The sequence below is a fragment of the Ramlibacter sp. genome, from assembly GCF_050250995.1.
Lineage (GTDB): Bacteria > Pseudomonadota > Gammaproteobacteria > Burkholderiales > Burkholderiaceae_C > Ramlibacter.
Genome location: NZ_JBFWNP010000010.1, coordinates 1 through 51,974 on the forward strand (window position 1 = coordinate 1; position 51,974 = coordinate 51,974).

Here is a 51,974-nt window from a genome sequence, read left to right on the forward strand (position 1 = left end):
CGGTTGAGAGAGCCAAACGTCCACCTGGGACTGGCCCGCTCCGGAGAGCGTGGTCAACGCAGGCAGCGCCTGGTCCGCCTCGGTGAGGAAAGGATGCGTCGCGCCACAAAGCGCTTCCCACCTGCCTATCTTTCGTTTGATCATGGCCGCCTCCTCTCCACCTTTTCTCGCGCCATGAACCCTGACGCAAGTGGGACATCGATCGGCGGCTGCGCGCGCCCTCAGAGTCGCGCGGGCCGAGTCGGAGAAGACGTGGCGGCGCGGCAGGCGAAGCCCAGCGCCACGCTTTCGGATCTGGCGGCGAATTCGGGCTTGCTTCGGAGCTCGGCGACCGCCTCGTCGAATGCCATCTCGAAGAGGCGCCAGGCGCCTCGCGCGCCCGCCTCGGACACCCCGAAGTGGACCCAGCCGCAGCCGCCGACCAGGTCGCCCTCTCCCGGCGAGCTGAGGAACACGAAGCACTCGCCGCTGATGCGCGCCGCGGTCGACGTCCGCTGCCATATGAGCTGCACCTTGAAGTGCAGGTTGCACGCCACGCCGTCGACCGCATGATCGAAGTTGCGAACGGTGGCGGCCCAATCGTCGCGCCGCTTTGACGAGGCGATGGCCTGCTCGAACATCTTGCTGACCGCTGCTTCGCGCGTCATGGCCGGCTCCTCGGCTTGGCCCTGACGAACACGTCCTCCCGCGGTCCAGGCCGTGGATCCGACGCCAGCTCGATCGCGGTGGCCGCGTGCAAGGCTAAGTCACCACCCGCCGCAAGATGGCCCGCGATCTCCGCCTCCGCGGCGTCGTCGAGCTCGGACGCGTCGGAGTCTGGCAGCGCCTCGTCCTCCGGCGCGTCCGCGCGGCTGTGGACGACGATCGCCTCGCCTGACGGTTGCGCCGCCTCCTCCGGCTCGCCAGCGTGTTCGCGCGCGGCCTCCTCGAGGGTCGCCAGCCGCTCGGCATGCGTGGCGGCGTCGGCCGCCGCGGCGTCCGGGCCGCTGTCGAACGCATCCGCCAGCGTCCAAGCCGCGGGCGCGTGCCCTTCCCTCTCCTCTCGAAGTTCGAAATGCGGCCACACGAGTTCGAACGCGTCGCCGCCCGTGAAGAGAATCAGCTTCACGCCCTTGCCGTCGTGGGTAAGCCCCAGCCGGCTCGCGAGCTCGGAGGGCTTGTAGAGGGCGATCTCGTCGCGGTTGAACGAAAGAGTGCTCGACCGGTTGGAGCTCCCGCCCGTCCCCTGATAGGAGGACGAGAGGTTCGCGCGCTCCACCTCGCGCGTGCCGAACGTCTTGCAGAGCGCCTCGGCGGTGTCGCCCTGCATCATCTGGCCCACCAGCAGCGTCCCGCACATGGCCACCATGGCCTTCACCATCTGCGCGCCGTGGATCTCTTCGAGCTGCGCCAGGTCTTGCGTGGCCACCACGCACCTGACGCCCCGGGAACGCCCCACCTCGAAGAGCGCGCGCACGGGCACCTTGCCAAGCTGCGCGAACTCGTCGGCGATGAACCAAATCTTGCGCTTCGGGTCGTCGCGCATCTCGACGCTGTTGACCATCGCCGAGACGATGCCGACGATTCCTTCGACATAGCTCTTTGTGAGCTCGCCATACGCGCCATGCCCTTGAAGGATGATCTGCGGATGCTTTGACTTGCCGGTGGTCCACTCGACGAAGCTCACGCGCCGATGAGCCGGAGCGTCGCCCCAGGCGCGCGCGAGGTCGAAGATCGAGGAGCAAAAGCTCGATAAGTTGATCAGGATGCCGGCGGTGGTGACCGACGCCTTCTCCACCGCGCGCAGCGCCTCGGGATGGTGGCGCTCCATGATGGGCCGAAGCTGTCCCTGAGGGAGCGCCACCAGCTCCGCCAGCTCGCGCCAGCCCCAGTCGCTGCCGCGCGTGGCCCTCAGGTGGATCATCAGCCCCACCAGGAGCTGGCGCGACGCGTTCGACCACATCGGGTCCTGGCTCTCGCGGATCATCGCGGCGGCGAAGCGGCGCATGTCCAGCGTGTTGCGCATGTCCCGCGCGAGATCCCACACCAGGCTCCTGGCGTCCCACGGAGCCACGATCGCGGGCGCGGCCCAGCCGATCGTGAACTCGCTTTTGGGGTCGAACAGCATCATCTGCTCGCCCGAGGCGACGACCTTGTCGATCAGCGGCTTCATAGCGGTGCTCTTGCCGGAGCCCACGCCTCCCACGACCAGCACATGCCGCGTCCAGAGATCGGCCGGATACGGAACACCCGGAGCGATCTCGTGGTCTGGCCGGCGCTTCGCGCGCGCGGCCAGGCGGCGCCTGAGCTCCGCCACAGCGGCGGCGCCTTCGAAGCGTCGCGACCCGCGTAGGTGGATCAATCCGTCGCGGGGGCGCAGCAGCGAACTGGCTAAGACAATGCCGGGAACGCAGGCCGCCAGCAGCGCCACGGCCAAGCGCCACGCGATGGCGAGCTTCTCAGCGTCCAAGCACTCGCCCCAGAACTTGGCGTAGGCCTGAGCCTCCTTGGGGAACCACCCGGACACGACCACGCGCGCCGCGAGCTTGGCCCAGTGCTCGGCGTGGATGGCGAGCGCCCCAGGCGGGGCCGGAAGTCCGGGAATCGGGCGCCACAGGAGCATCAACGCCAGGCCGCCCGCGACCAAACCTCCCGCAAGGCTCAGGACCACCCAGCTGAGGGGGTCGACGCGCCGCGTGGACGGTGGGCCCGGCGGAGCCTGCCCCCAGTCGTAAATCGTTTGTTCGCTCATGCGTCACCCCCTCACAGGTGGGCCGGTGAAAAGCGCCTTTAGGACGCGGCCTCCGACGGCTGGCGCGCGCGCGGCCGCCCGTCAGCGCCCGCGTCCAAAGCCACTCGGTCCTCGGCCAATGCCTGTGATGGGCGGACTCCGCCCGGGAGACCACCAAACAATGGGGAGCGCGATGGCGCACGCAAACTCAGCCCAAGTGATCGCCGCGTGGAGCGGCATGAGCGAGAACGACCTTCTGATCCTGCGCAGGATGGCCAAGAGCCTGCTCGACGGCACCAACTACTCCGAGCCCATGGACTTGATGCACGAGGCGCTCATTCGAACCCTCGACGGGCGTCGCAACTGGGCTCAGGGCGTGCCCTTCTCGGTGTTCCTGGGCAACGCCATGCGCAGCATCGCGTCGGCCGAGAGGTCCCACCGCGGCCGAGTGCGGGTGGACTTCGACGACTTCGTCGCGGAGATGGACGCGGTCGAATGCGCTCCGAGCGCGGAGCACGAGGCGATCGCGTTGCAACAAGTGGCGATGACGCAGAAAGTGGTCGACGCGTTGCGCCAGAAGCTCGCGGGCGACGAGGCGGCGCAAAAGGTCCTAAGCGGCATCGCGGCGGGGCTCTCTCCGGCGGAGATTCGCGAGGCGCTGAACATGGACCAGCATGCCTACGAGGCGGCCAGAAAGCGGATCTCGCGGCGCTTGAAGCTCGCGCAGATGCACTGAGACGAATGAGGACCAAGGAGGAGGAGAGATGGCAAGCGACAAGAAGAACGCGGCGGGCTCAGGACGGTGGAACGACCCGCTCTGGGATGAGATCAGCAAAATGACGGAGGAGGAGCTGCGCCAAGAGCTGATCGACGAGGGAATCGATCCGGACCACGAGATCGCGGCCATGCGCCGCCTCGGACGGGTCATGGCGGCGCGGTTCGCCGATCAGATCGAGCGAGAGGCGCGGATGCTGCCGGAGGTGATCAAGCCATTGCCGTTGTTCGCAGAGGCGGTGGCCGCGGGTCACCCGGCTTGGGCCGACGGCAATGGGCCGCGGCGCCAGGCCTCGCTTCTGGACGTGCTCGGGGGCGCGACGCCGGAGGACACGATATGGGCCCGCGTGAGCGGCTGGTCGATGCGCGACGAGGGCATCAACGACGGCGACCTGATCTTGGTGAACGTGAAGACGCGCGCCAAAGACGGCGACATCGTGCTCGCGCACCTAGCTGGCCAAGGCCAGGTCGTGAAGCGACTGCGGATCGAGGGCGGCAAGGCGAGCCTGATGTCCGCGCATCCCGACTACGCTCCGATTCCCGTCGACGACCCTGCAACGCTCACGATCCATGGAGTGGTGGTGGGGCGAGCCGGAACCCTTTGACGCGCAAGACGAAATAGCGAAGAGCGCAAGGCGTCGTTTCGCGCCGAAGCGCGGCGGAGCTTCGCCTTTTTTAGCGCGCCCGCTTCGCGATCTATTGACAAGCCTTCGCAGGCTTGAGAGTTGTAGTGGCCTGATTAACGAACAGCAATCGAAGCCATGAGCAATCCCAGCCACCTCCCGAAGGCCCCAGCCGCGCCCTACGCCGTCGGCTGGTCCGACGATCTGGACGAGGAAGCTATTGAGCCTCCTTGGGCGGACGCGGGCGCCGCATGTCCTGAGATAAGCTCGAAGCCCGAGGCCGTCGACGCGCGCGGCCCGATCCCGGCTGGCGTCGCGCCCCTCGCCGCGCCTTGCCCAGCCGCTCCGACCCCGGCCGCGAGCGCGGTCGCGGCCACGCCGCCAGCCGCTCCCCCGCAGAGTTCCCAGCCGGCCGGGGTTCCGCCAAGCCTCGCGCGGACAAGCGAGAGGGCGAGCGACGCCGCGGAGCCCATCCCTCTCCCAGTCGCGGACAAGCTGGATCGATTTCCCGCGCTCGCCAGCCGCGGCGGGCTGTTCCGAGTGGGGATCGATGGAGGCCAGGTGTTCAAGGCCGTGGAGCTCGCGTGCTTGGAGAAGGAGCGACAGCTCGTCTACACCGGCCCCAAGCTCACGATGGACGACAAGCGCGTGTGGGAGGTCGTCCTGGCCACGGCGAAGCAGCGCGGCGCGGGCGTGGAGATCAGGCTTTCCGCGCGAGGCGTGGCGGCGGCGCTGAAACGATCCACGGGAGGCAAGGAGACCAATCGCATCGTGGCGAGCCTCAAGCGCCTCGCGCAGGCCGAGATCATCTATGAGCTGCCTGGCGGCGCGCGCGGATCGGCCCGCCTGTTGAAGTCCTTGCGAAAAGCGCCGGGTTGTTGGATGGCGACCCTCGACCCGGACCTGCTGACGGCGCTCCGCGAGGACAAGCAGTTTCGAATCGACGTGGCGAGGCGCGAGTCGCTGAGTTCGCGCCTCGCCAAGTGGCTCCACGACTTCTTGTCGACCCACGCGCCGGCATCGAAGTGGGACTTCGAGCTCGGTCGTCTCGCGGAGCTCTGCGGCGCCGATCCGCACGACACCCACTTCCCCGCCAACCTCGACGACGCCCTGACCGAATTGATGCGGAGCTGCCCTTCCGTGCTGGCGAGCCACCAGCTCGGGCGGATCGGCAGGGAGTGGGCGTTCTGGACCGTTTCGATGCGCAAGGGGGACGAGAAGGCCGAGTTCACTTGGCCTGCGGAGGAGGAGCGCAAGGCGCAGGCCAAGCGCGACGCCGCGGCTGCCAGGAAGCAGGCCCGCGAAGGGCGCAGGCAAGAGCGCGCGACGGCCAAGAAGCAAGCCCGGGGCGTCGGCGGAGTCGTGCTCTAGGCTAAGTTGTTGTGCTCCGACTTTTCGCCTGCTTGCGCAGGCCGTCGGCAAGCATAACCTGTTGCAAGCGCGTCCCCTCTTGTCCTCACGGACTGGATTTCTCCTCTGGGAGCACGCGCGCGACATCGCGCGCGAATGGCCGACGCGGCGTCGCGCGGCGGCCTGCCGCGACAGCGGCCCACCGGGTCTCGAATCAGGTCGCGGGGCGGGCGGGCCGGCCCGTCCCCGCGGGGCCCGCGCGGCGCAGCCGCGCATCTTCTTTTTCTTGTCTTGAATCTATAAGAAGGTCGCGTTCGAGGACAAAAGGGAACGCGCTTGAGGACAAGAGGACACGCGCTTTTCGCCCCATGAAGAGAAAAGGGGACGCGGTTGAGGAGAAAAGGGGACGCGGTTGAGGACAAGAGGGCACGCGCGCCGGCGCCTCAGTCGCGCTTTGGAACGCGCTTCGGCGAGCGATCAGACTCGCCCGGAAACGCCAGGCGCGCATTGATCTCCATCTTGGCAAGAACAAGCCGGCGTGGAGCGCGGGCTTTCGCTCGCTGGCGCTAGCAAAGTGGTGGCTATCACAATCGAAAGGCTGACCACGCCCAGGACGGCCAGCGCGGCGCCTGTGGCCTCCGGATTCAGATCATCGAGCTTCCGCGCCAGGTCTGCGATTGCGCCCAAGGAGGCCTCCGTTCAAGAGGGCGAGACCGCGTCGTCGCCCTTGGTGGACGTTCTCTCGCTCGAGGGGGTCGGTGTCAATCGATCACGGCATCACCGTTGACCTCTGCGGGGCGCGCTAGCGACGCCTTGCCGCTTCTCCAAGCGCGCGCGGCATGCTGCCGATCGGGCAGGAGCGCTCAGCCTTCGCCGCCAAGCGCGAATGGAGCGAAGAAGCTGCCGTGCAGGCGGTCGTCCCAAGCGGCGGCCCGCTTCGCGGCTCCGGGCTCCGAGACGAACGCGCGCCGCGCGGCTTCGATCAGGCCCTTGGGGATGTCGCGACGCTGCAAGTGGTGGCGCACGCTCGATGGTCCGCCGAACCTGGCGAAGTGGACCAAAGAGGCAGCGGTGGGTTCCAGCTGGCCGTCGTCTCGCAAGAAGCACCACAGCGCGGCGGCCGCGCGCGCGGCGGCGATCGCGTCGGCCCGCTCGGCCGCATCGACCGATCGAATGTTCAAGTGATCCTCGAAGGCTGACGCGATATCTCCCGCCGAGGCGGTTGCGAAGTCAGTGTTCATCGTTGCTGCTCCCTCGCCTCATCGAAGCAAAGAGAGCGGCTCGAGTCAACGCGTCAAGGCGCGGGCGGGTCCAGGTCGAGCGCCGGATCGCCCGGCGGCACGCTCGCCGCGCCACCCTTCGAGTAAGTCTCGTCGCAGATGTGGTGGCAAATTTCCGACAGGAGCCACGCGCGCAGCTTGTTCGGGTGCTCCGCCTGAGCTTGAGAAGGGGTCGTCCCGTGAATATCCGCGAAGATCTCCCATAGCTGCGCGGTCGAGCGGCCACCGAGCGCTTGCTTGCAGCGATTCACGCAATCCGCGATCGAGGCGGCGTCTTTGTCCATCGCGCGATGCTAGCAGCGCGGCCGTCCGGCTTGACTCCATGCTCTGGACCCGAGGCGTGGGTCGAGGTGCTCACGCCAGCTCAGCGACGCTTCGAGACAGCGACTCCGCGCTGACGCATCACTTCCTGGAAGGCGGCTTCCGCGTCAGCGTGCTTGAAAACTTGGGCATGCTCTTGCGAGAGCTTGGGCGGCGGGGCCGGGGGGAACCGTCGCGCGCTGGCGCGCTCTCCCACCATCCACGCGACCAGGTCGTCGAGCAGGAACAGGGGTTTGCGGTTGGCGAGCCGGTGGGGAATCACGAAGCGGCCCCCCTTGGCCTGCTCGTAGACCGTCGTGAGACCGATCCCCAGGATGCGGGCGACGATCGCGGCGCCGACGTATTCGCCCGAGATGCCGTAGCGCGCGGCGAGACGGCGGCGCGTCTCGTCGTGGAGGTCGATGGTCGCGTGGGAATCAGGCAGCTCCATGCCCTTATGGGCTGACCGTGAAGGCCGGCGCGACGCTCGCGGTCCGCCATTTGTGGCGCTTTCGGCGCGTTCGGCGCGCCGTCCGTCAGGTTGCTGCAGACTGCAGCAGCGGGATTTTCGGGGCTTGCGCGCATTGCGCCTGATGCGGAGTCAAGGACGGTGCGCGCGGCAAAGTCGCTCGGGGCAATGGGTTGATTCGGTCCTGGGTGTCAATAGTTCGGAGCGAAAGGCCCGCGCTTGGGATGACGCCGGGATGCGGGCTCAGCCCCGGGTCGAGCGCCTGGCCGCGACCGCCTCGTTAGCCAGCTGGTCAGCCAGCTCGTTGCCGGCGTGCCCCGCGTGCCCTTTGACCCATTTCCACTCGACGGAGCGGTCTTTGCAGAGGGCGTCGAGGGCCACCCAGAGCTCCTTGTTCTTGACCGCCTCGCCGGTCGAGGACTTCCAGCCCCGGCGCTTCCATCCGCCGATCCATTCGGTCATCCCTTTGACGACGTATTGGCTGTCGGTCAATAGCTGGACACGGGCTCCGACTGGCGTGTTCCCAAGGGCGCAAATCGCTCCTGAGAGCTCTCATCTCTTTAAGTGAGTCCAAAACGTTTGTCGGCCTCTTCTTCCTCTGAAACCGACCCCCGCGCTAAGCCTGTTTTGGGCCCTGCTGCAGTTTCTGCTGCAGTTTTGGGATGGACGGTCGACCGAAAGTCGCCTGTCCGCGTCGGAGAAGCGCGCGCGCCGAGCCCATACATGAGCGCCGCATTAGGGAGAAGAGGAAATGGCGATCACAGTCAGGAAGGACAGGGAGGGCAAGCCGCGCGCGTTCCAGGCGACAGTGCGCGTGCCAGGGGAGAAGTCGGCGTCGAGGACCTTCTCGACGCTCGAAGCCGCGCTCGAGTTCGAGCGCGCCACGATGTCGGGGATCAAAGCGGCGAAGAACGGCGGGAAAGGGAAGCGCAAGTCCGCGGGGCTCACGGAGAACCCGGCCAAGCTCGCGTCGTTCGTCTCCGAGCGCATCGTCGACATCGTGGACAGCTACTACGCGGCGAACCCGGAGGACAAGCACATCGCGAGCAAGCGCCACGCGATCAAGCGGCACGTGGGGCAGGAGACGCGCGTCTGCGACCTCACGCGGAAGTGGACCCGCGCGTTCGTGGCGCGCATGAAAAGGACGAAGGCGCAAGGGCGCGAAACTTTTCTCAAGGAAAGCAGCATCAACCACTACATGCGGATGTTCGCGCGCGTGTGCAAATGGCGCGCCGACGAGCTCGAGGTCGAGTGCCCCGACCTTGGCCTCACCCACAAGTTCTTTTCGAAGTCGTGGAACGATGGGCGCACGCGCCGGGTGCGCCCTGACGAGGAGTTCAGGATTCGCGAGGCGCTCTCGCGAATCGGCGCCAAGGAATTCCGTGTGAACGCCCCGGGCATCTATGGCGAGCCCAAGCCGCAGGCCAAGCACTACGTGGCGGCGTTCGACTTCGCCCTCGAAACCTGCGCGAGGCAGTCGGAGATCGTCAACCTGCGCTGGTCCGAGATCGAGCTCGACTCGCGCGAATGGCAGTTGCCCGGCAACAGGACGAAGCAGGGCCGTTCGCGGACGATCTACCTGACCCAAAGGGCGGATCAGATCCTGCGCGAGCTATGGAAGGAGCGTCCCCAGGGCACCGATCGCGTCTTCCATCTGCTGCCCACCCCGGCCACCTTCTCGAAGACGTTCGCCGACGCGGTGAAGAGGGCGGGGGTGACGGGGCTTGTGTTCCACGACACGCGCCACGAATCGATCACTCGGATGCTCAACACGGGGGCGATGCTGCCCGGAGCGGTGCTGCAGATGGCGGGGCACGCCTCCTTGCAGATGACGATGCGCTACTTCAACCCGCAAGCCGACGAAGTGCTGCGCCGCATGGACGCGGTCCACGCGCGCAGGGAAGCCGCCGAGATCGAGCAGCACATTTTCGCGGGGTCCGGCGCTGTCGGCGCTCCTCTGCGCGCGACGGCGCCCGCGCGCCTCTGAACAACAAGAACAAGGGAGAAAGAAAATGGGAATCCAAGTCAGAAGGACTTTCGACGGAGCGCCGCGCGCCTACCAGGTCCAAGTCAAATGCGGTGAGCGCATGGTCATCAAATCGTTCCGGACGATGCCCGAGGCCGAGACGTTCTTGAGACTGGCCAAGGAAGCGCAGGCTCGCGAGAAGCTGCGCGCCAGAGACGAGGCCTATAAAGCGGCCCTGAAAGATCCCGCCACCGCGCCGCTGAGGGCGCTGACTGTTCGGGAGGTGCTCGACTGGCACGCGGCAGTCGTTGGGACCCAAGCGGCCCGAGACGCCGCCCACTTGGCAAAGAAGCGCGCCGGCGGCGCCCGCGTCTTCGAGCTCAGCGCGGATTGGTGCCGGGACTTCTGCGAGCGCCTCCTGCGGCCTCAGGATGGCGGACGCAAGGGCGGGACGCTGGGGCGCGAGTCCATCGCAGCCAGCCTGAGCCTGATCAAGACGGCCTGCGCGAGGAAAGCGGACGCTTTGGGCATTCCCCGCATGCAGCTCGGATTGGGCCACGAGCATCTGCCAAAGTCGGACAAGTGCTTCAAGATCAGGGAGCGCAGGCTGCGCGGGGGCGAAGAGGCTCTTGTCCGCTCCGCGCTGGCTGACTGCGCCGACTCCGCCGAGGCGCCACCCCAGACCGCCGCGCGGCACTGCCAGCTTGTCGTCGACTTCGCGATCGAGACCTGCGCGAGCCGCAACGAAGCCCTGCGACTGTCTTGGTCGGAAATCGACGAAGCCGCAGGCGTTTGGCGCTTGCCAGCTACCAGGTCGAAGTCTGGCAACGCTCGAGAAGTCGCGCTGTCGAAGAAGGCGCTAGCGACATTGAAAGAGCTCGGAGAGGACCGCGCCGTGGACAACGCGCTGGTCTTCCACAGGCTCCCCTCGATGCATTCCTTCGAAAAGCGCTGGCGCGAGGCGATGAAGAACGCCGGAATCGAAGACTTGCGGTTCGGCGACTTGCGCCATGAAGGGCTAATGCGGCGCTTGGAGGGCTCTCACATGGGTGTAGCCGACATCGCGCGAGAGCTCGGCCGCAGCCGCAAGACGGCCCGCCGATATTCGATGGTCCGGGAGGCGGAGCAGTCGGAGGCGCATGAGCGCGCGCGGGCTTTCGTGGAGACCTACGCCCAGCTGCGCGATTCGTTCAGGGCGACCAAGCCGGGCAGCCCTGCGCGCGCGCGCATCGTCGCGCACATGGAAGCACTGCTCGAGAAGCGGGAACTCGAAGGGGCGCTGTCCGCGGCCGACGCGGCCGCGGCGCGCGCCGCGTTTCCGAAGCTTCCGCCGCGCCGGCTGTGATCTGACTTTCGGAGGGCGCGTTCGGCGCGCCGCGCCCTCCTCTTTGATGGCGCGCCGTCTCAGAGCGCGCACATGCTGTCCATCGCCAAGATCAACGCGGCTTCGAACCAGTCAGCCTCCGGTGGCAAGGGCTACCTGCACTATCTGGGGGAGCCGTCGCGTCGACAGCGGACCGACTTCGACGACTACGCCAGGCGGGAAGGCGCCGAGGGGCCGCCGCCCTTCTGGGCGTGCAGGGGAGCGGCACTCCTGGGTCTCGACGACATCGCCGAGGCAGAGCACGTCGAGCGGTTGGCGCGCGGATTCCACCCCGTCACGGGCGAGTCCTTGGTGAAGGGAGCGGGCGACAGGCACGTCATGGGTCTGGACATGACGTTCTCCGCCCCCAAGGACTTCTCCGCCGTCTTTGCCGGAGCCGACCAGGCGACCCGCGATGGGCTCCTCGAAGCCCTACGGCTGGCGGCCAAGACCGCTCTGGACTACGCGGAGGACGCCGCCCTCACCCGGCATGGACACGCGGGACGCGTCAAGCAGAAGGCGGAAGCGGCGGTGGCGGCCTGCTATACGCACTTCGCTAGCCGCGCCTTGGACCCCCAGCTCCACGTTCACGCGTTCATGTTCAACGTCGGCAAGCGCGAGGGCGTCGAGGAGTGGTCGGCCTTAGAGCACCGGCCGCAGTTCGAACGCAAGATGGCCACGGGCATCCTGTTTCGGGTGGAGCTCGCCCACAGGCTGCGCGCCATGGGCTTCGACATCGAGGCCTCGGGCCCCTATTTCGCGATCCGTGGAATCACCGAGGAGCAGCGCGAGGCGCTCTCCACCCGAAGCAAGCAGATTGCCGAGCACATGCAGCGCGCGGGCTTCGACGCTGGAGGCGACGCGGCGGGCCGCGAGATCGCGGCCCTAAACAGCCGCGCGGTTAAGAGCGAGCCGCCCCTGCGCGAGCTCTTGGAGCTCTTCGAGTTCCAGGCGGCTCAGCTTGGCATCACGCCGGCTTCCGTGTTGAGCATGCGAGCGGGAGAGGTCGCGGCTCCGGAGCCCGTAGAGATCGACCGCGCGGCGATCCTTGCTGAGCTCATGGAGTCGCAGTCTTGCGCCACGAGCCAAGAGGCCCTGTGCCTGATCTGCGAGAAGGCGATGGGTCGTCTATCCGCCGCCGAGTGCTTGGCGGAGCTGGGTCGCTTCCTGGCGTTCGACCAAGTGGTCCACCTCGGACGCTCGGAGCTCCTCACCCAAGTGTTCACGTCCAAAGCGACCTTGGAGCTGGAAACCGCGATCAGCCGGAGGGTGGCGCAAGGCGCGGCGGACCGCGCCCACCGACTCGCTCCGAGTGCGATCGAAGCCAAGTTCGCGGCCTTGGAGCGCGAGCTCTCCGCAAAGCTGGGCGTCCCCGTGTCCTTGGCGCAGCAGCGCGACGCCGCCCTGCACGTGGGCTCGCGCACCGGGCGGCACGCCTTTGTCGAGGGTTGGGCCGGCACCGGGAAGACAACCATGTTGCGAGCTCTCGGCCAGGCCTACAAAGAGTCGGGCTTTGCGGTTCTCGGTTGCTGCCAGTCGGCGGCAGCCTCGCAGAACCTAGCGCGCGAGACCGGCATCCCGTCGCGCACCATCGCAAGCCTGCTGCTGTCGCTTCGCGAGGGGCGCGCGAAGCTCACCGCCAAATCGGTTGTCGTGCTCGACGAGGCCGGCATGGTGGGTTCAAGCGAGTTCGCGGCCTTGCAGGAGGAGGCGGCCAAGACCGGCGCGAAGCTCGTGTGCGTGGGGGACCCCAAGCAGCTCCAACCCATCGGCGCCGGCGGCATCTTCGCTTCTCTCATGCGCGAGCACGGCAAAGCGGAGATCTCCGCGATCCAGCGGCAACGCACTGACTTCGCGCCGCTGCTAGCGTGGCTCGAAAGCCGCGCGACGAAGCGCGATGGAGGGCTGACGATGGCGCAGGCGCAGGCGCTGCGCCTGGTGCCCGAGGAGGCGCGCATGCAGGCGATGGAGGCGGTGTGCGCCAAGGACGCGAAGCTCGCCAAGGCGTTCGCCAGATGGCGCTCGCGCTTCGACCACCAATGGATGCGCGAGGTCGTGGAGCAGTTCGCCAAGGGAGAAGCGAAGGACGCATTACGGTCACTCGACGCCCGGGGACGCTTGCAGTTCGCCTCGGGATTGGAGCCTGCGATGGAGGCGCTGGTGGACGCCTGGGAGCGCGACCGCACCGCCCTGCCCTCAAAGGCCATCGTCGCCGGCACCCGCGGCGAGGTGGCGCGGCTCAACGAACTCGCCAGGTCTCGCCTGGTGGCGGCCGGGATCGTCCAAGACGGCCTCGGCGCGGAGATCGAGATCGTCGATCGAGACGAGAACCGCGAGACCAAGAGCTTCGCGCCGGGAGACCGCGTCGTCTTCACTCAGAACGAGCGGCCGCTCGGTGTCGTGAACGGAGCCGTCGGCACGGTCAAGCGAATCGCCCGCGAAGGCTTCGAATTGCTGCTCTCGGTGGAGCTTGACGACGAAAACGAGCGCGGGGAGCGCGAGGTCCAGATCCCCGCGAGCTTCGGCCGCTTCGACCTCGCCTACTGCCTCACGAACCATAAAGCCCTAGGCCGCACCTTCGACGCCGCCTACATCCTGGCCAACCCTGCGATGACGGATCGGCAATGGACCTACGTGGCCGCGAGTCGGTCCCGCTTCGCCACCACGATGTTCGTCAACGCCTTGGCGCTGGGCTTGGTCGATCCCGAGTCGCACCAGGCGAGCGGACCGAAGAAGCGTCGCGCCGACGCGATCGAGGCTCTTGCCAGGCGAATGACCCGATCGAGGGCCAAGGGGACGACTCTCGATCACGCGCCAGAGACGCCGGGCGAACAGGCAAGGCACGCGAAAGCGGTATCCGCGATGAGAGCTTTATTCGACCGCTTCACGCGCCGCGCGAACAAAGAGCCGGAGATGACCAGATGAAGGAGAGGATGGTGGAACACGACGAGCAAGCCCCTGGCTGGACGCGCCACGAACTGAATCTGCGGCTGACGAAGCGTCGACTGGCGCAGTTGCGCGCCATCGCGGGAAGGCTCCCGGGCGCGCCCACGCCGACCGACGCTCTCGACTACGCCATCGCGCGAGCTCTCGAAGAAGCCGAGGCGACGGCGTCCGGGCTAGAAGCGGTGGAGCAAGGCTTAGCCGAGCTTGCGCAACGCACCGACGCGCGCCTAGAGGCCCTGGAAAACGCCGCGCGAGAGTCGGCGCGCTCCTCGGCCGCGCTCTACTCGTTGATCTCGGAGGCCGTGGCGGTTGGCGATGAGGGCTGAGCGTTCGCAGGAACGAGTTCCGGCAAACAGTCGGCGAAGGCGACTTGAAGCCGGTTCATAGCGCGCATCGACGGCTGGGAGCCGGCCAGGATCGCCAGGAAGGCGCCCGTGGCCACGAATAGGCCGTTGATGTTCCGAACAATCTCCGCGAGGAGTTGCTCCGGGTAGCCTTCAACGTGTCGTTGAAGGGGATGCAGCCCCGCGTGAACGAAAGAATGCAAGCCCTTGAGCATCGCCTGCTTGTAGCCCAGCATCATTTGATGGACGCCGTGCGGAGCCTTTCCCTCCAGCGCAGCCACCATCTCGGCGGCCATCGGCAGGCCGCCGGCTCTCCTCTCCGCCTTCTTCGAAAGCTTCGCGGTCGCCGCCGCGACCTCCTTGTCGGTCGCTGCATAGAGAAGCCACATGGCCCGGCATAGCGCTTCGAACTGCATCCGCGCGACACCTATCGCTGTCGTGAACATGCCCTCAGCGACCAGCAGTCGGAAGGCCCTGGCGTGCTCCACGGCCATCAAAGTCGCGGTCAGCGAGGCGTCGTGCCGCGGCGACGACATGGCGGGGACGTAAGGATCTGGCAGCTCGCCCCAAACGGCCGCGTCCAGTTCTCCGGACCGCCCCAGGAGCCTCTGGATTTCGTTCACGCTCATGGGGGCAGCATAGCCGCCCCTCTTCACGGCGCAGGCGCGCCACGCCGCGCCTACGCCACCGCCAGGTGCGTCGGGTGTATGTGAATTCGAAACAGGGGAATTCGGCGCCGATGTTCGTCGCATGCCTGCCGAGAACGACAGCCTCCCCAAGCTTGGCAACCTTTCCCCCTCGTGGGGGGCGCTCACAACCCCCTTCGCCGCTCCTGCGCCGGCCATGGGTCGATGACTTGGCCCGCCAGGCTCGCGTCGGCAGCGCCAGTCGGGGAACCGCCCGTAGGCACATCACGCATGGCGCACGCGGCCGAACGCGGGACGTCCAACGCAACGGCAAAGGAATCTCCGTCGCGGCAGCAGCTGCTTGATTGAGGCTTGCGCTCGGAGGCTGACGCGCTAAGCTACTCTGTAGTTGAATACGGAGAGGCCCATGGAGCGAAACAAGGACAGCCTCACCATCGGCGAGCTCGCCGCGCAGGCCGGCGTCGGCGTCGAGACCATTAGGTTCTATCAACGCAAAGCGCTGATCGCCGAGCCCCCGCGGCGCGCGGGAGCCATTCGCCGCTACGGAGCGGCCGACGTCGAGCGCCTACGCTTCGTGAAGTCTGCGCAGAGCTTGGGATTCAGCTTGGACGAGGTGGCGGAGCTCTTGCGGCTCGAGGACGGCGCGCATTGCAAAGAGGCCAGCTCGCTGGCGGAGGTCAAGCTGGCGGACATTCGCAGGAAGCTCGCCGAGCTCTCGCGGATGGAGTCGGTCCTCTCCGGGCTGGTCGACGCGTGCCACGTGCGCCGGGGGAAGGTCTCGTGCCCCCTTATCGCATCCTTCCACGCGCCCGACATCGAAGGCCGCCGCTGACCCAGCCCCGGCTGCAGCCGCGCGGCCGAGCTGATGTCAGTCGTTAGTGCGCTTGCGCGGAAGGGCCTTGACTCCGTAGTCGACTACGGCCTTAGGCTAGCGCCATGAACATCGAAACTCCACCTTCCGAAGACGCTCCCCGGCTGAGCGCTGCCGCGCTCGGCGCTGCCGCCGGCGCGGCGCTTCTCGCCTCCCTCTGCTGCGTCGCGCCGCTCGCCTTGGTCTTGGTCGGGGTCTCAGGCGCATGGATCGCGCAGCTCGCCGCCTTCCAGCCCTACCAGCCCTACTTCCTCGCGGCGGCCGCTGTCGCGTTGTTCGTCGCTTGGCGAAAAATTTGGCGCGCCCCTGCCTGCGACGACGGCCGCGCCTGCGCGGCGCCGAAGGCCAAGCGCGCCCAAAAAGTCGCGTTCCTAGCCATAGCCGGCCTGCTCGCCGTCGTGCTCGGCTTCCCGTTCGCGGCCCCCCTGTTTTATTAAGGAGACCCTATGAAAACCGCATTCCTGATCCTCGCGCTGCTCGCCGGCCAAGCGCTCGCCGCCCCGCAAACCGCCACCCTCTCCGTGCCGACGATGAGCTGCGCGTCGTGCCCAGTGACCATCAAGGCCGCGCTGTCCAAAGTTCCCGGGGTCGCCACCGTCAAGAGCGATTTCGCCAAGCGCCAGACGACAGTCGTCTTCGACGACGCGAAGACGAGCCTCGCCGCTTTGTCGAAGGCTACCGCCGACGCCGGCTTTCCTTCGACTCCCGTCGGGGCGGCCAAGTGACGGCAGAGCCCCAGCTCGCCTCGACCATCACGTGCCCCCAGTGCGGACACTCGAAGGCCGAGACGATGCCGACCGACGCCTGCCAGTGGTTCTACGACTGCGAAGGATGCCGCGCGGTGCTGAGGCCCAAGCCCGGCGACTGCTGCGTCTACTGCTCCTACGGAACCGTCCCTTGCCCTCCGGTGCAGGCGACGGGGGCCAAAGGCTGCTGCGGCTGATCCGCCGCGGAGCCAACCATGGGCGACCCCTACGACCTCCTGGTGATCGGCGCGGGAACGGCGGCGATGGTGGCCTCCATGCGCGCGCGCGCGGCTGGCTGGCGCGTCGCCGTCGTCGACTCGCGCCCGCTCGGCGGCACCTGCGCTCTGCGCGGCTGCGACCCCAAGAAGATGTTGATCGGAGGCGCGTCGGCGGTCGACCACGCCCGTCGCATGGCCGGCAAGGGCGTGGCTGGCGACGCGCGCGTGGACTGGCGCGAGCTCATGGCCTTCAAGCGCTCCTTCACCGATCCCGTGCCCGGGAAGAACGAGGCGCGCTACGCGGACAAGGGCATCGACGCTTTCCGCGGCCACGCGCGCTTCACCGGCCCCGGCTCCGTCGAGGTCGAAGGCGTTGGCCTGCTGCGCTCGAAACGTTTCCTCATCGCGTCGGGCGCCGAGCCCGTGAGGCTCGGCATTCCGGGGGAGGAGCACCTGGTCGACAACGAGGGCTTCCTGGCCATGGACAGCATGCCCAAGCGGATCCTCATGGTGGGCGGAGGCTACGTGGCGGCCGAGTTCTCCCACATTGCAGCCGTCGCGGGGTCGGAGGTGACCATCCTCCAGCATGGGGACCGCATGCTCAAAGGGTTCGACCCCGACCTGGTTGGCTGGCTCATGCCCGCGTTCGAAGATCTCGGCATCGCAGTTCGGACGTCGACTTCTGTGGAGGGAATCGAGAAGACGGCCGACGGATTTCGCGTGAGGGCGTCCAGCGGCGGGGAGCGGCTGGAGTTCGACGTCGACCTGGTCGCGCACGCCGCGGGGCGCGCGCCGCGCTTCGGCGACATGAACGTCCAGGCGGCGGGCATCGAAGTCGAGAATGGGAAGCTTAGGCTCAATGAGTTCCTCCAAAGCGTGTCGAACCCGGCCGTCTACGCCGCCGGAGACGCTGCTCAGTCGGGGCCGCCGCTGACGCCCGTGTCCAGCCACGACGCCAAGGTCGCCGCGGACAACCTGCTTCGAGGCAACCACCGGCGGCCCGACTACCGCGGCGTGCCCAGCGTGGCCTTCACGATGCCGCCGATCGCGTCGGTGGGCTTGGGCGAGGCGCAGGCTCTACGCGACGGCTTGAAGTTCCGGATGAAGAGCGAGCTCGTCCCCAACTGGTTCACCGCGCGCCAAGCCGCCGAGAAGGTCTACGGCTTCAAGGTGCTGGTGGACGAGTCCACCGACCTGATCCTGGGAGCCCACCTCGTAGGCCCGCGCGTGGACGAGGCCATCAATCTCTTCGCGCTGGCCATCCGGCACGGGCTGACCGCGGAGGATTTGAAGTCGACGATGTTCGCCTACCCGACCGTCGCCTCCGACATCGGATACATGCTCTGACGAGCTTGGCGCGCGCTTCGAGTCGCCTCAGATCGAGCGTTGGTTGACGCGCTTCGAGAGGGCCTCGGCGTCCTCCTTGCGCTCGCTATACCGGTTCACCAGCCACTCCGACTGGCCGCGCGTGAGAACCGTGAACTTCACCAGCTCTTCCATCACGTCCACGATCCGGTCGTAGTAGGCCGAGGGCTTCATGCGCCCGGCCTCGTCGAACTCGCCAAACGCCTTGGCCACCGAGGATTGGTTCGGTATCGTGATCATCCGCATCCAGCGCCCCAGCACCCGCATTTGGTTCACCGCGTTGAAGGACTGCGAGCCGCCCGAGACCTGCATCAGCGCCAGCGTCTTGCCCTGAGTCGGACGCACCGCGCCCACCGACAGCGGGATCCAGTCGATTTGCGCCTTCATGATCCCGGTCATGGCGCCGTGGCGCTCCGGGGAACTCCACACCATGCCCTCGCACCAGGCGGCGAGCTCGCGCAGCTCCTGGACCTTGGGGTGCGTCTCCGGAGCGTCGTCCGGCAACGGCAGTCCGCGGGGGTCGAACGCGCGGGTCTCCGCGCCCATGGAGCGCAGGATCCGGGCAGCCTCCTCGGCTGCCAGCCGGCTGTATGAGCGGTCCCGTGCGGAGCCGTGCAGCAGGAGGATCCTGGGCGGGTGGGAAGGGCCTTCGGAATGGGGCCGCAGGCCCGCCGCCGGGTCCTTGAAGCAAGCCGGATCCAAGTTGGGGAGGTCGGCCGTGGCGAAGGGTTCGGGTCGTTGTTGGGTCATGGCTTGCATTCTTTCAATGTTTCAATTATCGTCGGATTATGAAAGCAACGCAGACGCTCGAAGTCAAGGACGCCTTGATTGAATCCGACGCCGTCAAAGCGCTCGGCGCGCTTGCCCAGGCCCACCGCCTGCGCGTGTTCCGCGCGCTGGTCGTCGCGGGCCCGGAGGGGATGACGCCAGGCGCGCTTGGAGCGGCGTTGGACGTGGCCCCCAGCGCGCTGTCCTTCCACTTGAAGGAGCTCTCGATCGCGGGGCTGCTCGACGCTGAGCAACGGGGACGCAACATCGTCTACCGCGCGCGCTTCGAGCGGATGAACGCCCTGCTCGCCTACCTCACCGAACACTGCTGCCAAGGGCAGGAGTGCGCAGCCTCCGCGGCGCCCTGCTGCGACACCGACTGACTCACCCCAAGGAGAGCGCCATGAAGAGATTCCACGTCCACATGCACGTCGACGACCTGGCGAAGAACATCGCCTTCTACTCCGCCATGTTCGGGCAGGAGCCCGCGCGGACCGAGGGCGACTACGCCAAGTGGATGCTGCAGGATCCGCCGGTGAACTTCGCGATCTCCACGCGCGGCGACAAGCCGGGCGTCGACCACCTGGGCATCCAGGTCGAGTCGGCCGACGAGCTCGCAGCCATGAAGGCGAACGCCACGAAGGCGGACATGGCGTTGATGGACGAGGGCGAGACGACCTGCTGCTACGCGCGCAGCGACAAATACTGGGTGACCGACCCGCAGGGCGTCGCTTGGGAGCAGTTCCAGACGCTTGACTCGATCCCGGTGTTCAGCCAAAAGGCCGCGCCCGCGCCCAACGCCGAAGCTTCCGCCTGCTGCGCTCCCAAGGGCAAGCCGCTGGGCATCCCGGTGAAGGCCGCCAGCTCCTGCTGCTGACGCCATGCGCGCCTCTCGCAACCAGGCCGGCTGCTGCCGCCAAAAGGCCGGCCCTCCCGCGACGCGCGGCATTTGGTCCGCCCTCGCCAGCGTCGCAGTGGCCGCGCTCGCCGTCATGGCGCTGCTCGCCGCGCGCATGGCGCCGTTTCTCCCCCTTAAATCGGAGACTGACGCGGGGGCCGGTCGCTCCGGCGCCGCCACCCAGCCCTGCTGCTGAAAGCCTTCGATGACCGACCGAACCTACAACGCCCTCTTCATCTGCACCGGCAACTCGGCGCGCTCCATCATCGCGGAGGCGATCCTGAACGACGCCGGCCGCGGGCGCTTCAAGGCCTTCTCGGCAGGGAGCCACCCGAAAGGGGAGATCCATCCGCTGGCGATCGAGGAGCTGACGCGCCTGAGGATCCCCACCGACGGCCTGCACAGCAAGGGCTGGGAGGAGTTCGCGCAGCCTGGCGCGGAGGCAATGGCCTTGGCCCGGGCGGAGCGCGCCGCGCTTGAGGCCGAGGCGTCCGGCGCCGGCAAGTCCCGGCCGGCAGGTCGCCTCTGAGGAGCGCGCGCGAGCCGCGCGGCCGCGCGGCGCCGAGCCAGCGCGGATAATCGCCGCATGGCGACTGAGAAAGAGATCCAGGATTGCGTAGCCAAGGTGCAGGCCGGGCCATGCTCCTCGCTGAGCGATGATGAGCGCGTGGATGCGCAGTCGCTTTGCGCCGCCAGATGGCCGAGCGCGGAGATTTCCAAGCACCTCTTGAAGCGGCGGAACTGGGCGGCGCTGCTCGCCGAACTGGAGAAGGCCTTTGGCGCCGCGCTCGACGACGGAGATCGAGAAATTGCGTTTTCGCTGCTAGGCGCGAAACCTGCCACGGAGATCATCAAGGTCATCCGAAGCACGCAGGACTCGAAGAAGCTCGGGGCGTCGCTCACTGAGAAGTTGCGCGCGAGCCAGAAAGCGACGAAGCCTTCGCGGGGCTCAGAGCCTGGCGGCGGCGGCGGCTGAGATCTTTGGTGGCACGATTTCACGCGTGAGGATCAGCGACTCGTAGAGGGCGGCCAAGGTCGGCGCCAGCCTACGGACCTCGGCCGCAAAGCGCGGATCGCGTTCGAACGCCATCAACGCCGGGTCGACTCCTTGCTCGACCCACTTCCGACCTGCGGCGAATGAGAGCTGGACGATCTCGTCGAGGCTGACAAAACCCATCGAAGGACCGTCGGCATCGGTAGGTTGCCAGAGCTTGCCGGCGTGCGCGCTGACGACGTAGAAGGCGAGCGTTCGTAGACCAGCCCCCCTCCGCTTCCGAACCAATTGGGCGTGCGGCCGAACCTCGACTCGTATGACTTCGACGCCCTCACCGTAGTCCCAATGAAGGCTATCGCAGATTTCCAGATACATGGCATCGCCTCCGGTGGTGGCTGACCTGCCATCTTTCTCACGGCGGACGGGGAGGCGCAACCCCATTGACGAAGGCTGGAACGAGTCAGAATCGCGGGAACTCGTGAGAAAGCCGTCATGCCCGTGAATGTGCAAGACCGCGTCGCCTTAGGACGACGCCTGATCGTCTCCGCCCCGAAGCTGCAGGAGCGGATCGCCGTCTTCCACCGCTGGCTGCCCGAGGCGGTGGCCAAGGTGCGCGAGCCGCAGATCGCGCCCGTGGTCGAAGGCGGCCGGGTGGTGGCCCTCGACACGCCCCTGGGGCGGCTCTCCCTCGCCGAGGAGTTCGCCATGCGCGAGGATCGGCTTGTCGCCCGGCTGGTCCTCTACCGGCCCGCGGGCGGCCTGCTCGCCGAGCCGCGGCGGGTTTACACGATCGAGCTTCGCGAGGACCACATGGCCTACTTCGACCCGCCGGAGCCGGCCAACGAGTTCGATTGGGACCACAACGAGGACGCTTGGTCGGCGCGAAACGCGCTCAGGCTGGGCTAACCTAGGTCCATCGTCGTGGCTCTCGCGTCACTGCGCCGGCGGGTAGCCAGCGTCGGTCAGCGCCTCGGCGAAGTCCTGCCGGTCCTCCGCCGACTGGATCTTGACCCTTTTGCTGTCCAGGTCGACCTCGACTTTCGCCGCGGGGTCGACGAGCGCAACGGTCTTGGCGACGGTGCTCGCGCAGTGGCCGCAGGTCATGTCCGGGAGGTTGAGTTCGATCATGGGTGACTCCTTGAAAAGTGGATGAAGGACTGCATCGTCAAGGTTGCCACCGTGTCAGAGTCAACAGGGAGGCGCGAAAAACTTTCTTGCGGTAGGGGCTTGACCTTGCCATGATGGCAAGGTTGATGATCCTTCCATCGCCTCGGTTTTCGGGCGCAAGGAGCCAAAATGCAGAACGCCACGACGTTGCCAGCCAGCCTCGCGAACATGAACCTGGACAAGCTGGGCATCGAGCTGCCGATCGAGGGCATGACCTGCGCCTCGTGCGTGTCTCGCGTCGAAAAGGCGCTGGCCAAGGTCCCCGGCGTCGAGCGCGCCAGCGTGAACCTCGCGACCGAGAGCGCCAGCGTCTCGGCGTCGAACGGGGTGGACCTCGCCACGCTGCGCGGCGCGGTTGAGAAGGCGGGCTACGCCGTCCGCGAGGATCAATCGAGCATGTCCATCGAAGGCATGACCTGCGCCTCCTGCGTCTCTCGCATCGAGAAGGCCCTGCGCAAGGTGCCCGAGGTGACGTTCGCCGAAGTGAACCTCGCCACCGAGAAGGCCGAGGTCAAATTCGTGGGCCGCGCGGACGACGTCCTGCCCCGGCTCGTCGCCGCCGTCGAAAAGGCGGGATACGTGGCGAAGCTGCCCCAGGCGGCGGACGCGACTGCCGAAGCCGCCAAGGCACGGTGGCCCGATTGGTGGCCCGTCGCCATGGCTGCCGCGCTCTCCCTTCCGCTCGTGTTCCCCATGCTCGGCATGCTGTTCGGCGCCGACTTGGCCCTCCCGGGCTGGTGGCAGCTCGCGCTCGCCACGCCCGTCCAATTCTGGCTGGGCGCGCGCTTCTACCGCTCCGCCTGGAAGGCCGTTAAGGCTCGCGCCGGCAACATGGACCTGCTCGTCGCATTGGGCACCTCCGCCGGCTACGGCCTCTCGCTCTACCTGCTGATATCAGGCATCGGGCACGAGGGCCACGGCGAGGCTCCGCACCTCTACTTCGAGGCCTCGGCAGTCGTGATCACCCTGGTGCTCCTGGGCAAGTGGCTGGAAGGCCGCGCGAAGCGCCAGACCACCGAAGCCATCCGGGCCTTGAACGCGCTGCGCCCCGACACCGCCCGCGTGCGCCGCGGCGACGTCGAGGTCGACGTGCCCGCCTCGGAGGTGAAAGTCGGCGACACCGTGATCGTGCGCCCAGGAGAACGCGTGCCTGTCGACGGCGAGATTCTCGAAGGATCGACGCACGTCGACGAGTCGCTGATCACCGGCGAGAGCCTGCCGGTGGCCAAGGCCGCCGGCGCGAAGGTCGTTGGCGGCTCGGTGAACGCGGAAGGTCTCTTCACGGCTCGCGCGACCGCGGTCGGCGCCGAGTCCACGCTCTCCCGCATCGCGCGGATGGTGGAGTCCGCGCAAGCCAAGAAGGCGCCCATCCAACGCCTGGTCGACCAGGTCAGCGAGGTCTTCGTCCCTGTGGTGCTGGGGCTAGCTCTGCTCACGCTCCTCGCTTGGGGATTCTCGACCGGGGATTGGGAGCGCGCGATTCTCAACGCGGTCGCCGTCCTGGTCATCGCCTGTCCTTGCGCGTTGGGACTGGCCACTCCCACCGCCATCATGGCCGGCACCGGAGTCGCCGCCCGCCGCGGGATCTTGATCAAGGACGCCGAGGCGCTGGAAGTCGCGCACAACGTGAAAGTCGTGGCCTTCGACAAGACTGGCACGCTCACCGAGGGCAAACCGCGCCTGGTGGCGTTCGAAGCCTTTGATGGCGATAACGCCGCCCTTCTGCGCCTTGCCGCAAGCGTGCAGTCCGGAAGCGAGCATCCTCTCGCCCGCGCCGTGATGGACTCGGCCAAGGAAAACCTCGTGAGCGTCGCCCCGGCGCAGGACGCGAAGTCGGTCGCGGGACGGGGCATGTCGGCCCAAGTGAAAGGCCAAACGCTGAGCCTCGGCAGCACGCGCTGGATGAACGAGCTGGGCGTGGACCTCGCGCCCTTGGCCAAGCGAGCCCAGGAGCTCGAGGACGAGGGCCGCACGGTGTCGTGGCTGGCCGAGGGCGGCGCCCCCGCGCGCCTGCTTGGTCTTCTCGGCTTCGGCGACTCGGCCAAGGCCACGGCCAAGGAAGCTGTTCGCAGCCTCAGCGAGCAAGGGGTGAAGGTCGTCATGGTCACCGGCGACAACAAGGGCGCGGCCCGCGTGGCCGCGCAGGAGCTTGGCATCACGGACATCCGAGCCGAAGTGCTGCCGGCGGACAAGGCGCAGGTGGTGAGCGAGCTTAAATCGGGGGGCCTCTCTGTCGCCATGGTGGGCGACGGCATCAACGACGCGCCGGCCCTGGCCGCGGCCGACGTGGGCTTCTCGATGTCGACCGGCACCGAGGTCGCCATGCACGCGGCAGGCGTCACGCTCATGCGGGGCGACCCGCGCCTGGTGGCCGACGCCATCGAGATCTCGCGCAAGACTTACGCCAAGATCCGCCAAGGGCTGTTCTGGGCATTCGTCTACAACATCGTCGGCATCCCGCTCGCGGCGCTCGGGATGCTCAACCCCATGCTCGCCGGAGCCGCCATGGCGTTCTCCTCGGTGAGCGTGGTCGCCAACGCTCTGACGCTGCGTCGCTGGAAAGGGAGGGCCTCATGAAGACGATCGCTGAAGGAATGAACATCGGAGAAGCCGCCGAGAAGGCGGGAGTGACGCCGAAGATGGTGCGCCACTACGAGTCCCTGGGCCTGCTGCCCAAGGTCCACCGCACCGAGTCGGGCTACCGGGTCTACGGAGAGCCGGAGGTCCATACGCTGCGCTTCATCAAGCGGTCGCGCGACCTGGGCTTCTCCATTCCGGAGATCAGCGAGCTGGTGAAGCTGTGGCAAGACCGCCGGCGGCCAAGCAGCAGCGTGAAGAAGGTCGCTGCCGCGCACCTCGCCGAGCTCGATCGCAAGCTCGAGGAGATGCAGTCCATGCGCAAGACGCTCTCGCACTTGGTCCACTGCTGCCAGGGCGACGAGCGTCCGGAATGCCCGATTCTGGAAGACCTTGGTTGCGAGGCTCCAGTTCTCGGCGGCGCCAAGAAGGCGACGGCGTCCGGCGCCCTGGCGCGCAGAGCCGCGTAGATGACGCGACGGGACCGCGGGAGCGCTGCGCTAGATCGCGCCCCCCGGCTTCGACCACGGGCTTGGCGCGGGGCCCGCTGCGGCGCCCGGGCCCGGCGTCGCCGCGGCGATTTGCCGCGCTTGCTCCAAGGCGTCGATCTGCTCGAAAAAGGCTTGGACGATCCACGGGTTGCCGCTGCCGGGCTGCCCTATGTTCAACGCGCTCCGCACGGGGCCGTCATCGATCACCTTGGCGATCGTGGCCACGTGCTCCGCGTCGTTGGCTGGAGCCGCGTTGGCCGCCAGGGCGGACCGCGCGAGCGCGGCGTCGATCGGAATCGACGGGGTAACCGGGCCGGCAGCAAGCTGCGCCTCGTCCCAGAAGGAGAAGAAGAATGCCTCTCCGCCTCCCATTAGGGCAATGCGCGAAAGCACGCATCGAAGCGGTCCGGCGACGGCAGTGGCGAAGGTCTCCATGTGTATGGAGATACCAAGCGGAGACGCAGAAAGCAACGGCGCGGACGACACGCGCCGAAGTGTAGGCCCGCGCAGGCGCATCCAGGAGCCTGGCCGCGGCGCATCCCAAGCCGTCGACCCAAGCGAGCAGCGCCCCGGGAGATAGTCGGCAGCGAAAGCGGCGCCAGCGCCGCTTTCGCTGATATCGCGGCCGTAGCTCAGGTCGCGAGCGTGGCTACTTCGAGTGGCCTTGGCCGTGGTCTTGGCCCTTTCCGGCGCTGGCTCCCATCGCGCCTGACGGCTTGTGCCCGTTCTGCGCCAGGAACTGGTCGAACTGGGCGATCTCCTTCTTCTGCGCGGCGATGATCTTGCGCGCCATGTCCTTCATCTTGGCGTCCTTGCCGTGGTCGAGCTCCCACTGGGCCATGTCGAGGGCGCCCTTGTGATGCTCGCGCATCATCATGGCGAAGTCGACGTCGGGCTTGCCGCTCATGGGCATGGACATCATCTGCTTGTGGCCTTGCTCCATCATCGCTTTCATGTCCTTGTCGGCGGCTTGGACGCCTGAGGCCAGAAAGGCCAGGCAGACGGCGACGGCGGGAAGGGTCTTGGCGAACAGTTTCATGGTGAACTCCTGAATTTGCATTCGGCCGCTCTTCCGAGTCGGCCCCGTTGAAGAGTGGCGCGCGGCCCCGCCTGCGTATGCAGGAGAGGAGCCGTCGCGCCGGTCGGTCTCAGGCCATCTCGGCCATGGCGCGGCACTCCTGGGCGCACTTTTGGCACGCCTGGGCGCACTGCTGGCAGTGCTGCATCTTGTGCTTCGAGCACTCGTCGGCGCATCGCCGGCAGACCTCGGCGCAAGCCGCGCAGATGACCTTGGAGCTTTCGCTCGCCCGGCTCATCGCTGCCGCCGCGAGCGCGCAGATTTCCGCGCAGTCGATGTCGAGCGCGATGCAGCGGGCCATCATCTTGACGTCCTGCTCCTGCAGGCATGCCGCCGCGCAGTGGTTGCAGGTTTCCGCGCAGTCGAAGCAAGCTCGGATGCAGCTCGCCATGCTTTCATGTGGCATATCGATCTCCTGTGAACGTTTGAATAGCGCCGCTGGGACCGCGCGAGCGGCCCGAGGCGACTTGTCGAGACGGGAATGACGCGGCCGGGCAAGCCGCGGCCGCGAGAAGATCAAGCCCGGGGAGGCTTGTGCGGCACGGGCTCCGCCCAGCTCGCGAGGAGGCGGGGCGACCAGGCGACCGGGCCCGCGGGCGCCGCCGATTGGGACGCGGAGAACGAGGCCGGCGCCGGCGCGCTCGCGTGGCAGCACGTCATGGCGCACTTCGGGCAAGCCCCGTGCTTCTTCGCAGGTTTCGACGTCTCGCCGTTCGCGCCGAGGGCCGTGGCCAAGGCTCCGTCGCGAGACTGCGCCTGCGGCGCATGGGGAATCTGGGAGGCCGCGGTGGCGGCTGCGCGGTGTTGCTCATTCGCCTTATTCAGCTTGCACATGCACGTCGCGGCCGCCAGCCCTTGCAAGGGGAGGGCCACGGCCAGAACGAACGCGAGCAGCAGGCGCAGGATGGGCACTTGTCCACTCTAAGCACTAGCTGGTAGCCGCGCAGTAGGACTCGGCTGATGAATCGCGGTATTGCGATGTTGTTGAGCCAGCCGGCCGAGACAACCAGGCGCCGGCCACGCCGCTCAGCCGTGAGTTGACACGCCGCTGCTTTCGAGGGAGGTTGACGCATGCGAAAGAAGGCCGTCCACGACGTGTATCAAGGCGTCCTCGTCGAGCTGCGGACCGCGGAACTGCGCGGCGACCCGGAGCCGGCTTACTCGGCGAGCGCGCGTGAGACGCGCGTCGTCGCGGGCGTGCTATGCGAGATTGAGACCACCTTTCGCGTCGGCTGCGTCGTCGACGAACCCGAGCTCCGCCAGCATGCCACGCTCGTCTGCGTGAGCATCGGCGCGCTGGGCGGTGTCCAGTGGTTCTCCACCGGGAGATTCGACTCTCGGGAAGACGCCCCCCGCGGATTGCGCTTTGATGCGTTTCGCGCCTACAAGGCGGCCTACGCGCGTGCGGGAGACGCGCTGCGGCACAGTCAGAGGTTCAAAGCTCACCTCGCGCTCACGGAGGCCGCGGCCATCTCCCGCTCGACGCGCGCGCCGGCCCCGCGGCAGGGATCGGCCAGCCGTCTGTGAGCCGCGCCGATGCCTACGAACGCCATCGCTTCAAACGCAACGCATTGCCCACCACGGATGCCGAGCTCAGGCTCATCGCCAGAGCGGCGAGCATCGGCGAGAGGAGCCAGCCGGTCCATGGGTAGAGCGCGCCGGCCGCCAGGGGGATCCCCAGCGCGTTGTAGAGGAAGGCGAAGAGCAGGTTCTGGCGCATGTTGCGCACGGAGGCCTCGGAGAGGTCGCGCGCGTCGGCGATGGCCCTGAGGTCCCCTTTGACCAGAGTGATCTGGGCGCTCTCCATGGCCACGTCGGTCCCCGCTCCCATGGCGATGCCGACGTCCGCGCCCGCCAGGGCCGGAGCGTCGTTGATGCCGTCCCCGGCCATGGCGACCACCAGGCCTTCGCTCTTGAACTTGCGGGCGAGCTCGAGCTTGTCGGCCGGCTTCACTTCGCCGTGCACCTCGTCGATGCGCAGCGTCTGGGCGACGGACTTAGCGGTCGCCAGGCCGTCGCCGGTGGCCATGACCAGGCGCACCCCTTGCGCGCGAAGCCTCGCGATGGCCTCGGCAGTCGTGCCCTTGACCGGGTCGGACACGGCCAAGAGGCCAGCGAAGCGGCCGTCGACGGCTAGGTGCATGACGCTGGCGCCGGTGGCGCGCAGCTGCGCGCCCTGCTCGGCCAAGGAGGAGACGTCGACGCCGACCTTCTGCATGAGCGCGGCGTTGCCCAGCGCAAGGCTCTTGCCCTCCACCGTCCCGGTGACCCCGATGCCGGTGCTCGAATCGAACGAGTCGGCCTTGGTGAGCGCGAGGCCCTTGGCCTTCGCGGCCTCGACGATGCTGTGCGCGAGCGGGTGCTCGCTCCCCAGGTCGAGGCTCGCGGCCAGCCGTAGGACTTCGTCCTCGCTGAATCCGGGCGCCGCGACCGCCTTCTGGAAGGCGGGCTTGCCCTCGGTCAGCGTCCCCGTCTTGTCGACGATCAGCACGTCCACCTTGCGCATGTTCTCGATGGCCGACGCGTCCTTGAACAGCACGCCGCGCTTGGCGCCCTCGCCAGTGGCCACCATGACCGACATGGGAGTGGCCAGCCCCAGCGCGCAGGGGCAGGCGATGATGAGGACGGCCACCGCGTTGATGAGGCCATGGACCCACGAGGGCTCGGGGCCCCAAAGGCCCCAGGCGAAGAAGGTCGCCAGCGCCGCGATCACGACGCCTACGACGAAGTAGCCGGCCACGACGTCGGCCATGCGCTGCATGGGCGCCTTCGAGCGCTGCGCCTGGGCGACCATTTGCACGATCTGCGAGAGCACGGTCGCCGATCCGACCTTCTCCGCGCGCATCAAGAGCGACCCCGAGGCGTTCACCGTCGCGCCAATGAGCTTGTCGCCGGGTCCCTTGGAGATCGGCATGGGCTCGCCAGTCACCATCGATTCGTTCACCGAGCTCTGGCCCTCGACCACGGAGCCGTCGACGGGGACCTTCTCGCCGGGGCGCACCCGCAGCAGGTCGCCCTCGTGCACGTGCGAGATCGGCACGTCGGCTTCCGACCCGTCGGGATCGACGCGCCGGGCCGTCTTGGGTGCGAGCCCCAGGAGAGCCCTAATCGCCGCCCCCGCGCCCGAGCGCGCGCGCAGCTCCAACACTTGCCCCAGGAGCGTGAGCGAAATGATGGCCGACGCAGCCTCGAAGTAGACGGCCACCCGGCCCATGGCGACGAAGGACGCCGGGAACAAGCCAGGGGCGACGGTGGCCACCACCGAGTAGAGGAACGCCGCGCCGGTGCCCAGCGCGATCAGCGTCCACATGTTGGGGCTCTTGTTGACGACCGAGGCCCAGCCGCGCTTGAAGAACGGAGCGCCCGCCCAGAGCACGACGGGCGCGCCCAGCGCGAGCTCCGCCCACGTCTGCGCGCGCGGGTCCATGAGCTCCATGGAGTGGCCGAGCATCGCGAGCAGCACCCCGACCACGGTCAGCGGCAGGGTCCACCAGAAGCGCCGCTCGAAGTCGACGAGCTCGGGATCCTTGCCCTCGCCCAAGGTCGGCATCTCGGGCTCCAACGCCATGCCGCAGATCGGGCAGTGGCCGGGCGCGTCGCGGCGGACCTCGGGGTGCATCGGGCAGACGTAGACCGCGCCGCTCGCAGCAGGCGGAGGCGCGGCCTTCGCGGCGGATGGCGCGTGGCCTGCATGGGCCGAGTGGGCCCCGTGGGGCGGCCCGGGCTCAGGAACGGCAGCGTGGCTCCGATGGGCATGATGATGATGGACACCGTCGGCCGGGGGCACCTGGGAGCCCTCGACCTGCAAAGCCATGCCGCAGAGCGGGCAGCGCCCTGGCTCGTCTCGCCGCACCTCCGGGTGCATGGGGCAGACGTATGCCGCGCCGCCATGGACCGTGGCTCCATCCGAGGGCGCGAGCCCGCTTGGCTTGTGGGCCGAATGTTTGTGGTCCATGGCGGGATCTCCTCAGATGGATCGATGTTGCGCGCGGCGGTCGCCAAGCCGGTTGACGCAAGTCACGCGGGCTTGAACCCTGCGGACGCCAGGGCGGCTTCGAACTTCTCGCGTCCGGAGGCCGACTCGATCCTCACCTTCTTCTCGCGCAGGTCGAACTCGACTTTCGCCGCGGGATCGACCGCGGAGACGGCGCGGGCGACCGACTTGGCGCACCCGCCGCAGTTCATGTTGGGGACTTTGAGCTCGTGCATGAGGACCTCCTTGGTTGCTTCATCGACAGTGTGAACCTTGACCCCATGGCAAGGTCAAGGGGTCCTGGAAACTATCTCGAAGCGCGCAGGCGCGCGGCGATGGACTCCATCTGGGCGATCTCCGCGCGTTGTGCCTTGACGATCTCGCCGCAGAGCTTCACGAGTTCCGGATCCGCCAGCCGCGCCTCGCGGCACATGAGGATGGCGCCTGAATGGTGGGGAATCATCGAGTCGACGAACTGCTTGTCGTCGACCAGAGCTTGAGCTCGCGTGGCCCACAGCGAAGCGACGAGGAGGATGGCGAGGCCGGCGTAGAGCGCGAGGTTCAGCGGCTTGTTGCCATACATCGAACCCATCGTGGCCAGCATGATCATCCCCATGGGCGCGAGCATGGTCAGCGCCATGTAGAACATGTTCACGTTGTTCCGGAAGTCGCCCCGCCCGTCGATCATCGTGAACATGGCCAGATACATCGGGACGAGGCTGAGCGCGAGGTTCAGCGCGAACAGCCAGTAAGCGCGGGCGGACGAGCCGCCGTGTCCTGCCGCGTGGTTCGCGCCTGCGGGAGGCCGAGCGTGTGCGTCGTGTTTCATGCGTAGCTCCTTGGTTGATGGAAGCGGCCACTGTGAGCCTTGACCCAGTGGAAAGGTCAAGGGCGCGGCGAGGGAAGCCCCGCCGCGCCCTTGCCATCGCCGCGCGCGCTTACTGGGCCGCGGCTTGGATCTCGGTGATGGTGAACTTGCCGTCCTCGTTGGCCGCCCGGAAGCGCACCTTGTCGCCTTGCTTGACCTTGTCGAGCATCGCGGCGTCCTTCACGCCGAAGACCATCGTCATGGCCGGCATGTCGAGGTTTTTGATCTCGCCGTGCTTGACGGTGATCTTGCCGGTGGACTTGTCGACTTTGCGGATCTCGCCCTCGGTGAGGTCGACGGCGGCGGACGGGGCCGCGGGGGCCGCGGCTTGCGCCTGGGCGACAGGAGCGGCGGTGGCCGAGCCGTGCGTGGCGCCGTGGTCGCCGGCGGCGAACGCGGACACGCCCAGCGCGAGGCCGGCGGCGAGGATGATGGATTTAGCGAAATGGGTCATGGTTAGCTCCTAGGATGGGTGGGGTCGAAAGGCGCGCGAGGCGCCCAGATTCAGTTGACGTATTGCTCTTGGATCGCGCGCTGATCGCCCGCGCCTCGCGCGGCCGGGGCCGTATGGTTCGAGGCGATCGGCGGGAAGGCGTCGGCGTGCTTGCCGTCCCGCGTGTAGACGTGGCGGTGGGGCTCCCAGCCGATCTCGCCGCCGACGTAGACGCCGCCGTCGGCGCCCACGGGGTTGGCGCGGAACGCCAGGAACTCTTGGGTGACTTGGTCGCGGGTCAACCCCGGGGCTGGTTGGTGGGCCGCAGCGCCGCGCTCGCCGCCGACGGGGTTGAAGCCGGTCGCCGCGAAGGCGGAGGTTCCGAGGAGCCCCGCCGCGACGAGGGCCAGAGCGATTGCCGATTGCTTGTTTTTCATGATGCTTCCCTTTTGAAATGGCCTCTCGGCCGGTTGCGCGGCCTCCGCCGCCGTTTCAAGCTACACGCCGGCTTTTGCCCGGCGCTTGCTCGTTGGTTACGATTTCGTCAGGACCGCTTGGCGGCGTTCCCTTCGTATCGTTGGTAGACCTTGTTGGGTCCGTCCTTGACGAGCAGGAGCACGTCGAAGGAGTCCTTGCGGCCGCCGTAGACGGCGCCGTCCATGCCGGGCGAGCCGACGGGCATGCCCGGGACCGCGAGGCCTAGGGCCGCCGGCCGCTCGGCGAGCAACCGTTTGACCTCGCGCGCCGGCACGTGGCCTTCCAGCGCGTAGCCGCCTACGACCGCCGTGTGGCAGGAGCCGAGCTTCTTGTCGATGCCCAGGCTCGCGCGAACGGCGTTGTTGCCCACGTCGTTCACCTTCACCTTGAAGCCGGCCGCTTCCATGTGCGACACCCAGTCCTTGCAGCAGCCGCACTCGGGGTCCTTCCAGACCTCGACGGCGGTCGGCGCGGCGGGAGATGCCGCCAGGGCGAAGCCGGGCGCGCACGCCAGGATCAGGGCCGCGCAGACGGCGCGCCTGCGGGAGATGGCGCCCGCGCTCATTTGCCCCCTCCGGCGACCACCTTGATCTTGCCGACCATGCCCGCCTGGTAGTGGCCCGCGATCAGGCACGCGAAGTCGAAGTCGCCGGGGCGGTTGAAGGTCCAGACGAGCGAGGCTTCCTTGCCCGCGGCGACGTGGACCATGTAGGGCTCGTCGTGCTCCATGCCCGGGAACTTGGCCATGAGCGCCGCGTGCTCGTCGAGCGTCTTCTTGTCGCCGATGACCATCTCGTGCAGGACCTTGCCCTTGTTGCGCACGACGAACTTCACGGTCTCGCCTTGCTTGACCTCGATGTTCGAGGGCGTGAAGCGCATGTCATCGCTCATGGCGATCTCGATCGTGCGCTTGGCGCTCTTGGCGTCGCCAGCGATGCCCCAGGGCTTCTGCTCCTTCTTGACCGCTGCGGCCGGCTTCTTGGCGTCGTGGTTCTCGTGCGCGAGCGCGGAGCCCGCGGAAAAGGCGAGCGCGCAAGCGGTGGCGAGGGCGGCGAAAGTCGATTTGTTCATGTTCATGTCTCCTAGGATTAGTGGCCCTTGTGGCCGGAAGCGGGTTTGCGGACGCGGACTTCGACGTCCTTGGCCGCGGGCGTCCTGGCCGCGGAAGGAGCGCTTTGCGGCGCGGGAGTTGGCGCGCTTGCGCGCGCCGGCTCGGGCAGCTGGCCCTTGAACTCGTAGGCCACGGTCCCTGGCTGGTGCTTGAACCAGCCTGGATCGGAGTAGTCGCCGCGCTTTTGCTCGCGGCGCACCTTCACGGTGGTGAACATGCCGCCCATCTCGAGCCCGCCGAAGGGGCCCTCGCCGGCCATCATCTTTTGGGTGTTGTCGGGGATGGGCATGTCCATCTCGCCCATGTCGGCCATGCCGCGCTCGCCCATGACCATGTAGTCGGGGACGAGTCCCGCGATCTTCTTGGCCACGCCGCGGTGGTCCACGCCGATCATGGTCGGCACGTCGTGGCCCATCGCGCCCATGGTGTGGTGGCTCTTGTGGCAGTGGAACGCCCAGTCGCCCTCCTCGTCGGCCAGGAACTCGATCTGGCGCATCTGCCCCACGGCGACGTCCGTGGTGACCTCGTGCCAGCGCGTGCTCTTGGGCGTGGGCCCGCCGTCGGTGCCGGTGACGAGGAACTCGTGCCCATGCAGGTGGATCGGGTGGTTGGTCATCGACAGGTTTCCGAACCGGATGCGCACCTTGTCGTTGTGCCGCACGTTCATCGACGAGATGCCTGGAAACACCCGGCTGTTGAACGTCCAGATGTTGAAGTCCGTCATCGTCATGATCTTGGGCGTGTAGGCGCCCGGATCGATGTCGTAGGCGTTGAGCAGGAAGACGAAGTCGCGGTCGACCTCGTCGATCAGCGGATGCTTGCCCTTGGGGTGCGTGATCCAGAAGCCCATCATCCCCATGGCCATCTGCGTCATCTCGTCGGCGTGCGGGTGATACATGAAGGTGCCGGGCCTGCGCGCCACGAACTCGTAGACGAAGGTCTTGCCCACGGGGATGGCGGGCTGGTTGAGCCCGGCCACGCCGTCCATGCCGTTGGGCAGTCGCTGGCCGTGCCAGTGGATGCTGGTGTGCTCGGGCAGCTTGTTGGTCACGAAGATGCGCACGCGGTCGCCCTCGACCACTTCGATCGTGGGCCCGGGCGACTGCCCGTTGTAGCCCCACAGGTGGGCTTTGAAGCCGGGCGTCATCTCGCGCACCACGGGCTCGGCCACCAGGTGGAACTCCTTGACCCCGTTGTTCATGCGCCAAGGCGCCGTCCACCCGTTCAAGGTGACCACGGGGTTGTAGGGGCGCCCTGTGTTGGGGATCAGCGGCGCGGCGGTGTCGGGCTTGGTCTGGATCACGGGCTCGGGCAGAGCGGCCATGGCCACCTTGCTCACCGAGGCCGCGCTCACCGCTCCGGCGATGGCGCCGAAGCCCGCGAGAAATCGTCTTCTGTCGGTCATGTTTTCTCCTCGTGCTTAGTGGCCGGCTTCCGCGGCGGGAGCGGATCCCGCGGAGGAGGCCGAGGCGGCGGCGCCCGCTTGGGGCTTGCCGATCAAGGTGGATGAGAGGGACGCGTCGGCGAGCCAGAAGTCGCGCTGCGCCTCGATGGCGGAGATAACGCCGCCGACTTGCTCGCGCGCGTCGGCGAGCAGCTCGAAGACGCCGATCATCATCCCGTTGTAGCGAAGCACGTTCTCCTCGGAGATCGTCTTGCGCAGCGGGACCATCTCGTCGCGTTGGTGCTTCGCCTGCTCGAACGCCGTGCGGTAGGCCGCGTAGCTTTCGCGCGCCTGGGATCCGGCGCCGCGCGCGACCGCCTCGTAGCGATTGACCGCGGCGAGCGAGCGAGCGTCGAGCGCCGCGCGCCGGGTCGAGCCCCAATCGAACAGCGGCAGCCTGATTTCGAGCTCCCAGCCGCGCGTGGTGGACTTCTCGCCGTTGCCCTCGAAGCGCGTGTCGCGCCGGGCTCCGAGCTCCACGTCAGTCAAGCTCGTGAGCAGGTCGACTCCGCGCCCGCGGCTGGCCGCTTCGAGCTCCAAGCGCGCCAGGCGCGCGTCGAGCCGCTGCGAGGCCAACGCCTTGGAGATTTCGTCGGGGGCCTTGGGCGCCTTGGGCAGCTCCGGCAGGCGGCCGGGCAGCTTCAACGCCTTGGCCTGCTCGTCGGTCAGGCCCAGTTGCCTCACGAGCTCCTCGCGCGTCGACACCGCTTGCTGCCTGGCCGCGGCCAGGCGCGAGGTCGCGTCGCCGTAGAACAGGTGCTGGCGCGCGGCTTGGAGCTTGGTGAAGTTGCCCACGCTCTGCAGGCGGCGCGCGAGCTCCGCGCTGGCTTCCGCCGCGTCCTTCACCTGGACGGCGTAGGCCTCGACCTCGCGCGCGGCGACCGCCCGCACCCACGCCTGCTTGGCGCTCGACACTTGGTCGACCACCGCGCCGGCCATCCTGACGCGCGCCTGCTCGGATTCGATACGAGAAACGACGCGCCTCTGCGGGAGCGTGATCAGGTCGAAGAGGCCCACGGAGAGCAGGCGCCCCAATTCCAGGTCCGCGCCTTCGCGCAGCCTCTCGAACGAGAAGACGAGGCCTCCGGGCAGCCCGCGCTGCTGGGCCGCGGCGATCTCGCCCCAGCTCTGCGCGAGAGCGGCTTGGAACGCCGGGCTGTTGGCGACGGCGAGCTGCGCCGCGCCGTCCATGGTCAATGGCGTGGCGAGCAGGTCGCCCGCGAGTTTGGAGGCCGCCTCGCGCTGCGACGCGTCGCGTTGGAGCTCGGCTTTCACGCCGCCGGAGATGGGGCCGGCCAGCTCGTTGGCCTCCCCCATCGCGGCTTGCATGTTCGGCGCGGCGCAGCCGGCCAGGACCAGGGCGGCGGCGGCCGCCGCGGCCAGCTTGAATGTTCTTTTCATCGGGCGTGCCCCTGGTGAGGATTGGCGGGAGCCGCCGGACGAGCCGGAGCGGCGGACGGAGCCGGAGCGGCGGAGGCCGGCGCAGCGGGGCGCGTCGCGGCGCCCTGCCCCGGCGCTTGGGTTTGAGGCTGGGCTTGCGGCTGGGCGCTCTGCGCGCCGTGGCCGCCGTGCGCGCCAGCGGGAGCCGCGGCGCCCGGCTGGGCCTGCGAGCCGCCTTGGATTTCGCGGGCGTAGGCGCGCCAGCCGCCGATCTCGCGGACGGTGTCGTTGGCCTTGCGCCAGTCCCCCACCTCGTCGGCGGAGAACGGGCGGTAGCCCTCAAAGGCGGAGCTATACGGCGCCGATTGCGCGGCCTCCGGGGCCGCTTGCTGGGCGGGAGCCGGGGCGGGAGCCGCCGTCTGCGCGCCCGCCGCGAGGCTTGCCGCGAGCGCGGCGGCGCCTAGGAGAATGGTTCTGATTTCTTTTGACATGGGTCCTCGCGTGATTTCGTTTCGCATGCGCCTGGCCGCGGGTTGCCGCGAGCAGGGTGGAGACGGAAATGCGGCGGCCCGGCCCGGATCTACCGGGCCGACGGCGGCCGCTTAGGCGCGAGGAGGCTTCTCGGGAGTGGGCGCGTGGCGCGTGAACACGCGCGCGGGCCCTTGGAGAGGCTGAGCTTCGGGGGAATCCCCGGCAGAGCTCAGGACGGGCGCCTCGGTGAGGGCGACCAGGTTGCAGCACGAGGCGCAGATCGGGCAGGCGTGCCCGTCGCCCGCCAAACCGGACTTGGCTTGCGAACCGTCGGCTCGCTGGGCGTCCTGCTTGGCCGACTGCTCCGCTTTGGCGGAGCCGTCGTCCCCGTGTTGGTGGGTCGCGTGGTCATGGCCCGAAGGCTGCGACACCGTCGCATGCGCCGCCTGCTCGCAGAAAAGCATCGACGCGGCCGCTATCCCTTGCAGGGGAAGCGCGGCCATGACGAGCCATGCGATGACGAGGCGGAGAATGGACATTACCTTCGCATCCTAGCGCAAAGCGAGCCGAGCGCAACGGCGTTGCCGCCATTGCCTACAGAACATTGCTTCACGTGAGTTCGTTTTCATACTGAACCCCATCTTGAACCTTGCCCCTATGGCAAGGTCAAGCCCTTTTGCGAGAAATTCCAAACCGCTGAGCTGGTGCCGGCCGCCGCGTAGAACGGATCAAGGCGCCTTGCGCCACATACTTTGGACAAAAGGCCGGCCAATGGCAAAAGTATGTGGCATTCCGCTGTTTGACCGATGTGACATACCTTGGATAGGGAGCAGCCGAGCGGAGAGCGGCAGCTCAGGCGGATCGAAGCTCGCTTGGCGCCACATACTTTGGACAAAGAGCCCGCCAATGCCAAAAGTATGTGGCATTGCGCTCTTTAGACCGATGCCGCAGACCCTTGGACGAGGGGCAGCCGAATGGAGAGCCCTAGCTCGGCAGCAGATCTGGGACGCGGCGGCGTCGGCACGGGCGCAGGCGCTGGGTTGAACTTGCGGCGTCGCTGGGTATCATCAGTCCATGCGGACGCTCGTCCTGATCCTGATGATCGCTCTTCTGCCCATGCGGATGTGGGCGGCCGAAGGCATGGCGGTCCGCATGGCCGCCGATCAAACGGCGAGCGCCGCCGGCGTCATGGCCATGGAGTCGATGCCCGAGGACTGCCCCATGATGGCCAAGGCGAAGGCCGAAGCGGGCTCCGAGGACGGCGCGCCGCAAGCCGCCGCGCACTGCATGGCCTGCCATCTCTGCGCCGCCTCCGCTTGCCTGCCGGAAGTCGCCTTCGAGCAAGGGCCCGCTCCGACCGGCCCTCCGGCGGCCGGCAGGCTTTCCTACGCCAGCGCGGACCTCGCGCGCGACCTGCGACCTCCCATCTCCTGATCTCCCCTCGATGACCCCGCGGCGACGCGGGAGCGTTTTCGCGCGCGGCGACGCGCGCATCAGGAGATCGACATGAGACATTGGTTATTCGCCGCTGCCCTCGCCATGGGCTTCGCGGCGCACGCCGGGCCGGCAGAGTGGGTCGCGGCCAAGGTGGTGAAGGTGGAGCCGGAGCGCTCGCGGGTGACCCTCGACCACGAGCGCATCGAGAGCATCGACATGGAAGCCATGGTGATGCCCTTCAAAGTCGGGAAGACCATCGACTTGAAGCCGTTCAAGGCGGGCGACAAGGTCCGCTTCCGAGTGGGGAGCAAGGACGACCACCTGGTCGTCGAGGCGATGGAGAAGGCGAGATGAGGCGTCTTCTTCATATCGCCCCGCTCGCCGCCGCGGCGCTTCTCGGAGTCCAGGCGCAAGCCGCGCCCATGGGCTTCAAGGAGAGTTGGATGGCGATGGGCGACCTCTCGCCCAACTGGCGCGAGGGCTTCGCCAACTACGCCTTCACGGCCCGCGACGCCGTCGGACCGTCGTTGCTCTACATGCGCAGCGACGACAAGACCAAGTCGCGCGAGCTGGCCGAGGTCGCCTACACCAGGCTGCTCAAACGCTGGAACATGCCGCACGCGCAGGCCAACGTCTGGTTCGTCGGGGGGCTCGGCGCCGTGCGCGGCAACGACTTCTCGGGCACGAGGACCATGGCCTCGCCGGGCGTTCAGGTCGACTACGAGACGACGCGCGTCTACGCGATGGGTTTCGCCAGGCTCTACCGAGCCGAGGGGATCAATCACGACTACGCCGCGGCGCGCCTGGGCTTCTCGTTTTACGAGGTCGACTACGACGAGGTCCAGCCATGGTTCGTGGTGGAGGCGCGCCGCATGCGCGGGCTCTCCGACATGACCGAGATCACGCCGATGCTCCGGCTGATCCACAACCGCTACTTCGTGGAGGCTGGCGTGAACAACTCCAAGCAGCTCCGCTTCAACTTTATGTATACCTTCTAAGGAGATTCACATGCGCAACATCATCGTTTCCCTGGCCATCGCGATGGCCGCGCTTCCCGCCTTCGCCGCCAACAGCGTGAAGGCCACCGTCAACGGCATGGTCTGCGCATTCTGCGCGCAAGGCATCGAGAAGACCATCTCGAAGATGGACGCCACCAAGGCGGTCTTCGTCGACTTGAAGAGCAAGGTGGTCCTGGTGGAGGCCAAGGACGGCAAGACGCTCGACGAGAAGGCGATCGGCGCGGCCATCGTCGACGCCGGCTACGACGTCGTGAAGATGGAGCCCTCCACGACTTCCGTTGACGAGATGAAGGCCGCCTCCAAGAGCGCGAAGAAGTGATGGACGACGGAGTCGCACAAACGCGCGGCAGCCTGTGGAGCTCGGTGGCGACGCTGTTCGCCACATCGAGCACGCTGGTGTGCTGCGCGATTCCCGCGCTGCTTGTCGCCCTTGGAGCCGGCGCGGCCCTCTCCTCGCTTGTTTCGGTCTTCCCGCAGATCGTCTGGCTAAGCGAACACAAGGAAGCCCTCTTTGCGGTTTCCGGCGCGGCGCTGGCCCTTTCGGGGTGGATGCAGTGGAGGAACAGGACGGCGCCGTGCCCGGTGGATCCGGCGCTTCGCGACGCGTGCCTGCGGACCAGAAAAGTGGCGAGCCGGGTCTACTTCGCTAGCTTGGCCGCATACCTGGTCGGGGGCTGGTTCGCTTTCGTCCAGCCCGCGCTGGTCTGACGGGACCCTGCCCTGGAAGGAAGGCCCGCTCGCGCGGGCCTTCTACCTTCACCCCATGCGGCCGTGGGACCCGTGCACGCGCCCGCTCTTGGTCTTGGCTGCGCGCGCGCCACTCTTTCGCGACCCCGCGTCCAATCCTTTGAGGATTCCGCACGCCGCCGCCTCGCGCGCCGCGCCGCACTCCTCCCGGAGGGCTTTGAGCTCCGTCTGCAAGTGGCGCAGCTCCTTGATCCGCGCGGCCACGTGCTCGATGTGCTCGTCGAGCAGCCCGTTGACCTCCTCGCAGTTCTCCTCGGGAGAGTCCTTGAAGCGCAAGAGCGTCTGGATCTCGCCGAGCGTCATGTCCAAAGTTCGGCAATGGCGGATGAAGGACAGCCGCGCGAGGTGGGCCTGGCCGTAGACCCGGTAGTTGGAGTCCGTCCTGCCGGCCTTGGGCAGCAAGCCCTCCGCCTCGTAGTAGCGGATCGTCTCCGTCTGCGTCCCCGTGGCCTTCGCCAATTCCCCGATCTTCATTGCGCCTCCGCTGTGGGCCGCCGCCTGCGCGGAGCCGGAAAACGGCCCGCTTGACTCTCTAGCGGCTTTAAGGTTTCTAATTGGACCATGAAAGCAAAAACGTCGCCCGAAGTCCAACCAGAATCCTGCTGCGGGAGCTCCTGCGCGCCCCCCGTCCCAGCCGAAGCTCAGCCGGGCGACGACTGCTGCGGCTCGCCGGCGGCCGCCGCGGTCCAGCCCGCGCTTTCGACGGGACGGCGCTACCGGATCGCCACCATGGATTGCAGCTCGGAGGAGTCCGAGATCCGGCGCGCCTTGGAGAACGTCGCCGGCGTGCGCTCCCTCGGCTTTCAACTCGGCGCCAGGCAGTTGCGCATCGACGCGGACGCCGCGTCCTTCGCGCCCGCCCTCGAGGCGATCAGGAAGGCCGGCTTCGATCCTCAGCCCCTGGACGGCCCCGAGCTCGCGGCCAGAACCGGCGCCGAGGCGCATGCGGACGGCGACGGGCACGACCACGACCACGCTCCCGAGGCCGGCGCGAAGCGCTTGGGCCTCGCCCTCGCGTTCGCCGTGGGCGCGGAGGCTCTGTCCTTCTTCGCCCCCGAGGCGCTCCCCTGGAAGATGGCCGGCATGGCCCTGGCGGCCGTCGCGATCTGGCTGGCGGGCCTCGACGTCTACAAAAAGGGCATATCCGCGCTCTTCCGCGGGAAGCTCAACATCAACGCGCTGATGTCGGTGGCCGTGATCGGCGCTTTCTTCATCGGCGAGTGGCCCGAGGCCGCGATGGTGATGGCGCTCTACGCGATCGCGGAACTGATCGAGGCCAAAGCGGTCGACCGCGCCCGCAACTCGATCAAGGACCTCCTGGACATGGCGCCGGAGAAGGCGCTCATGCTCGCGCCTGGCGGCTCGTGGGTCGACACCCCCGCGGCCGAGGTCCCGGTGGACGCGGTCGTGCGCGCGCGCCCGGGCGAGCGCGTGGCGCTAGATGGCGTGATCACCAAGGGCGAGAGCGCGGTGAACCAGGCTCCGATCACGGGCGAAAGCATCCCGGTCGACAAGGGGCCGGGCGACCAGGTCTTCGCAGGCACCATCAACGAGACCGGCGAGATCGAATTCCGCGTCACCGCCGCTTCGGCAAACACGGCGCTGGCCCGCATCATCCACGCGGTGGAGCAGGCGCAAGGCGCGCGCGCGCCCACGCAGCGCTTCGTCGACCGCTTCGCGGCCGTCTACACGCCGGCGGTGTTCGCCCTCGCCGTGGCCACCGCGGTTCTCTTGCCTTGGCTCGCCGGCGCGACCTGGCTCGAATCGGTCTACAAGGCCTTGGTGCTTCTGGTGATCGCCTGCCCCTGCGCGCTGGTGATCTCGACGCCAGTCACGGTCGTGAGCGGCCTGTCGGCCGCCGCGCGCCGAGGCATCCTGATCAAGGGCGGCACGTTCCTGGAAAACGCGCGCCTGCTCAAAGCCGTCGCGCTGGACAAGACCGGCACCATCACCGAGGGCAAACCGCGCCTGGTCGACTTCAAGGCTTGGGGCGGCGCCGACGAGGGCCGCGCCAAGCGGCTAGCCGTGGCTCTGGCTTCGCGCTCCGACCATCCGGTCTCCAAAGCGATCGCCACGGGCCTCGCGCTCGATCCCCCGCCAGTCGAAGACTTCAAGGCGCTGGCAGGGCGCGGCGTCGAGGGCTCGGCGGAGGGCGAGAAGCTCCTGCTTGGCAACCACCGGGTCATGCACGAGCGCGGCCTATGCGGCCCTGAGCTCGAAGCGGAGCTCGCGCTGCACGAGGCTCAGGGCCGGACGATCACGATGCTGGCGGGCTCCGCCGGAGTCATGGCGCTCTTCGCGGTGGCCGACACGATCAAGGAAAGCTCCAAGGCGGCCATCGCGGACCTGGCGAAGCTGGGCGTCGCCTCCGTCATGCTCACCGGCGACAACCAGGCCACGGCGCAGTCGATCGCCAAGCAAGCCGGCATCGGCGACGCGCGCGGCGACCTGTTGCCGGAGGCCAAGCTCGACGCCATCCGCGACATGCAGAAGCGCTACGGCGCGGTGGGCATGACGGGAGACGGCATCAACGACGCTCCGGCTCTCGCGCAGGCGGACGTCGGCTTCGCCATGGGGGCTGCCGGCACCGACACCGCGATGGAGGCCGCCGACGTGGTCATCATGAACGACGACCTGCGACGCGTGGCCGAGACCGTGCGGCTCTCGCGCAGGACGCACTCCATCCTCTGGCAGAACATCGCCGTGGCTCTCGGCATCAAGTCCGTCTTCCTCGCGTGGGCGGTCTTCGGCGAGGCGAGCATGTGGATGGCCGTCTTCGCCGACATGGGCGCGAGCCTGCTGGTCGTCGCCAACGGCCTGCGCCTGCTCGGAGGCCGCTCGGCCTCCGCTTCAAAAGGCGTCGAGGCATGAGCGGGATACGAGACGTCCAAACGGCAAGCGCCGCCCCCATCCTTAGGGTCGCATGGACCGAGCGCGCGCGGACGGCGCTGCCCTGGTGGGGCTTGGCCGCGGCCGCGGTCGTCGGCGACTTCGCTACCAAGGCCCTGGTGCGCGCCCGCATGGTCGAAGGGGAATCCCTGCCCCTGGCGCCGTTCTTCAACTTGGTGTCCGCGCGAAACTCGGGAGCCGCGTTCAGCTTCCTCGCCGACGCGGGAGGTTGGCAGCGTTGGTTTTTCATTGTCCTGGCCCTTCTGGTCTCCGCCGTCCTCGCTTGGATGCTGAGCGCGAAGCGCGACCGGATCGAAGCCTTCGCCTACGCCATGATCCTGGGCGGCGCGGTCGGCAATGCCATCGACCGCTTCGCGTTCGGAAGCGTCACGGATTTCCTGGACTTCCACCTCGCCGGCTTGCACTGGCCCGTCTTCAACGTGGCCGACATCGCCATCTGCGTCGGGGCGCTTTGCTTGGTCGCGGCGTCGTTGAAAGCCACGCGCGCGAGCGGGTGACGGCGGAGTGGAGCGGCCGACGCTCGAGGGGAAAGGGCGCCTCGCGGCGCCCTTTTTTTCACTTGCCGCTTTGAGCGATCGGCGGCTCGCAACCACGCCAGTTGACCAGCACCTGGGCTCCGACCTGGGGCTCCTTCCCGAGTTCCACCGGCGCCACGACGTGGCGGTGCTTGCCCATGTTTTGAACGGCCACCACGGCGAAGCGCCCTTGAGCGTCGCGCCCGGCCCCGTCCGCGCGGTAGCGGCAGTCGTAGGTCTGCCGATAGCCAAGCTCGGAGGCGGCGCCGACCTTCTCGACCTTGCCCTCCCGCCAGCCTTCGTTCCAGGCTCGGCCGCCTTCGAACACGGGAGTGGACGCGCAGCCAGTGAGCGCCGCGGCCATCGCCATCAGAGTTAGGACGCGCGCGTTCATTGCTTCACCTCGAAGCGGGCGGTGGCGGCGCTCTTGCCCGCGAGGGTCACCGTGGCGATGCCTTTGGTGCCCTTGGCGACCTTGAAGGCGCCTTTGGCTTCGAGCTTGTCGCCAGCAGTAGCCAAGTCGACTTCGGTCTTCTCGCTGCCATTGAGCAACGTGACCTTGCCCTTGGCTCCGTCGAGCTTCACCGGCTTGCCGTGATCGGCCACGTAGACCTGGATGACGCCAGGCTTGGCGACGATCTCGAAGTCGAGCGCCTTGGTCTCGACGAAGATGCCGCCGTGTTTGGCCGAGTGGTCGTCCTTCTGAGCGAACGCAGCAGGCCCGGCGAGCGCGATGGCGCCGGCGAGAAGGAAGGTTTTTATTTTCATGGATATCTCCTTGGGTTGGTGGATGAAAAGAAACGGGGATCAGTAGGCTTCGGAGCCCGATTGGGCAACGAGGTTTTCGATCGGTTTGCGCCCGAACAACTTGACCATCGCGGGGGTCAAGAACGAGTCAAGCAGAGTCGATGTGATGAGTCCAGAGAAGATCACCACCGCCACCGGGTGGAGGATCTCGGTGCCTGGACGGTCGGCTTCGAAGAGCAGCGGCGAGAGCGCGAGGGCGGCGACCAAGGCCGTCATCAGCACCGGCGTGAGCCGTTCGAGAGAGCCTCGCGCGAGCATCTTGTCGCCGAAGGTCTCGCCTTCGAACGCGCAGAGGTTCACGTAGTGCGAGACCTTCATGATCCCGTTGCGGATCGCGATGCCCGCGAGCGTGATGAAGCCGACTAGCGCGGCGACCGACAGCGGCTGGCCCGAGAGCCAAAGCCCGAAGACCGCGCCCACGAGCGCGAGCGGAATGTTGGCCATGATGATCGTGGCCAGCACCGCCGACTTGTAGCGGGAGAACAGGATCAGGAAGATCAACGCCACCGACGCGATCGACAGCAGGCCGATCAAGCGGCTCGCGTCCTCCTGCGCCTGGAACTGCCCGCCGATGGTGACGAAGTAGCCTTCGGGAAGCTTCGTGTCGTTCGCCGCCGCGCGGATGTCCTGGACGACGTCGGACAGAGCGCGGCCCTGCGCGTTCGCCGATATCACGATGCGCCGCCTGCCGTCGTCCCGGCTGATCTGGTTGGGGCCGTCGGACTCCTCGACCACCGCCAGCTGCGAGAGCGGCACGCGTCCGCCGGGCGTGTCGATCATCAGGTTGCGCAAGCCTTCCATCCCGCGCGAGGCCTCCGGCAGCCGCAGCACCAGGTCGAACCTGCGGCTGCCCTCCACGATCTGCGAGACTTTCTCCCCGTCGATCATCAGTTGCAGCTCGCGCAGCAGCTTGGCGGGCGGAATCCCGTAGCCCAACGCCTTGTCGTAGTCCACGCGCACCTTGATCTGGGGCGTGAGAACCTGCTTCTCGACTTCCAAGTCCACGACGCCTTCGAGCCGCGAGAGCTTTTGGCGCAGAGCCTCGGCCTGCCCCCGCAGCGCGTCCAGGTCGTCGCCGTAGATCTTGATGGCGATCTGCGTGCGCACTCCCGAGAGCATGTGGTCGATGCGGTGGCTGATCGGCTGCCCGATGCCGATGGCCGCTGGAAGCGACGCGACGCGGGACCTGAGGTCCGCGTAGACCTCCTCCACGCTCCTGTCGCTGCGTTTGAGCTTCACGTCGAGCTCGGAGACGTGCACGCCCTCGGCGTGCTCGTCGAGCTCCGCGCGCCCGGATCTCCTGCCCACGTGCTCCACCTCGGGCACCGCCCTCAGGCTTTGCTCCGCGACCGCTCCGATGCGCGTGGTCTCGGCCAGCGTCGTGCCGGGGTTCAGGCGCAGACCCACGAGAGCCACGCCTTCGTTGAATGGCGGCAGGAACGTCGTCGGGAAGAAGGGGACGGCGACGGCCGCGAGCACCGTGGCCACGGCTCCCGCCGCGATCCAAGCCTTGGGGAACGCCAGGACCTTCATGAGCCCGCGCTCGTAGCGTGCCTTGACCCACGCCTGCGCCTTGCTGTCGCCGTGGTCGAGCGACTTCATCCTCGGCAGCAAGTAGTAGCACATGACGGGCGTCACCGTGACCGACACGAGCATCGAAGCCAGAAGCGAGACGATGTAGGCCACCGCCAAGGGCTGCATCAGGCGCCCTTCGATGCCCGGCAGGAAGAAGAGCGGCAGCAGCACCAGGACGATGATCACCGTCGCGTAGACGATAGCGGAGCGCACCTCCAAGGTGGACTTGGCGATGAGCTCCAACGGCCCCATGCGGTGCTCCGGATGCCCGCTTCGATCCATCTTCAATCGGCGCAGCACGTTCTCGACGCCCACCACCGCGTCGTCGACCAAGCCCCCGATGGCGATGGTCAGTCCTCCCAGCGTCATCGTGTTGATGGAGAAGCCGAAGTATTGGAAGACCAGCGCCGTGATCATCACGGAGAGCGGGATGGCCGTGAGCGCGATGACCGTCGTCCTCACGTTCATCAGGAACAGGTAGAGGATCGCGGCGACCACGGCGCCAGCCGCCAGGAACTTGCCTTGCAGCGTGTTCACCGAGGCCTCGATGAAGCTAGCTTGCCGCATCGTCACGATGGGAGCCCCCATGCCCGGCGGCAGGCTCTTCCCGAATCCGGCGAGGGCCTCCTCGACGCGCTGCGTGAGCTTCACCGTGTCGGCGTCCGGCTGCTTCTGGATTCCCAGGATCACCGCCGGCTTGCCGTTGTAGCCCGCGTCGCCGCGCTTGATGGCGGGGGCGAAGGCGACCGTCGCCACCTGCGACAAGCTGATGGGCTGGTTGTTCTTGAACGCCACCGGAAGCCGCTGCAAGTCCTCGATGCGGGTCGTGCGCCCGATGTTGCGGATCAGGTATTCGCGGGAGTTGAGCTCCAAGAACCCGCCGCTCGTGTTCGAGGAGAAGCCTTTGAGGGCGTCCTCGATGTTCTCGATCGTGATTCCCAGCGCCGACATGCGCGCCGTGTCGGGCTGCACCTGGTATTGGCGCACCTCGCCGCCGATGGGGATGACCTGGGCGACTCCCGGGATGGTCAAGAGCCTGGGGCGGATCACGAAGTCCGCGTATTCGCGCACCGCCATCGCGCTGATCTTGGAGGCCTCGATCGGGAGCGCGACCGACATGATCTCGCCCATGATCGAGCTCACCGGCCCCATGCCCACGTGCTCCACTCCCGCGGGAAGCTGCTCGCGGGCCGTCGACAGGCGCTCGCCCACCATCTGGCGCGCGCGGTAGATGTCGGTCTTCCAGTCGAAGGTGACGTAGACGAAGGCGAGGCCGACGCTGGACACCGAGCGGATGCTCTCCACGCCCGGGATGCCGCCCATGGCGGTTTCGAGCGGCACCGTGATGAGCTGCTCGACCTCCTCCGGCGCCATGCCGCCGGCCTCGGCCTGCAGCGTGACGGTAGGCTTGTTCAGATCCGGAAAGACGTCCACGGGCATGCGCGCCAACGTGAAGACGCCGTAGAACATCAGGACGATCGCCGCGACTGCGACGATCAGCCGGTTGTGGAGCGAGAAGCGGACTAATTTGTCGAACATCCGCGCCTCACCTGACCTGGTTGACCAAGGCGGCGCCTTGGGTCACGACCCGCTCGCCGGCTTTGAGGCCATCGACCACCGACACGGACGCGCCGTCCAACGGGACGACGCGCACGGGGCGCGCCTGGAACGTCTCGGCGCCCGCGTGCACCCAGACCATGTCCTGGTTCGACGCGCTCTTCACGACGGCGGCGGCGGGGACCGCCACGCCCTTGACCATGCTTTTGGTGTGCACCAGGACCTTCACCGCCTGGTTGACCGCCATGGGGACTTCGGCGGAGCCCGTCGTGCGGAACTGCAAGGGGATGGCGCCCTCGCGCTGCGCGCGCCCCGCCCCCATGAAGCTCAGAGGCACCGAGACCCCCGGCGCGGGAGCGGCGCTCGCAGCCCCGATGTTGCTAAGCAGCGCCACGTCGAAGGCCTGCGCCTCGACGATCAGCTTGGAGGGGTCCACGATCTCGAAGAGGATCTCGCGCGCGTCCACGACCTGGCCGGCCACGACGTTGATCGCCGAGACCACGCCCGACACGGGAGCCGCGAGGGTCTCCACCGCCGACACCGACGCGCTCACGGCGGCCACGCGCTGCTGGAGGCTCACGACGTCCGAGCGCGCCGCCTCGATTTCCTTCTGGGGCACGGTGCCTTCGAGCTGCGACAGCCGGTCGACGCGCCGCCTCGCGAGATCCAGCTGCGCGCGAAGCTCCGCGCTCTGCGCCTGCTGGTTGCCCCGCTCGATGGCGGACGCCGAGGAGCGCACGACGGCGAGCGCCTCCCCCTTTTGGACGCGCTGCCCGAGTCGCGGCAGTCCCCGCGGGCCCGCCTCGACGCGACCCGCTTGGGTCGGCTGCACGCGGCCTCCGGAGTTCGAATCCATGACGACGCGACCGGTCAGCTCGACGGACTGCGGCGCCAAGCGCTCCTCGGCGACCACGGTGCGCACGGCGAGCTGGCGCTGCGAGTTCTTCGGAAGGAACACGCTTCCATCGGGAAGTCGCTTGGGCGCGTTGCCTGTGGCCGCCGGCGTCGACTCGCCATGATTGTGTTCGGGTCCCGCCCAAGCGGGAGCGAGCGCGAGCAGCGCGGCCAAGGCGATCGCGTAGGGTTTGATGTTCTTGTTCATGCCACTGTCCTTTGGGCGCGACGGCTCGAGAATTTGCGAATGGCGTAGAGGGCGGCGGCCAAAGCGGCCAAGGCGGCTGCTGCCAGACCCGCCCAGCGAAGCCAGGGCTTGGCCGCGGCCTCCTCGCGCGCGTGCGGGTCTTCCATGTGGAGCTCGCCTGCGAGCAGGTCGGTGTCCGAGCCGGCCGAGACCGTGAAGGAGAAGGGAAGCTCGCCGGGCTTGGAGAGCGCGTCGAAATTGATCAGGTAGGTGCCGTCGGGCTGCGGGCTAGCCGCGCCCTTCTGGGAGCCGGACTCGAATTCGATCTTGGCGTTCGTCACCGGCTCGTTGGTGGCGTAGCGGTCCAGATACACCGTCATCTGCCCCTTCTCGACGACGCCGACGAGTTCGAAAAGGTCCGAGTGCGCCTCGACGCGCGGGCTGGCTCGGCCTTCGGCCGCGGCCGGCTCCGCTCCGTGGTTGTGGCCGTCGTCGGCAAGCGAGGGGAGGCAGGCGAGCGCCAGTGCCGCCAGGGCCGCTCGGAAGGCGGGAGCTATCTTCTTGTTCATGGCATGGCTCCGTTGGCCTGATTGAGTTTTGACAAGGCGCGGCGCGCGTCGATGGCGGTGCGCGCTCGCGCGAGCTCGGCCTCGAACCTCTCGGCGTCGGCGCGCAGCCTGGTGGGGAGGTCGGTCTCGCCGAGCCGGTGGGACTTGGCGATGAGCTCTTGGGCTTCGCGCGCGAATCGCTCGCGCTCCAACGCCAAGCGCTCCGAGCGGCGCGCGGCTTCGAGCTCCGCGAGCGCGGCCTCGCGCTCCGACGCAGCCAAACGGCGCGACGCGTCGAGCTCGGCCTCGGCGGCGTCGAGCTCCGCGCGCGCCGCCGCGATCCTGGCGCCGTTGCGAATGTCTCCGCCCAGGGGCACGCGCAGCGACAGCCTCACCGCGCTCTCGGTGGGAGCGCCGCCGCCCGGTCGCTCGCGCACCACGCCAACGCCGACTTCCATCGGGTCGCGACGGTCGGCCTCGGTGACTTCGAGCTTGGAGCGCGCCGCGCGGGCTTGCGCTTCCGCGGCTTGCACGAGCGGGTGCGCGCCTTCCGCCCCTTGGGCCTCGTCGAGCGCGGCCGGCTGCGGGAGCCCGGTGAGGGCGCGCCAATTCGCCAGCGCGCGCGCCAGGGCGCCCTCTGCGCCCGCGCGGGCGGACTCCGCCTCGCTAAGCGCCGAGCCGGCTCGAAGGGCGTCGACCCGCGCGCTCTCGCCCGCCTTCACGCGTCGCTCGGTGTCGGATGCCAGCGCCTGCGCCTCCGCCATCTTGCGCGTCGCGAGCTCCAATTGCGTCTCGGCCAAGGCCGCCGCCGCCGCGACCTCTCGCGCCTCGGAGGCCAGCTTCAACTTGGCGGCCGCGATCTGGGCGGCGAGGGCGGCGCGGTCGGCCTCGACTTGGCTCGCCGTGGCCGAACGCAGCTTGGGCTGCCAGAGCGGCGCCGAGATCTCGGCCTCCGTCTCCTGGGCGCCGCTCGCCGCGCCTCGGCCCGCCTTGTGGGCCAACGACACGGTGGGCGCGCCTGCCAAAAAGGAGCCTGCGGCGCGGGCGCGAGCGTCGAGCTCAGCTTGGCGATTGGCGAGCGCGCGCGCCTGCGGGCTGAGATGCCAAGCCGCGTCGACGGCGTCGCGCAGCGTCGGGCGGGGGGTCTGCGCGCCTGCCGAAAAGGCGAGCGCCAACAGTCCAGCGACCGCGGCCATGCGCGGCCGCGCTGATGAAAAAAGCATTGAGTTCTCCGAAGGTCGAAACTGACGACTGCTTCGGCGAACCGCGAGGAAAAGGGTTTGAGTTGTCGCGGCCCGCCGTCAGGCGGCGAGCCAATTCGGGCGCTCGATGCGCGAGCGCGCCTCGGAGATGGGAGGCGCCGCGCCGGACGGCGCCGGCATCTGAGCGGCCGCGCGAGGCGCGAACTCGGGGTCCGCCTGCCCCATCAGGTGGTGCAGGCCGTGGCAGCCATGGGCCGCCCCGCAGCAGGCGTCGGCGATCTTCTCCGCCTGCGCGTCCGACTGCTCGGCCGCCGCCGCCTCGTGGACGTGCTCGCCCATTCCAGCCGCGGCCACCGCCTGCGCGACCAAGCGCTCGTCGTCGCAGAAATGCGTCGCGGCCCAGCTCATTTGCATGGGCAGGATCAAAGCGAGCAACAGGATGAAGAGGCGTCTCATCGGATGGATCGATTCTATAGGCCTTGAAGTTCTCACAGACAAAAGCGGGATGCAAGAGCCTTTCAACAGCGGGGCTGGGCCTATGCCGTCTTCGCCTTGGGCGGAGCGTCCGCTGGGCCGCCCCAGCCTCTGATTCGCGCGACATTCTGGTTCATCCAGTGGCGGACCACGCCCTGGAACAGCCACTTCTTGACGCCCGACAGGTTCGCGCCGTGCTTGGCGTAGAAAGAGTCCGGATCGTCGAAGACGCCGAAGTCGCGGTTGATGCCGTCCTTCTGGATGTAGGTGTTCGCGCCCGTCCACTCCACTCCCGGGTTCTTCAAGTCCGGCGTCGCCGCGCCGAAGCCGCAGAAGGCCCCCTCCTGGTCGCCGAAGCGCTCCTGGAGCTTCGAGAGGTAGTCCTTGTCCAAGATGAAGCCCTCGAGCTCGACCCAGCGGCCCTCGAACCAGACCTCCACCCAGCTGTGGATGATGTCGCGCGGGGCCAGGGCATAGGCGACGCCGGTGATCGCGCCCTTCTGCAAGGCCTTGTCGATGGTGAAGCCGTGGAAGCGGCAGGGCGCGCCCGCTGCGCGCAGCAGGGCCATGAACAGCGTGCCCTTGGTGTTGCATTGCCCGACCCCGTCCGCGAGCACCTGGGAGGCCGGCAGGTCGTCGGCCAGGTTGTAGCCGAAGGCGACTTCATTGCGCACGAAGTCGTAGATCGCGCCGATGCGCTCCCGCTCGGGCAGATTCGCCCACCCGCGCGCGCGGATAAGGCCCTGGATGCTCGGATGCTCGAAGTCGAGCAGAGTCGTTTTCGCCAGCAGCTTCTCGCGGTCCATCTCGGCTCCTTCTTGTTGATTTCGCGGCGTCGGTGTCGCCGTGAAGTCATTGGAAACCCTCTAGCGGGTGGAAGGTCAAGCGGGCGCGATCGGCCGGGGAGTTCGAGATTCAGCCCCAGTCGTTGTTCCACAGATTCTGTGGACAACCGCCTGCCGGGAGCGCGGAGCGTCAGCGTTGGCGCGGAGTCCCCGGCCTGCCTCTCGGCTCGGCATCCACGGACCCCGCCTCCTCCCATCATTGGATCCTGGCCGCGCGCATGCTGCTGACCGGCAGCTTCCGGCGCGCGCGAGTCCGAAGCGTCGGGCCCGCGCGGCGAGCGGCGGCCCTCGAGCCGGTCCATCGCGGCCGGCGCGCCGGCGCGAGGGCTGGGCAGCTCAAAGGCGTCGGCGGACGCAGCGCCTGGCCTGGCGGACGCGCGCCGACTCCTACGCCGGCGCGGCCGACGGCCTCGGCGACGAGAGCCGGCCAGAGCGCAGCGACCGCCATGAGGGTGGCGAGCGCCGCGACGGCCGAATAGATGACGACCGACACGGCCTTCATTCCCGGAGCGAAGTAGTTCACCAGGCCCGCGAGAGATCCGGCGGTGAGCACGAGCCCATTGAAGACGGCGAGATGGCCGCGGACGAACTCGTAGAAGCCCCTCAGGGGCCGATCCGTCGACGTGGAATGGTGTGGAGCAGGCGTGCCGCCGGCGCCAGGATGGTTGATCCGCATGGAGGTGTCCTATCGAAAGGCTCGGGGAGCGGGCGCGAAGCTCCCCAAGATCCATGCGCCATCTGGGCGACCGGGCAGGTCGCCGCCCGAAGTCTATCGCGACGTCCGCATGGCCGCGCGTGAAGTGCTTCATGCGAACGGCGTTTAAGAGAGCCTCCAGTGAAGGCGCGCGGCGCGCAACGCGCGGCCGTCCCACCTCGAAGCTCCGGTAGCATGGTTGCCAAAGGAGACAAAGATGGCGAAGAGAAACGCAGTCGAGCCGGAAGTGGAGCCATTCGAAGAAGAGTGGTCCGACGAGGACATCTTCGTTGGGCTAATGACGGGCAACAAAGACCTCTGGACCAAGGAGTTCGCCGAATTCGTGCTGAGGGTGGGCGTGAAGCACCGGATGCGGGAGAGCCAAGGCGAGAAGCCTCTGGCCCTCGACCATGGCAAGTGGAAGCCCACCACGGGACAGAAGGCGCTCGCGCTGCTGGCGC

The 51,974-nt window shown here is 67.9% G+C and carries 60 protein-coding genes and 2 pseudogenes (1 of these 62 running past the window's edge); 28 read left to right on the plus strand and 34 right to left on the minus strand.

The features are described from left to right. Positions 1 to 221 precede the first annotated feature (221 nt). Entirely contained in the window at positions 222 to 647 is a 426-nt protein-coding gene (locus AB7E83_RS09505; protein WP_428568285.1) for a hypothetical protein, read from the minus strand. Continuing rightward, a complete protein-coding gene (locus AB7E83_RS09510; protein WP_428568288.1) occupies positions 644 to 2,731 on the minus strand; it encodes a type IV secretion system DNA-binding domain-containing protein in 2,088 nt (695 codons plus the stop codon). Before AB7E83_RS09510 ends, AB7E83_RS09505 begins: the two co-directional genes overlap by 4 nt. Positions 2,732 to 2,903: 172 nt before the next feature. Here AB7E83_RS09510 and AB7E83_RS09515 point away from each other — a divergent pair, with 172 nt between their 5' ends. The 3 genes from AB7E83_RS09515 to AB7E83_RS09525 all read left to right on the plus strand — a co-directional run bounded on the left by AB7E83_RS09515 (position 2,904) and on the right by AB7E83_RS09525 (position 5,478). Further along, positions 2,904 to 3,446, plus strand: coding sequence for a hypothetical protein (locus AB7E83_RS09515; RefSeq protein WP_428568291.1), 543 nt, complete (start codon positions 2,904 to 2,906; stop codon positions 3,444 to 3,446). 28 nt (positions 3,447 to 3,474) lie between these two features. Next, positions 3,475 to 4,089 (plus strand): LexA family protein, encoded by a 615-nt coding sequence (locus tag AB7E83_RS09520; protein WP_428568293.1) that lies wholly within the window; start codon positions 3,475 to 3,477, stop codon positions 4,087 to 4,089. 156 nt (positions 4,090 to 4,245) lie between these two features. Then, positions 4,246 to 5,478, plus strand: a complete 1,233-nt coding sequence (locus AB7E83_RS09525) for a hypothetical protein (protein WP_428568296.1) — start codon at positions 4,246 to 4,248, stop codon at positions 5,476 to 5,478. Positions 5,479 to 6,320: 842 nt separating this feature from the next. Here the strand turns inward: AB7E83_RS09525 and AB7E83_RS09530 are convergent. The 4 genes and pseudogenes from AB7E83_RS09530 to AB7E83_RS09545 all read right to left on the minus strand — a co-directional run. Beyond that, on the minus strand, positions 6,321 to 6,698 hold the full coding sequence (locus AB7E83_RS09530; protein ID WP_428568298.1) for a hypothetical protein: 378 nt from the start codon (positions 6,696 to 6,698) through the stop codon (positions 6,321 to 6,323). Positions 6,699 to 6,751: 53 nt separating this feature from the next. Further along, the gene (locus AB7E83_RS09535) at positions 6,752 to 7,021 is read right to left on the minus strand and encodes a hypothetical protein (protein ID WP_428568300.1); all 270 of its coding nucleotides are present in this window, start codon (positions 7,019 to 7,021) and stop codon (positions 6,752 to 6,754) included. An 80-nt stretch (positions 7,022 to 7,101) separates the two neighbouring features. Further along, positions 7,102 to 7,488, minus strand: a complete 387-nt coding sequence (locus tag AB7E83_RS09540) for a helix-turn-helix transcriptional regulator (protein ID WP_428568303.1) — start codon at positions 7,486 to 7,488, stop codon at positions 7,102 to 7,104. A gap of 261 nt (positions 7,489 to 7,749) precedes the next feature. Further along, positions 7,750 to 8,046: pseudogene (locus AB7E83_RS09545) on the minus strand (ribonuclease H family protein); the annotation flags it as partial. A 211-nt stretch (positions 8,047 to 8,257) separates the two neighbouring features. Between AB7E83_RS09545 and AB7E83_RS09550 the strand changes: the two are divergent. From AB7E83_RS09550 to AB7E83_RS09565, 4 genes are all read left to right on the plus strand, one after another. Continuing rightward, positions 8,258 to 9,493, plus strand: coding sequence for a site-specific integrase (locus AB7E83_RS09550; RefSeq protein WP_428568306.1), 1,236 nt, complete (start codon positions 8,258 to 8,260; stop codon positions 9,491 to 9,493). Positions 9,494 to 9,518: 25 nt separating this feature from the next. Then, a complete protein-coding gene (locus AB7E83_RS09555; protein WP_428568309.1) occupies positions 9,519 to 10,817 on the plus strand; it encodes a tyrosine-type recombinase/integrase in 1,299 nt (432 codons plus the stop codon). Positions 10,818 to 10,889: 72 nt separating this feature from the next. Next, entirely contained in the window at positions 10,890 to 13,760 is a 2,871-nt protein-coding gene (gene mobF, locus AB7E83_RS09560; protein ID WP_428568311.1) for a MobF family relaxase, read from the plus strand. A gap of 11 nt (positions 13,761 to 13,771) precedes the next feature. Continuing rightward, a complete protein-coding gene (locus AB7E83_RS09565) occupies positions 13,772 to 14,107 on the plus strand; it encodes a hypothetical protein (RefSeq protein ID WP_428568314.1) in 336 nt (111 codons plus the stop codon). Here AB7E83_RS09565 and AB7E83_RS09570 read toward each other — a convergent pair. Beyond that, positions 14,062 to 14,754: a DUF6988 family protein gene (locus AB7E83_RS09570; protein WP_428568317.1), complete on the minus strand. Its 693-nt coding sequence runs from the start codon at positions 14,752 to 14,754 to the stop codon at positions 14,062 to 14,064. The genes AB7E83_RS09565 and AB7E83_RS09570 overlap by 46 nt on opposite strands. Before the next feature lie 424 nt (positions 14,755 to 15,178). On the opposite strand from AB7E83_RS09570, the gene merR reads away from it, so the two are divergent. The 5 genes from merR (at position 15,179) to AB7E83_RS09595 (ending at position 17,954) form a co-directional block, all read left to right on the plus strand. Then, positions 15,179 to 15,604 carry an Hg(II)-responsive transcriptional regulator gene (gene merR / locus AB7E83_RS09575; protein ID WP_428568319.1) on the plus strand — a complete coding sequence of 142 codons (426 nt, stop codon included), beginning with the start codon at positions 15,179 to 15,181 and terminating at the stop codon, positions 15,602 to 15,604. A 104-nt stretch (positions 15,605 to 15,708) separates the two neighbouring features. After that, positions 15,709 to 16,080, plus strand: a complete 372-nt coding sequence (locus AB7E83_RS09580; RefSeq protein ID WP_428568322.1) for a mercuric transporter MerT family protein — start codon at positions 15,709 to 15,711, stop codon at positions 16,078 to 16,080. 9 nt (positions 16,081 to 16,089) lie between these two features. Continuing rightward, positions 16,090 to 16,368 carry a mercury resistance system periplasmic binding protein MerP gene (merP, locus tag AB7E83_RS09585; RefSeq protein WP_428568324.1) on the plus strand — a complete coding sequence of 93 codons (279 nt, stop codon included), beginning with the start codon at positions 16,090 to 16,092 and terminating at the stop codon, positions 16,366 to 16,368. Next, positions 16,365 to 16,586, plus strand: a complete 222-nt coding sequence (locus AB7E83_RS09590; protein WP_428568327.1) for a GDCCVxC domain-containing (seleno)protein — start codon at positions 16,365 to 16,367, stop codon at positions 16,584 to 16,586. The genes merP and AB7E83_RS09590 overlap by 4 nt, the downstream gene beginning before the upstream one ends. Before the next feature lie 18 nt (positions 16,587 to 16,604). Further along, positions 16,605 to 17,954 carry a dihydrolipoyl dehydrogenase family protein gene (locus tag AB7E83_RS09595; protein ID WP_428568329.1) on the plus strand — a complete coding sequence of 450 codons (1,350 nt, stop codon included), beginning with the start codon at positions 16,605 to 16,607 and terminating at the stop codon, positions 17,952 to 17,954. 27 nt (positions 17,955 to 17,981) lie between these two features. Here the strand turns inward: AB7E83_RS09595 and arsH are convergent, their stop codons facing one another. Beyond that, positions 17,982 to 18,722, minus strand: a complete 741-nt coding sequence (gene arsH / locus AB7E83_RS09600; protein ID WP_428568332.1) for an arsenical resistance protein ArsH — start codon at positions 18,720 to 18,722, stop codon at positions 17,982 to 17,984. Positions 18,723 to 18,760: 38 nt separating this feature from the next. On the opposite strand from arsH, the gene AB7E83_RS09605 reads away from it, so the two are divergent. The 4 genes and pseudogenes from AB7E83_RS09605 (at position 18,761) to AB7E83_RS09620 (ending at position 20,614) form a co-directional block, all read left to right on the plus strand. Continuing rightward, positions 18,761 to 19,123: an ArsR/SmtB family transcription factor gene (locus AB7E83_RS09605; protein WP_428568335.1), complete on the plus strand. Its 363-nt coding sequence runs from the start codon at positions 18,761 to 18,763 to the stop codon at positions 19,121 to 19,123. Positions 19,124 to 19,143: 20 nt separating this feature from the next. Further along, positions 19,144 to 19,617, plus strand: coding sequence for an ArsI/CadI family heavy metal resistance metalloenzyme (locus AB7E83_RS09610; RefSeq protein ID WP_428568338.1), 474 nt, complete (start codon positions 19,144 to 19,146; stop codon positions 19,615 to 19,617). Positions 19,618 to 19,843: 226 nt separating this feature from the next. Next, positions 19,844 to 20,077 (plus strand): annotated as a pseudogene (locus AB7E83_RS09615) (arsenate reductase ArsC); the annotation flags it as partial. Between the two features lie 147 nt (positions 20,078 to 20,224). After that, the gene (locus AB7E83_RS09620; RefSeq protein ID WP_428568340.1) at positions 20,225 to 20,614 is read left to right on the plus strand and encodes a hypothetical protein; all 390 of its coding nucleotides are present in this window, start codon (positions 20,225 to 20,227) and stop codon (positions 20,612 to 20,614) included. Here AB7E83_RS09620 and AB7E83_RS09625 read toward each other — a convergent pair. After that, the gene (locus AB7E83_RS09625) at positions 20,588 to 21,007 is read right to left on the minus strand and encodes a hypothetical protein (protein WP_428568342.1); all 420 of its coding nucleotides are present in this window, start codon (positions 21,005 to 21,007) and stop codon (positions 20,588 to 20,590) included. The two genes, AB7E83_RS09620 and AB7E83_RS09625, sit on opposite strands and share 27 nt — an antisense overlap. Before the next feature lie 117 nt (positions 21,008 to 21,124). Between AB7E83_RS09625 and AB7E83_RS09630 the strand changes: the two genes are divergently transcribed. Next, complete coding sequence (locus AB7E83_RS09630; RefSeq protein ID WP_428568343.1) at positions 21,125 to 21,538, plus strand: hypothetical protein; 414 nt, start codon at positions 21,125 to 21,127, stop codon at positions 21,536 to 21,538. A gap of 27 nt (positions 21,539 to 21,565) precedes the next feature. Here the strand turns inward: AB7E83_RS09630 and AB7E83_RS09635 are convergent, their stop codons facing one another. Further along, positions 21,566 to 21,760: a heavy-metal-associated domain-containing protein gene (locus tag AB7E83_RS09635; RefSeq protein WP_428568346.1), complete on the minus strand. Its 195-nt coding sequence runs from the start codon at positions 21,758 to 21,760 to the stop codon at positions 21,566 to 21,568. A 168-nt stretch (positions 21,761 to 21,928) separates the two neighbouring features. Between AB7E83_RS09635 and AB7E83_RS09640 the strand changes: the two genes are divergently transcribed. Next, the gene (locus tag AB7E83_RS09640; protein ID WP_428568349.1) at positions 21,929 to 24,376 is read left to right on the plus strand and encodes a heavy metal translocating P-type ATPase; all 2,448 of its coding nucleotides are present in this window, start codon (positions 21,929 to 21,931) and stop codon (positions 24,374 to 24,376) included. Further along, positions 24,373 to 24,846, plus strand: coding sequence for a Cu(I)-responsive transcriptional regulator (gene cueR, locus AB7E83_RS09645; protein ID WP_428568352.1), 474 nt, complete (start codon positions 24,373 to 24,375; stop codon positions 24,844 to 24,846). The genes AB7E83_RS09640 and cueR overlap by 4 nt, the downstream gene beginning before the upstream one ends. Positions 24,847 to 24,876: 30 nt before the next feature. Here the strand turns inward: cueR and AB7E83_RS09650 are convergent, their stop codons facing one another. The 3 genes from AB7E83_RS09650 to AB7E83_RS09660 form a co-directional block, all read right to left on the minus strand. Next, complete coding sequence (locus AB7E83_RS09650) at positions 24,877 to 25,302, minus strand: hypothetical protein (RefSeq protein WP_428568355.1); 426 nt, start codon at positions 25,300 to 25,302, stop codon at positions 24,877 to 24,879. A 214-nt stretch (positions 25,303 to 25,516) separates the two neighbouring features. Further along, positions 25,517 to 25,906, minus strand: coding sequence for a DUF305 domain-containing protein (locus AB7E83_RS09655; RefSeq protein ID WP_428568357.1), 390 nt, complete (start codon positions 25,904 to 25,906; stop codon positions 25,517 to 25,519). 109 nt (positions 25,907 to 26,015) lie between these two features. Beyond that, entirely contained in the window at positions 26,016 to 26,612 is a 597-nt protein-coding gene (locus AB7E83_RS09660; RefSeq protein WP_428568604.1) for a four-helix bundle copper-binding protein, read from the minus strand. Positions 26,613 to 27,016: 404 nt separating this feature from the next. Between AB7E83_RS09660 and AB7E83_RS09665 the strand changes: the two genes are divergently transcribed. Then, positions 27,017 to 27,472, plus strand: coding sequence for a hypothetical protein (locus tag AB7E83_RS09665; protein ID WP_428568360.1), 456 nt, complete (start codon positions 27,017 to 27,019; stop codon positions 27,470 to 27,472). Between the two features lie 13 nt (positions 27,473 to 27,485). Here the strand turns inward: AB7E83_RS09665 and AB7E83_RS09670 are convergent, their stop codons facing one another. From AB7E83_RS09670 to AB7E83_RS09720, 11 genes are all read right to left on the minus strand, one after another. Further along, a complete protein-coding gene (locus AB7E83_RS09670; protein ID WP_428568363.1) occupies positions 27,486 to 29,900 on the minus strand; it encodes a copper-transporting P-type ATPase in 2,415 nt (804 codons plus the stop codon). Between the two features lie 62 nt (positions 29,901 to 29,962). After that, positions 29,963 to 30,154 carry a heavy-metal-associated domain-containing protein gene (locus tag AB7E83_RS09675; RefSeq protein WP_428568366.1) on the minus strand — a complete coding sequence of 64 codons (192 nt, stop codon included), beginning with the start codon at positions 30,152 to 30,154 and terminating at the stop codon, positions 29,963 to 29,965. A 71-nt stretch (positions 30,155 to 30,225) separates the two neighbouring features. Then, the gene (locus tag AB7E83_RS09680) at positions 30,226 to 30,747 is read right to left on the minus strand and encodes a DUF305 domain-containing protein (protein ID WP_428568369.1); all 522 of its coding nucleotides are present in this window, start codon (positions 30,745 to 30,747) and stop codon (positions 30,226 to 30,228) included. 109 nt (positions 30,748 to 30,856) lie between these two features. Then, positions 30,857 to 31,240, minus strand: a complete 384-nt coding sequence (locus tag AB7E83_RS09685; RefSeq protein ID WP_428568372.1) for a copper-binding protein — start codon at positions 31,238 to 31,240, stop codon at positions 30,857 to 30,859. 50 nt (positions 31,241 to 31,290) lie between these two features. Beyond that, positions 31,291 to 31,656: a hypothetical protein gene (locus AB7E83_RS09690; RefSeq protein ID WP_428568375.1), complete on the minus strand. Its 366-nt coding sequence runs from the start codon at positions 31,654 to 31,656 to the stop codon at positions 31,291 to 31,293. A 107-nt stretch (positions 31,657 to 31,763) separates the two neighbouring features. Further along, positions 31,764 to 32,261: a DUF411 domain-containing protein gene (locus AB7E83_RS09695; protein ID WP_428568376.1), complete on the minus strand. Its 498-nt coding sequence runs from the start codon at positions 32,259 to 32,261 to the stop codon at positions 31,764 to 31,766. Then, positions 32,258 to 32,767, minus strand: coding sequence for a cupredoxin domain-containing protein (locus AB7E83_RS09700; protein ID WP_428568379.1), 510 nt, complete (start codon positions 32,765 to 32,767; stop codon positions 32,258 to 32,260). The genes AB7E83_RS09695 and AB7E83_RS09700 overlap by 4 nt, the downstream gene beginning before the upstream one ends. A 17-nt stretch (positions 32,768 to 32,784) precedes the next feature. Beyond that, positions 32,785 to 34,212 (minus strand): multicopper oxidase family protein, encoded by a 1,428-nt coding sequence (locus AB7E83_RS09705; protein WP_428568382.1) that lies wholly within the window; start codon positions 34,210 to 34,212, stop codon positions 32,785 to 32,787. Between the two features lie 15 nt (positions 34,213 to 34,227). Beyond that, positions 34,228 to 35,652 carry a TolC family protein gene (locus AB7E83_RS09710; RefSeq protein ID WP_428568385.1) on the minus strand — a complete coding sequence of 475 codons (1,425 nt, stop codon included), beginning with the start codon at positions 35,650 to 35,652 and terminating at the stop codon, positions 34,228 to 34,230. Beyond that, positions 35,649 to 36,122: a hypothetical protein gene (locus AB7E83_RS09715; RefSeq protein ID WP_428568387.1), complete on the minus strand. Its 474-nt coding sequence runs from the start codon at positions 36,120 to 36,122 to the stop codon at positions 35,649 to 35,651. The genes AB7E83_RS09710 and AB7E83_RS09715 overlap by 4 nt, the downstream gene beginning before the upstream one ends. A gap of 111 nt (positions 36,123 to 36,233) precedes the next feature. After that, the gene (locus tag AB7E83_RS09720) at positions 36,234 to 36,641 is read right to left on the minus strand and encodes a hypothetical protein (protein WP_428568389.1); all 408 of its coding nucleotides are present in this window, start codon (positions 36,639 to 36,641) and stop codon (positions 36,234 to 36,236) included. Positions 36,642 to 37,176: 535 nt separating this feature from the next. Between AB7E83_RS09720 and AB7E83_RS09725 the strand changes: the two genes are divergently transcribed. The 5 genes from AB7E83_RS09725 to AB7E83_RS09745 all read left to right on the plus strand — a co-directional run bounded on the left by AB7E83_RS09725 (position 37,177) and on the right by AB7E83_RS09745 (position 39,266). Next, on the plus strand, positions 37,177 to 37,536 hold the full coding sequence (locus AB7E83_RS09725; RefSeq protein WP_428568391.1) for a hypothetical protein: 360 nt from the start codon (positions 37,177 to 37,179) through the stop codon (positions 37,534 to 37,536). A 72-nt stretch (positions 37,537 to 37,608) separates the two neighbouring features. Further along, positions 37,609 to 37,893: a copper-binding protein gene (locus AB7E83_RS09730; protein ID WP_428568394.1), complete on the plus strand. Its 285-nt coding sequence runs from the start codon at positions 37,609 to 37,611 to the stop codon at positions 37,891 to 37,893. Next, positions 37,890 to 38,537 (plus strand): hypothetical protein, encoded by a 648-nt coding sequence (locus AB7E83_RS09735; RefSeq protein WP_428568396.1) that lies wholly within the window; start codon positions 37,890 to 37,892, stop codon positions 38,535 to 38,537. The genes AB7E83_RS09730 and AB7E83_RS09735 overlap by 4 nt, the downstream gene beginning before the upstream one ends. A 10-nt stretch (positions 38,538 to 38,547) precedes the next feature. Next, on the plus strand, positions 38,548 to 38,877 hold the full coding sequence (locus AB7E83_RS09740; protein ID WP_428568398.1) for a heavy-metal-associated domain-containing protein: 330 nt from the start codon (positions 38,548 to 38,550) through the stop codon (positions 38,875 to 38,877). After that, complete coding sequence (locus AB7E83_RS09745; protein ID WP_428568401.1) at positions 38,877 to 39,266, plus strand: hypothetical protein; 390 nt, start codon at positions 38,877 to 38,879, stop codon at positions 39,264 to 39,266. The genes AB7E83_RS09740 and AB7E83_RS09745 overlap by 1 nt, the downstream gene beginning before the upstream one ends. Positions 39,267 to 39,314: 48 nt before the next feature. Here the strand turns inward: AB7E83_RS09745 and cadR are convergent, their stop codons facing one another. Then, a complete protein-coding gene (gene cadR, locus AB7E83_RS09750; protein WP_428568403.1) occupies positions 39,315 to 39,779 on the minus strand; it encodes a Cd(II)/Pb(II)-responsive transcriptional regulator in 465 nt (154 codons plus the stop codon). A 255-nt stretch (positions 39,780 to 40,034) separates the two neighbouring features. Here cadR and AB7E83_RS09755 point away from each other — a divergent pair, with 255 nt between their 5' ends. Together AB7E83_RS09755 and lspA are read left to right on the plus strand one after the other, a co-directional pair. Next, positions 40,035 to 42,176 (plus strand): heavy metal translocating P-type ATPase, encoded by a 2,142-nt coding sequence (locus tag AB7E83_RS09755; RefSeq protein WP_428568406.1) that lies wholly within the window; start codon positions 40,035 to 40,037, stop codon positions 42,174 to 42,176. Further along, positions 42,173 to 42,712, plus strand: coding sequence for a signal peptidase II (gene lspA, locus AB7E83_RS09760; protein WP_428568408.1), 540 nt, complete (start codon positions 42,173 to 42,175; stop codon positions 42,710 to 42,712). Before AB7E83_RS09755 ends, lspA begins: the two co-directional genes overlap by 4 nt. A gap of 58 nt (positions 42,713 to 42,770) precedes the next feature. Here lspA and AB7E83_RS09765 read toward each other — a convergent pair whose 3' ends face one another. The 9 genes from AB7E83_RS09765 to AB7E83_RS09805 all read right to left on the minus strand — a co-directional run bounded on the left by AB7E83_RS09765 (position 42,771) and on the right by AB7E83_RS09805 (position 51,495). Beyond that, positions 42,771 to 43,124 carry a hypothetical protein gene (locus AB7E83_RS09765; protein WP_428568411.1) on the minus strand — a complete coding sequence of 118 codons (354 nt, stop codon included), beginning with the start codon at positions 43,122 to 43,124 and terminating at the stop codon, positions 42,771 to 42,773. Further along, entirely contained in the window at positions 43,121 to 43,498 is a 378-nt protein-coding gene (locus tag AB7E83_RS09770) for a hypothetical protein (protein ID WP_428568413.1), read from the minus strand. Before AB7E83_RS09770 ends, AB7E83_RS09765 begins: the two co-directional genes overlap by 4 nt. A gap of 39 nt (positions 43,499 to 43,537) precedes the next feature. Then, complete coding sequence (locus AB7E83_RS09775; protein ID WP_428568416.1) at positions 43,538 to 46,651, minus strand: efflux RND transporter permease subunit; 3,114 nt, start codon at positions 46,649 to 46,651, stop codon at positions 43,538 to 43,540. A 7-nt stretch (positions 46,652 to 46,658) separates the two neighbouring features. Further along, positions 46,659 to 47,771, minus strand: coding sequence for an efflux RND transporter periplasmic adaptor subunit (locus AB7E83_RS09780; RefSeq protein WP_428568419.1), 1,113 nt, complete (start codon positions 47,769 to 47,771; stop codon positions 46,659 to 46,661). Beyond that, positions 47,768 to 48,319 (minus strand): hypothetical protein, encoded by a 552-nt coding sequence (locus AB7E83_RS09785; protein ID WP_428568422.1) that lies wholly within the window; start codon positions 48,317 to 48,319, stop codon positions 47,768 to 47,770. The genes AB7E83_RS09780 and AB7E83_RS09785 overlap by 4 nt, the downstream gene beginning before the upstream one ends. Continuing rightward, entirely contained in the window at positions 48,316 to 49,494 is a 1,179-nt protein-coding gene (locus AB7E83_RS09790) for a TolC family protein (protein ID WP_428568425.1), read from the minus strand. The genes AB7E83_RS09785 and AB7E83_RS09790 overlap by 4 nt, the downstream gene beginning before the upstream one ends. Before the next feature lie 105 nt (positions 49,495 to 49,599). Continuing rightward, entirely contained in the window at positions 49,600 to 49,956 is a 357-nt protein-coding gene (locus tag AB7E83_RS09795) for a hypothetical protein (RefSeq protein ID WP_428568429.1), read from the minus strand. Positions 49,957 to 50,036: 80 nt separating this feature from the next. Further along, the gene (locus tag AB7E83_RS09800) at positions 50,037 to 50,780 is read right to left on the minus strand and encodes a transglutaminase-like domain-containing protein (protein WP_428568432.1); all 744 of its coding nucleotides are present in this window, start codon (positions 50,778 to 50,780) and stop codon (positions 50,037 to 50,039) included. Positions 50,781 to 51,015: 235 nt separating this feature from the next. After that, entirely contained in the window at positions 51,016 to 51,495 is a 480-nt protein-coding gene (locus AB7E83_RS09805; RefSeq protein WP_428568435.1) for a hypothetical protein, read from the minus strand. A 235-nt stretch (positions 51,496 to 51,730) separates the two neighbouring features. Between AB7E83_RS09805 and AB7E83_RS09810 the strand changes: the two genes are divergently transcribed. Next, positions 51,731 to 51,974: the 5' end (the start) of a hypothetical protein gene (locus AB7E83_RS09810; protein WP_428568438.1), read on the plus strand. The gene runs 749 nt beyond the window's last position; only the first 244 of its 993 coding nucleotides appear in the window; the start codon lies at positions 51,731 to 51,733; its stop codon lies beyond the right edge, outside the window.

What these genes read in the sequence shown, in the direction of transcription:
- AB7E83_RS09705 (WP_428568382.1), bottom strand. Translation starts at nt 34,212, where the DNA reads ATGACCGACAGAAGACGATTTCTCGCGGGCTTCGGCGCCATCGCCGGA.
- AB7E83_RS09510 (WP_428568288.1), bottom strand. Translation starts at nt 2,731, where the DNA reads ATGAGCGAACAAACGATTTACGACTGGGGGCAGGCTCCGCCGGGCCCA.
- AB7E83_RS09550 (WP_428568306.1), top strand. Translation starts at nt 8,258, where the DNA reads ATGGCGATCACAGTCAGGAAGGACAGGGAGGGCAAGCCGCGCGCGTTC.
- AB7E83_RS09685 (WP_428568372.1), bottom strand. Translation starts at nt 31,240, where the DNA reads ATGACCCATTTCGCTAAATCCATCATCCTCGCCGCCGGCCTCGCGCTG.
- AB7E83_RS09515 (WP_428568291.1), top strand. Translation starts at nt 2,904, where the DNA reads ATGGCGCACGCAAACTCAGCCCAAGTGATCGCCGCGTGGAGCGGCATG.
- AB7E83_RS09505 (WP_428568285.1), bottom strand. Translation starts at nt 647, where the DNA reads ATGACGCGCGAAGCAGCGGTCAGCAAGATGTTCGAGCAGGCCATCGCC.
- AB7E83_RS09555 (WP_428568309.1), top strand. Translation starts at nt 9,519, where the DNA reads ATGGGAATCCAAGTCAGAAGGACTTTCGACGGAGCGCCGCGCGCCTAC.
- AB7E83_RS09775 (WP_428568416.1), bottom strand. Translation starts at nt 46,651, where the DNA reads ATGTTCGACAAATTAGTCCGCTTCTCGCTCCACAACCGGCTGATCGTC.
- AB7E83_RS09715 (WP_428568387.1), bottom strand. Translation starts at nt 36,122, where the DNA reads ATGTCAAAAGAAATCAGAACCATTCTCCTAGGCGCCGCCGCGCTCGCG.
- AB7E83_RS09570 (WP_428568317.1), bottom strand. Translation starts at nt 14,754, where the DNA reads ATGAGCGTGAACGAAATCCAGAGGCTCCTGGGGCGGTCCGGAGAACTG.
- AB7E83_RS09675 (WP_428568366.1), bottom strand. Translation starts at nt 30,154, where the DNA reads ATGCACGAGCTCAAAGTCCCCAACATGAACTGCGGCGGGTGCGCCAAG.
- AB7E83_RS09540 (WP_428568303.1), bottom strand. Translation starts at nt 7,488, where the DNA reads ATGGAGCTGCCTGATTCCCACGCGACCATCGACCTCCACGACGAGACG.
- merR (WP_428568319.1), top strand. Translation starts at nt 15,179, where the DNA reads ATGGAGCGAAACAAGGACAGCCTCACCATCGGCGAGCTCGCCGCGCAG.
- cadR (WP_428568403.1), bottom strand. Translation starts at nt 39,779, where the DNA reads ATGAAGATCGGGGAATTGGCGAAGGCCACGGGGACGCAGACGGAGACG.
- AB7E83_RS09740 (WP_428568398.1), top strand. Translation starts at nt 38,548, where the DNA reads ATGCGCAACATCATCGTTTCCCTGGCCATCGCGATGGCCGCGCTTCCC.
- AB7E83_RS09720 (WP_428568389.1), bottom strand. Translation starts at nt 36,641, where the DNA reads ATGTCCATTCTCCGCCTCGTCATCGCATGGCTCGTCATGGCCGCGCTT.
- lspA (WP_428568408.1), top strand. Translation starts at nt 42,173, where the DNA reads ATGAGCGGGATACGAGACGTCCAAACGGCAAGCGCCGCCCCCATCCTT.
- AB7E83_RS09665 (WP_428568360.1), top strand. Translation starts at nt 27,017, where the DNA reads ATGCGAAAGAAGGCCGTCCACGACGTGTATCAAGGCGTCCTCGTCGAG.
- AB7E83_RS09530 (WP_428568298.1), bottom strand. Translation starts at nt 6,698, where the DNA reads ATGAACACTGACTTCGCAACCGCCTCGGCGGGAGATATCGCGTCAGCC.
- merP (WP_428568324.1), top strand. Translation starts at nt 16,090, where the DNA reads ATGAAAACCGCATTCCTGATCCTCGCGCTGCTCGCCGGCCAAGCGCTC.
- AB7E83_RS09535 (WP_428568300.1), bottom strand. Translation starts at nt 7,021, where the DNA reads ATGGACAAAGACGCCGCCTCGATCGCGGATTGCGTGAATCGCTGCAAG.
- AB7E83_RS09525 (WP_428568296.1), top strand. Translation starts at nt 4,246, where the DNA reads ATGAGCAATCCCAGCCACCTCCCGAAGGCCCCAGCCGCGCCCTACGCC.
- AB7E83_RS09650 (WP_428568355.1), bottom strand. Translation starts at nt 25,302, where the DNA reads ATGGAGACCTTCGCCACTGCCGTCGCCGGACCGCTTCGATGCGTGCTT.
- AB7E83_RS09695 (WP_428568376.1), bottom strand. Translation starts at nt 32,261, where the DNA reads ATGAGCGCGGGCGCCATCTCCCGCAGGCGCGCCGTCTGCGCGGCCCTG.
- AB7E83_RS09730 (WP_428568394.1), top strand. Translation starts at nt 37,609, where the DNA reads ATGAGACATTGGTTATTCGCCGCTGCCCTCGCCATGGGCTTCGCGGCG.
- AB7E83_RS09785 (WP_428568422.1), bottom strand. Translation starts at nt 48,319, where the DNA reads ATGAACAAGAAGATAGCTCCCGCCTTCCGAGCGGCCCTGGCGGCACTG.
- AB7E83_RS09780 (WP_428568419.1), bottom strand. Translation starts at nt 47,771, where the DNA reads ATGAACAAGAACATCAAACCCTACGCGATCGCCTTGGCCGCGCTGCTC.
- AB7E83_RS09625 (WP_428568342.1), bottom strand. Translation starts at nt 21,007, where the DNA reads ATGTATCTGGAAATCTGCGATAGCCTTCATTGGGACTACGGTGAGGGC.
- AB7E83_RS09595 (WP_428568329.1), top strand. Translation starts at nt 16,605, where the DNA reads ATGGGCGACCCCTACGACCTCCTGGTGATCGGCGCGGGAACGGCGGCG.
- AB7E83_RS09800 (WP_428568432.1), bottom strand. Translation starts at nt 50,780, where the DNA reads ATGGACCGCGAGAAGCTGCTGGCGAAAACGACTCTGCTCGACTTCGAG.
- AB7E83_RS09745 (WP_428568401.1), top strand. Translation starts at nt 38,877, where the DNA reads ATGGACGACGGAGTCGCACAAACGCGCGGCAGCCTGTGGAGCTCGGTG.
- cueR (WP_428568352.1), top strand. Translation starts at nt 24,373, where the DNA reads ATGAAGACGATCGCTGAAGGAATGAACATCGGAGAAGCCGCCGAGAAG.
- AB7E83_RS09580 (WP_428568322.1), top strand. Translation starts at nt 15,709, where the DNA reads ATGAACATCGAAACTCCACCTTCCGAAGACGCTCCCCGGCTGAGCGCT.
- AB7E83_RS09630 (WP_428568343.1), top strand. Translation starts at nt 21,125, where the DNA reads ATGCCCGTGAATGTGCAAGACCGCGTCGCCTTAGGACGACGCCTGATC.
- AB7E83_RS09795 (WP_428568429.1), bottom strand. Translation starts at nt 49,956, where the DNA reads ATGAGACGCCTCTTCATCCTGTTGCTCGCTTTGATCCTGCCCATGCAA.
- AB7E83_RS09635 (WP_428568346.1), bottom strand. Translation starts at nt 21,760, where the DNA reads ATGATCGAACTCAACCTCCCGGACATGACCTGCGGCCACTGCGCGAGC.
- AB7E83_RS09690 (WP_428568375.1), bottom strand. Translation starts at nt 31,656, where the DNA reads ATGAAAAACAAGCAATCGGCAATCGCTCTGGCCCTCGTCGCGGCGGGG.
- AB7E83_RS09755 (WP_428568406.1), top strand. Translation starts at nt 40,035, where the DNA reads ATGGATTGCAGCTCGGAGGAGTCCGAGATCCGGCGCGCCTTGGAGAAC.
- AB7E83_RS09770 (WP_428568413.1), bottom strand. Translation starts at nt 43,498, where the DNA reads ATGAAAATAAAAACCTTCCTTCTCGCCGGCGCCATCGCGCTCGCCGGG.
- AB7E83_RS09655 (WP_428568357.1), bottom strand. Translation starts at nt 25,906, where the DNA reads ATGAAACTGTTCGCCAAGACCCTTCCCGCCGTCGCCGTCTGCCTGGCC.
- AB7E83_RS09700 (WP_428568379.1), bottom strand. Translation starts at nt 32,767, where the DNA reads ATGAACAAATCGACTTTCGCCGCCCTCGCCACCGCTTGCGCGCTCGCC.
- AB7E83_RS09710 (WP_428568385.1), bottom strand. Translation starts at nt 35,652, where the DNA reads ATGAAAAGAACATTCAAGCTGGCCGCGGCGGCCGCCGCCGCCCTGGTC.
- AB7E83_RS09610 (WP_428568338.1), top strand. Translation starts at nt 19,144, where the DNA reads ATGAAGAGATTCCACGTCCACATGCACGTCGACGACCTGGCGAAGAAC.
- AB7E83_RS09765 (WP_428568411.1), bottom strand. Translation starts at nt 43,124, where the DNA reads ATGAACGCGCGCGTCCTAACTCTGATGGCGATGGCCGCGGCGCTCACT.
- AB7E83_RS09725 (WP_428568391.1), top strand. Translation starts at nt 37,177, where the DNA reads ATGCGGACGCTCGTCCTGATCCTGATGATCGCTCTTCTGCCCATGCGG.
- mobF (WP_428568311.1), top strand. Translation starts at nt 10,890, where the DNA reads ATGCTGTCCATCGCCAAGATCAACGCGGCTTCGAACCAGTCAGCCTCC.
- AB7E83_RS09620 (WP_428568340.1), top strand. Translation starts at nt 20,225, where the DNA reads ATGGCGACTGAGAAAGAGATCCAGGATTGCGTAGCCAAGGTGCAGGCC.
- AB7E83_RS09670 (WP_428568363.1), bottom strand. Translation starts at nt 29,900, where the DNA reads ATGGACCACAAACATTCGGCCCACAAGCCAAGCGGGCTCGCGCCCTCG.
- AB7E83_RS09735 (WP_428568396.1), top strand. Translation starts at nt 37,890, where the DNA reads ATGAGGCGTCTTCTTCATATCGCCCCGCTCGCCGCCGCGGCGCTTCTC.
- arsH (WP_428568332.1), bottom strand. Translation starts at nt 18,722, where the DNA reads ATGACCCAACAACGACCCGAACCCTTCGCCACGGCCGACCTCCCCAAC.
- AB7E83_RS09805 (WP_428568435.1), bottom strand. Translation starts at nt 51,495, where the DNA reads ATGCGGATCAACCATCCTGGCGCCGGCGGCACGCCTGCTCCACACCAT.
- AB7E83_RS09640 (WP_428568349.1), top strand. Translation starts at nt 21,929, where the DNA reads ATGCAGAACGCCACGACGTTGCCAGCCAGCCTCGCGAACATGAACCTG.
- AB7E83_RS09680 (WP_428568369.1), bottom strand. Translation starts at nt 30,747, where the DNA reads ATGAAACACGACGCACACGCTCGGCCTCCCGCAGGCGCGAACCACGCG.
- AB7E83_RS09520 (WP_428568293.1), top strand. Translation starts at nt 3,475, where the DNA reads ATGGCAAGCGACAAGAAGAACGCGGCGGGCTCAGGACGGTGGAACGAC.
- AB7E83_RS09605 (WP_428568335.1), top strand. Translation starts at nt 18,761, where the DNA reads ATGAAAGCAACGCAGACGCTCGAAGTCAAGGACGCCTTGATTGAATCC.
- AB7E83_RS09790 (WP_428568425.1), bottom strand. Translation starts at nt 49,494, where the DNA reads ATGGCCGCGGTCGCTGGACTGTTGGCGCTCGCCTTTTCGGCAGGCGCG.